General features: G+C 51.3%; 42 protein-coding genes. 9 read left to right on the forward strand and 33 right to left on the reverse strand.

The genetic code is table 11. The annotated features are described in order from the left end of the window. The 6 genes from ACQY6F_RS08980 to ACQY6F_RS09005 all read right to left on the reverse strand — a co-directional run. A partial coding sequence (locus ACQY6F_RS08980; RefSeq protein WP_428773770.1) for an Hpt domain-containing protein occupies window positions 1-401 on the reverse strand: 401 nt, incomplete at its 3' end. 39 nt (window positions 402-440) lie between these two features. Next, window positions 441-800, reverse strand: coding sequence for a response regulator (locus ACQY6F_RS08985; RefSeq protein WP_428773772.1), 360 nt, complete (start codon window positions 798-800; stop codon window positions 441-443). Then, entirely contained in the window at window positions 797-1,087 is a 291-nt protein-coding gene (locus ACQY6F_RS08990; protein ID WP_428773773.1) for an STAS domain-containing protein, read from the reverse strand. The genes ACQY6F_RS08985 and ACQY6F_RS08990 overlap by 4 nt, the downstream gene beginning before the upstream one ends. Window positions 1,088-1,407: 320 nt before the next feature. Continuing rightward, the gene (locus tag ACQY6F_RS08995; RefSeq protein WP_428773774.1) at window positions 1,408-3,459 is read right to left on the reverse strand and encodes a GNAT family N-acetyltransferase; all 2,052 of its coding nucleotides are present in this window, start codon (window positions 3,457-3,459) and stop codon (window positions 1,408-1,410) included. 90 nt (window positions 3,460-3,549) lie between these two features. After that, window positions 3,550-4,521, reverse strand: coding sequence for a ParB/RepB/Spo0J family partition protein (locus tag ACQY6F_RS09000; RefSeq protein ID WP_428773776.1), 972 nt, complete (start codon window positions 4,519-4,521; stop codon window positions 3,550-3,552). Between the two features lie 7 nt (window positions 4,522-4,528). Further along, window positions 4,529-5,746, reverse strand: coding sequence for a ParA family protein (locus ACQY6F_RS09005; protein ID WP_428773778.1), 1,218 nt, complete (start codon window positions 5,744-5,746; stop codon window positions 4,529-4,531). Between the two features lie 1,262 nt (window positions 5,747-7,008). On the opposite strand from ACQY6F_RS09005, the gene ACQY6F_RS09010 reads away from it, so the two are divergent. Then, window positions 7,009-8,979: a replication initiator protein RctB domain-containing protein gene (locus ACQY6F_RS09010; RefSeq protein WP_428773780.1), complete on the forward strand. Its 1,971-nt coding sequence runs from the start codon at window positions 7,009-7,011 to the stop codon at window positions 8,977-8,979. A 230-nt stretch (window positions 8,980-9,209) separates the two neighbouring features. On the opposite strand, the gene ACQY6F_RS09015 is transcribed toward ACQY6F_RS09010, so the two are convergent. Beyond that, window positions 9,210-9,671, reverse strand: coding sequence for a transcriptional regulator (locus ACQY6F_RS09015; protein WP_428773781.1), 462 nt, complete (start codon window positions 9,669-9,671; stop codon window positions 9,210-9,212). 345 nt (window positions 9,672-10,016) lie between these two features. On the opposite strand from ACQY6F_RS09015, the gene ACQY6F_RS09020 reads away from it, so the two are divergent. From ACQY6F_RS09020 to ACQY6F_RS09030, 3 genes are all read left to right on the forward strand, one after another. Beyond that, a complete protein-coding gene (locus ACQY6F_RS09020; RefSeq protein WP_428773782.1) occupies window positions 10,017-10,214 on the forward strand; it encodes a PA3496 family putative envelope integrity protein in 198 nt (65 codons plus the stop codon). A 159-nt stretch (window positions 10,215-10,373) separates the two neighbouring features. After that, on the forward strand, window positions 10,374-10,583 hold the full coding sequence (locus ACQY6F_RS09025) for a DUF3283 family protein (RefSeq protein WP_428773783.1): 210 nt from the start codon (window positions 10,374-10,376) through the stop codon (window positions 10,581-10,583). An 88-nt stretch (window positions 10,584-10,671) separates the two neighbouring features. Beyond that, window positions 10,672-11,388, forward strand: coding sequence for a YebC/PmpR family DNA-binding transcriptional regulator (locus ACQY6F_RS09030; RefSeq protein WP_428773785.1), 717 nt, complete (start codon window positions 10,672-10,674; stop codon window positions 11,386-11,388). Between the two features lie 67 nt (window positions 11,389-11,455). On the opposite strand, the gene ACQY6F_RS09035 is transcribed toward ACQY6F_RS09030, so the two are convergent. From ACQY6F_RS09035 to ACQY6F_RS09115, 17 genes are read right to left on the reverse strand one after another with little or no spacing between them, the layout of a single operon-like run. Continuing rightward, on the reverse strand, window positions 11,456-12,679 hold the full coding sequence (locus tag ACQY6F_RS09035; RefSeq protein WP_428773786.1) for a beta-ketoacyl-ACP synthase: 1,224 nt from the start codon (window positions 12,677-12,679) through the stop codon (window positions 11,456-11,458). Beyond that, complete coding sequence (locus ACQY6F_RS09040; RefSeq protein WP_428773788.1) at window positions 12,676-13,401, reverse strand: 3-ketoacyl-ACP reductase FabG2; 726 nt, start codon at window positions 13,399-13,401, stop codon at window positions 12,676-12,678. The genes ACQY6F_RS09035 and ACQY6F_RS09040 overlap by 4 nt, the downstream gene beginning before the upstream one ends. A 2-nt stretch (window positions 13,402-13,403) precedes the next feature. Continuing rightward, window positions 13,404-13,862, reverse strand: a complete 459-nt coding sequence (locus tag ACQY6F_RS09045) for a hotdog family protein (RefSeq protein ID WP_428773789.1) — start codon at window positions 13,860-13,862, stop codon at window positions 13,404-13,406. After that, entirely contained in the window at window positions 13,855-15,042 is a 1,188-nt protein-coding gene (locus tag ACQY6F_RS09050) for a beta-ketoacyl-[acyl-carrier-protein] synthase family protein (RefSeq protein ID WP_428773790.1), read from the reverse strand. Before ACQY6F_RS09050 ends, ACQY6F_RS09045 begins: the two co-directional genes overlap by 8 nt. A gap of 9 nt (window positions 15,043-15,051) precedes the next feature. Further along, window positions 15,052-15,663 (reverse strand): DUF3261 domain-containing protein, encoded by a 612-nt coding sequence (locus ACQY6F_RS09055; RefSeq protein WP_428773792.1) that lies wholly within the window; start codon window positions 15,661-15,663, stop codon window positions 15,052-15,054. After that, complete coding sequence (locus ACQY6F_RS09060; RefSeq protein ID WP_428773794.1) at window positions 15,660-18,011, reverse strand: MMPL family transporter; 2,352 nt, start codon at window positions 18,009-18,011, stop codon at window positions 15,660-15,662. The genes ACQY6F_RS09055 and ACQY6F_RS09060 overlap by 4 nt, the downstream gene beginning before the upstream one ends. Beyond that, window positions 17,983-18,591 carry a LolA family protein gene (locus ACQY6F_RS09065; protein ID WP_428773795.1) on the reverse strand — a complete coding sequence of 203 codons (609 nt, stop codon included), beginning with the start codon at window positions 18,589-18,591 and terminating at the stop codon, window positions 17,983-17,985. Before ACQY6F_RS09065 ends, ACQY6F_RS09060 begins: the two co-directional genes overlap by 29 nt. Further along, the gene (locus ACQY6F_RS09070) at window positions 18,588-19,034 is read right to left on the reverse strand and encodes an acyl-CoA thioesterase (RefSeq protein ID WP_428773797.1); all 447 of its coding nucleotides are present in this window, start codon (window positions 19,032-19,034) and stop codon (window positions 18,588-18,590) included. The genes ACQY6F_RS09065 and ACQY6F_RS09070 overlap by 4 nt, the downstream gene beginning before the upstream one ends. Further along, a complete protein-coding gene (locus ACQY6F_RS09075) occupies window positions 19,034-20,581 on the reverse strand; it encodes an HAL/PAL/TAL family ammonia-lyase (RefSeq protein WP_428773798.1) in 1,548 nt (515 codons plus the stop codon). Before ACQY6F_RS09075 ends, ACQY6F_RS09070 begins: the two co-directional genes overlap by 1 nt. Then, on the reverse strand, window positions 20,568-22,271 hold the full coding sequence (locus ACQY6F_RS09080) for a glycosyltransferase family 2 protein (protein WP_428773834.1): 1,704 nt from the start codon (window positions 22,269-22,271) through the stop codon (window positions 20,568-20,570). Before ACQY6F_RS09080 ends, ACQY6F_RS09075 begins: the two co-directional genes overlap by 14 nt. Then, on the reverse strand, window positions 22,264-22,632 hold the full coding sequence (locus ACQY6F_RS09085) for a 3-hydroxyacyl-ACP dehydratase (RefSeq protein ID WP_428773800.1): 369 nt from the start codon (window positions 22,630-22,632) through the stop codon (window positions 22,264-22,266). The genes ACQY6F_RS09080 and ACQY6F_RS09085 overlap by 8 nt, the downstream gene beginning before the upstream one ends. 13 nt (window positions 22,633-22,645) lie before the next feature. Next, window positions 22,646-24,022, reverse strand: a complete 1,377-nt coding sequence (locus ACQY6F_RS09090) for an AMP-binding protein (RefSeq protein WP_428773835.1) — start codon at window positions 24,020-24,022, stop codon at window positions 22,646-22,648. Window position 24,023: 1 nt separating this feature from the next. Then, window positions 24,024-24,587: a hypothetical protein gene (locus ACQY6F_RS09095; protein WP_428773801.1), complete on the reverse strand. Its 564-nt coding sequence runs from the start codon at window positions 24,585-24,587 to the stop codon at window positions 24,024-24,026. After that, window positions 24,587-24,844: an acyl carrier protein gene (locus tag ACQY6F_RS09100; protein WP_428773802.1), complete on the reverse strand. Its 258-nt coding sequence runs from the start codon at window positions 24,842-24,844 to the stop codon at window positions 24,587-24,589. Before ACQY6F_RS09100 ends, ACQY6F_RS09095 begins: the two co-directional genes overlap by 1 nt. Before the next feature lie 13 nt (window positions 24,845-24,857). Beyond that, window positions 24,858-25,118 (reverse strand): phosphopantetheine-binding protein, encoded by a 261-nt coding sequence (locus ACQY6F_RS09105; RefSeq protein WP_428773804.1) that lies wholly within the window; start codon window positions 25,116-25,118, stop codon window positions 24,858-24,860. Between the two features lie 35 nt (window positions 25,119-25,153). Beyond that, complete coding sequence (locus ACQY6F_RS09110; protein WP_428773806.1) at window positions 25,154-25,927, reverse strand: lysophospholipid acyltransferase family protein; 774 nt, start codon at window positions 25,925-25,927, stop codon at window positions 25,154-25,156. Next, a complete protein-coding gene (locus tag ACQY6F_RS09115) occupies window positions 25,912-26,637 on the reverse strand; it encodes a beta-ketoacyl synthase chain length factor (RefSeq protein ID WP_428773808.1) in 726 nt (241 codons plus the stop codon). Before ACQY6F_RS09115 ends, ACQY6F_RS09110 begins: the two co-directional genes overlap by 16 nt. A 71-nt stretch (window positions 26,638-26,708) precedes the next feature. Here ACQY6F_RS09115 and ACQY6F_RS09120 point away from each other — a divergent pair, with 71 nt between their 5' ends. The 3 genes from ACQY6F_RS09120 to ACQY6F_RS09130 are packed head-to-tail and all read left to right on the forward strand — an operon-like array spanning window position 26,709 to window position 29,455. Beyond that, a complete protein-coding gene (locus ACQY6F_RS09120) occupies window positions 26,709-27,101 on the forward strand; it encodes a hypothetical protein (protein WP_428773810.1) in 393 nt (130 codons plus the stop codon). Window positions 27,102-27,122: 21 nt separating this feature from the next. After that, window positions 27,123-28,193: a methyltransferase gene (locus ACQY6F_RS09125; protein ID WP_428773811.1), complete on the forward strand. Its 1,071-nt coding sequence runs from the start codon at window positions 27,123-27,125 to the stop codon at window positions 28,191-28,193. A gap of 17 nt (window positions 28,194-28,210) precedes the next feature. Beyond that, entirely contained in the window at window positions 28,211-29,455 is a 1,245-nt protein-coding gene (locus ACQY6F_RS09130) for an NAD(P)/FAD-dependent oxidoreductase (protein ID WP_428773813.1), read from the forward strand. 134 nt (window positions 29,456-29,589) lie between these two features. Here ACQY6F_RS09130 and ACQY6F_RS09135 read toward each other — a convergent pair whose 3' ends face one another. From ACQY6F_RS09135 to ACQY6F_RS09155, 5 genes are all read right to left on the reverse strand, one after another. Further along, window positions 29,590-30,687, reverse strand: a complete 1,098-nt coding sequence (locus ACQY6F_RS09135) for an ABC transporter permease (RefSeq protein WP_428773815.1) — start codon at window positions 30,685-30,687, stop codon at window positions 29,590-29,592. Beyond that, on the reverse strand, window positions 30,684-31,610 hold the full coding sequence (locus ACQY6F_RS09140; protein WP_428773816.1) for an ABC transporter ATP-binding protein: 927 nt from the start codon (window positions 31,608-31,610) through the stop codon (window positions 30,684-30,686). The genes ACQY6F_RS09135 and ACQY6F_RS09140 overlap by 4 nt, the downstream gene beginning before the upstream one ends. Window positions 31,611-31,618: 8 nt before the next feature. After that, entirely contained in the window at window positions 31,619-32,563 is a 945-nt protein-coding gene (locus tag ACQY6F_RS09145) for an HlyD family secretion protein (RefSeq protein WP_428773818.1), read from the reverse strand. A gap of 182 nt (window positions 32,564-32,745) precedes the next feature. Further along, window positions 32,746-33,369: a glutathione S-transferase family protein gene (locus tag ACQY6F_RS09150; RefSeq protein ID WP_428773820.1), complete on the reverse strand. Its 624-nt coding sequence runs from the start codon at window positions 33,367-33,369 to the stop codon at window positions 32,746-32,748. Window positions 33,370-33,430: 61 nt separating this feature from the next. Then, a complete protein-coding gene (locus ACQY6F_RS09155; protein ID WP_428773822.1) occupies window positions 33,431-33,994 on the reverse strand; it encodes an SOS response-associated peptidase in 564 nt (187 codons plus the stop codon). Window positions 33,995-34,377: 383 nt separating this feature from the next. Between ACQY6F_RS09155 and ACQY6F_RS09160 the strand changes: the two genes are divergently transcribed. Continuing rightward, window positions 34,378-35,721 (forward strand): sensor domain-containing diguanylate cyclase, encoded by a 1,344-nt coding sequence (locus tag ACQY6F_RS09160; RefSeq protein ID WP_428773824.1) that lies wholly within the window; start codon window positions 34,378-34,380, stop codon window positions 35,719-35,721. A 37-nt stretch (window positions 35,722-35,758) separates the two neighbouring features. On the opposite strand, the gene ACQY6F_RS09165 is transcribed toward ACQY6F_RS09160, so the two are convergent. The 4 genes from ACQY6F_RS09165 to malT all read right to left on the reverse strand — a co-directional run bounded on the left by ACQY6F_RS09165 (window position 35,759) and on the right by malT (window position 41,666). Continuing rightward, window positions 35,759-35,908, reverse strand: a complete 150-nt coding sequence (locus ACQY6F_RS09165) for an adenosine deaminase (protein WP_428773825.1) — start codon at window positions 35,906-35,908, stop codon at window positions 35,759-35,761. A 549-nt stretch (window positions 35,909-36,457) separates the two neighbouring features. Next, complete coding sequence (gene cspE, locus ACQY6F_RS09170; protein WP_428773827.1) at window positions 36,458-36,670, reverse strand: transcription antiterminator/RNA stability regulator CspE; 213 nt, start codon at window positions 36,668-36,670, stop codon at window positions 36,458-36,460. A gap of 319 nt (window positions 36,671-36,989) precedes the next feature. Beyond that, window positions 36,990-38,651, reverse strand: coding sequence for a methyl-accepting chemotaxis protein (locus ACQY6F_RS09175; RefSeq protein ID WP_428773828.1), 1,662 nt, complete (start codon window positions 38,649-38,651; stop codon window positions 36,990-36,992). Between the two features lie 306 nt (window positions 38,652-38,957). Next, window positions 38,958-41,666 carry an HTH-type transcriptional regulator MalT gene (gene malT / locus ACQY6F_RS09180; protein WP_428773830.1) on the reverse strand — a complete coding sequence of 903 codons (2,709 nt, stop codon included), beginning with the start codon at window positions 41,664-41,666 and terminating at the stop codon, window positions 38,958-38,960. A 518-nt stretch (window positions 41,667-42,184) separates the two neighbouring features. On the opposite strand from malT, the gene ACQY6F_RS09185 reads away from it, so the two are divergent. Then, window positions 42,185-42,865 (forward strand): glycogen/starch/alpha-glucan phosphorylase (locus tag ACQY6F_RS09185; protein WP_428773832.1); only part of this gene is annotated, 681 nt, incomplete at its 3' end.

Consider the following 42,865-nt stretch of genomic DNA (forward strand, 5'->3'; position numbering starts at 1 on the left):
GACGATTGTGAGGCAAGTTCGAGCAACAGGAGCAGCTCGGCGCTAACCTGCTGTTTCAACTCAGCGTCGACGTCACCACCACTTTCATGGCCAGCCAGCATAGAATTAATGCAATCGCCCGCCTTAAGTAATAAGTCAATAGATTCAATGGTCAGAGAAAGCTGTTCATTGCGAACTAAATCCAGATACGCTTCTACGGAATGGGTAAATTCACTGATGTCGAGCAGGTTAAACGTCGCAGCGCCACCTTTGATAGAATGAGCCGCACGAAAAATCGTGTTGATCTGCTCCATGTCCACGGTAGCAGGCTCGAGGTTTAACAGTACGCCTTCCAACACTTCCAAATTTTCACGACACTCTTCGTAAAACATTTTTCGAAGTTGTTCCATATCTAAAGCCATAGAGGTTCCCTCTCCAAAACCGATATCTTTTTGACGTACTTATATAACTCGCTTAAGCGTTTTCAGCAGCGTTTCCGGATTGAACGGCTTCACCAGCCAGCCGGTCGCTCCCACTGATTTACCCTCTTGCTTCTTTTCTATGCTGGTTTCTGTGGTGAGCATTAAAATAGGAACGAACTTATATTGAGGCTTTCCCCGTATCGCTTTTACCAGTTCAAACCCTCCCATGTTGGGCATGTTGACATCCGAAATCACCACATCGAACTTGCAGGAAGCAATTTTGCTAAGTGCATCTTTTCCGTCATTAGCGGTTTCTACTTCATATCCCGCATCTTTCAACGTATGAGCGACCATTTGACGGATAGAAATCGAATCGTCGACAGCAAGAATTTTTGTCATAGTTCAGCCTCATCAACTATCTGTATTGATTCAAAATTTGCTTGAAAACCGAGAATAGCAATCGCCTCGCGCAGCGCCGTCGGGCAATCTATCAACTGGATGGGAGTATTGTTTTTGTTTGCCGTAATGACTAACGCCAGCAATGCTTGAATACCGGCGGCATCAACTTTGCCGACCTGGCTGGCATTTATGGTGAGCGGTTGTGAGGTTGCTAGCCACTCACAATAGACAGGCACCGCTTCTAGTACCGTCGAGATATCGATGGTATCCGGTAGCATACAATCCATGTTACTAACCTATTGACGTTGATTTGATGTTATTTTTCTCAACCAAGAGACAACTTGGTATTTAATTTGAGTATAGGAGTGATCAGGTGATTCGCAAATTAATTATAAAATCATCGCGAAAGTTGAGGCTTGGTCACAGTCTGGCAGACGGTTTGATGAGGCTGATTTTTAACAGATTAATTTCATAACTTGACGCAACCCTAGTTCAGGTTGTCCAGAATAGGATAGGACTTTCTTGCCATGTGTGATCTAGATCTTGCCCCAGACGTGCAGTCTTTTACAGTGTAAATTGGGTCTAGCGAAGATATCCGCCCACCAATTTACAGTGTAAAGTCGCATTCATTTATAAGCTGTGCTAAATCCCTTTTTAGCTGATGCTCAACCTGTTTTTTCCCTGGCAACTGAAGACGTTGTGCACACTGTTGCCAGGTATGCTGCTGTAGCACTTTATAAATCAACAAATCGCTAGCCTTTTTTACTGCCCGACAGTCCTGAATTAGCCACTGGTTAATCATCGGCGCTACGGTTTCAAACAGTACGCCACCGCAGACATAACCATGCAACAATGCCGATTGACGGTGGTCCGGCATTTTCCTGGTATCCGAAACCAGTTCACGTATCAGTTCAGGATGCAGATCTTTCAGTGGATCTTTAAGCAGGTAGTCGAGGCTGAACTGAAACGAACACTTTAGTTCAGTACTCCAGTGGTTTTCTATCTCTCTTACCATTATCAAAGAGTGACAACCGCTGGCGTGGTCGCGCTGAATGGCTAATTTAGCGGTAACAAACTGATTGCGTTTCCAAAACCGGACCAATTCAGCGCTGGCGCCAAAACTGGTTGATAGAAAGTTCGCAGGAGTCATCTCGGCAAGTTGATTGAGCAGTTCACTTCCCCACCCCTTTCCCTGACAACTCGGATGAATAGCGATGCGCATAATACGCTGGCTGACCACCTTTGCCGCTTGCGCTAAATGAAATTGACTGGCCAAAGTTGAGGCGACCATATGCCCTTTAGGACGACGTTCACCATGCACGATCTGTCGAATATCTTCGTCGCTCAAACCGCCTTCCTGCACTGTCAGCAGGCATCCTAATAGCTGGTCATTTTGTGTCAGCAGATACAGTTCAACTTTGCGATCAGACAACAGCAACATCATGTCATTCGGTGAGGTCTGATAATGCGCGTTGACCAACAAACCAAAACAGCGCCGCAACAAACTAGGTTCATTAAATAACTGGGCTTTCTCTATACGCTGCAGAACGGCTTTGCCGTCACCAGTTTCGAGCTCAGCGGACAACTCAGCATCCAACAAAAACGTCCGGTATAACCATTGCTCTAAATAATCTTGTCGGCACCAGCGAATGGGCTGATCCAGGTGCAGAAACCGCGCACCGGGACGCTGTTGTTTGAGCCAGGACTGAAATTTAAGCGTGAATCCGCGGCCACACCCTTCGTAACCATGAATAGTGGTAGCAAACACCGCTCGATGATAGCGAGCCACCATCGCCTGGAGCATAGGTATCGGGATAGCAGCCGCTTCATCGACCAGTAGCAAATCGCATTCCGGTTGCTGGCTAAGCAGCGCATCCGGAGCAATAAACTCTAATGTGCCGTTCGGACTCACCAGTTTGCTTTTATCTAGTCGAGATTCAGGTAACAACCTGGCAGCGTGTTCGAGCGCAGGCAACACCGCCGAGAGCTTGGGAGCGGTGATCAGCACTTTGATGGCTTTGCGCTGTAACAACTGCCCCGTCGCAATACCCAATGCACTGCTTTTGCCCCTGCCTCGATCGGCGGTCAATACGAAAGGACGCTTCCTGTGCCCTTCAGCCACACGAATTATGCCTTCAACCGCCTGCTGTTGCTGGTCAAAGCGACTCGCCATGTCATAGCTAGATTGTGCTGGCAGTGACGGTAATTGCGCAGTTTGGTTGAGACGGTAGAGTTGAGAAAATGCTCTGTTTAGCCAAAGCTGCGCCCAATTTTGAGTTAACGCTCCGCCCTCGCCTTCAGCCACATCGCAATCTAGCCAACCGGGCTCAGCTAGCACCAACAGTAAGCCACCACCTTTTAAAGTGCCCAGTACACTGCTGAAGCTATTGGCATCGAACTGGTCGTTAAGAACACAAACCAGTACATCACTTTCTTGTCCCAACAGCTGCTGGCCTTGATTTTGCGCGACGTGATGACTGACATTCGGCAGTCGCTCACCACCCAGTTGAAAGACAGACTTTAAATTCAGGCTATCGATATAGCAGGAGACTAACGAACGCTGCCAATCTTTATCGCCTTCCAGAACCACACCGAATCGACAGTAAGCCTGGTGAGCTAATGAAGTGATTTTAGACAGATATTGAAGGGCGGTTTGCATAAACGAAAACTCGAGACATAAACTGTCGCCAGTTTAGCATAACCAATAAAAAAAGCCGCTCAAGGCGGCTTTAGTAACATAACGGCAGGATTAGCCCAGCTTCGACTGGATAAACTCGAGTATTTCCTGCATGGTTTGATCGTCTACTTTTTTGAGAGACAGTGCTAAATTGCCTCCCTTGCGGCTATAGGACGCTCTACCTTTAACCAGATCGATTTTACTGTTTGACGTCGACTTATGAGGTAGCAGGTCTTCAATCCAGGTTTCTAATGTCTCCGACACTTCTTTGGTTATCCGGGCCACGCCCTGAGATTCGCAACGTTGCCAAATCAACTCAGGTTCCGCGGTACATTTGTCCAGCAATTGTTGCTGCTGGCTATCAGACAAACGGTAAAATTGTTTATGCAGTTTCACGATGGTTGGTCTGCCCAAATCAACCACATTTGGGTACGCCTGCAGCAGTGGCAGCGGCAAATCAGCGGCTTTCAAAGCACCACTAACCAGTGCTTCGCTGCACTGGAACATTTTAGCCAGCGCCTTCTGGTCTTCCGCTTCACCGCTGGCCAGCTTAGCCTGCATTTCCCTGCCCTTTTCATACAGAGACAGCGGCTTATGCGCATTGGCCACGTCAGACAAAAACTTAGCGTGGTCGGCATTAATGTCTTCGGCCACATAAACCAGGAACTCGCGCTCGGCCAAGATACAGGACATTCGACGACGACTGCCGTCGAGCACTTCAATTTTGCCTTCGGCTGTCTTACGACCTACCGCCGGATACTGCTGTCCCCTTTCCCGTAATGTGGTCAGCACATCAGACAGTGCATGTTCATTCAGGAAAGACTGCTCCCGGGCATTCTCGGCAAACACCACGGTTTGCTGTTCTACTTGGTCGGCAGGAATACGCAGCAGTTCAAACTGAACTAATTCTTCCCCCGCCACCGCCAGTTCAATCACCTGCGCTTGCTCTTTCGCAGCTTGCTGCGCTTCGGAAGGAGTCGTTGCCCGGCGCTTGTTCGCTTTACCAAACAACTTAGCGTTAATATCAGAGGTTTTAATTGCCATAACTTATTTACCCTTGATTCAGTGATGACCAATGACTGTGCAGCACGCGTTCTAGTTCCAACGCACTCTTTTGCACCGCATCCTGTGCTGTCGCCAGCGTTTTCTTGCCACCTTCAAAGTCCCCGGTGGTCAGGTCGAAAACGGTACTGTATGTGTCAGCACAAGTTTCAAAGGCTCGACTACGTGGAATCGTCGCCATCATAACCTGGTCACCCAACAAGTAGTTCATTTCGGTCAGCACCGACACTTGCTTCTTATTATCGTCTTCAAACATGGTCGGCATCAAACGCGCAAACTCTAACCCTTTCCAATCTTCCGGGAACATTTCATACACTGTAGGAAGATGCTGGAAGAAATTGACGGTAGAGGCCCAGTCGAGACGTTTGGCCGCACACGGGATCAGTAACGCATTAGAGGCATACATGGCGTTCCAGACCAGTGGATCTACGTGCGGGCCAGTGTCAATCATGATGATATCGAAGTCGTCGGCGATTTTGTCTATCAGTTTTTCTTTCAGTAGTTTGACGATATCCAACGACTGGTTTTTAGACAGATACTGCCATGCTTCTGCATTAAACATTGCGTCTTCTGGAAACGCAGAAACTGTCTGTAGATTAGGATACTGCGTTGGCAACAACACATTCTTATGCAGAAAATCACGATCTATTTCTACATCTTCGGGGACGTTATCAAGCATGACATCGACTGCCGAATAGATATTTTCATGATCTGACAAGCTAATTTGCGGATTGAGAAACAGACGCAATGAACCTTGTGGATCCAAATCGATAAGACAGATGCGGTACCGTTTGTCCAGATTGAGTGCCAGGCAGGCAGCCAAATGTACCGCGGACATCGATTTACCGGTGCCCCCTTTCTGGTTCTGTACATTGATGATCCAAGGTTTATTTTCTTGATTCTTTTTGCGCTGGTGAAACTTAGGAATACCAGCAGCTTCCATCAACATATGAGCTTCGGAAAGAGAAATAGAATAGTGATTGGCATTATTCTTAGTAAACTGATGACCGGCTTCTTCCAGCTTATTGATCGCATCATCGAGTTTGCGCCGGGTCAAACCTGAACGCGTCTCCATTAACGCTTTTGACATCGGCGGGAAGTGCTGGTCGCTTCGCTCTTCCAATACAATTTCAATGCGGTCGGCTTGTACTTGCTGCGTTTGTTCGGCTAACCGGTAAAGGTTGTCTATCGTGTGTTCTCTTTTCATTGCCTTATCCCATCCACAATCAATAGACACAATTGTACAGCAAAAAACAATATAAACAACAAAAAGGTGGACAGACAATTATCGATAATAATCACAATAATTAGAATTTTATGGACCATTGTAATGTAAAATAGCAATATCACTGTTCAAATTAACAACATATTGCATCTATTTTCAGAACAGATTTTAAATATTACAGTGTCACTTATTTACAATGTAAACTGAATTACCAGAAGTTGGAAAAATCAACTTTGTGGAAGGAATTTACTATTGACATCCCGGAACGATTAGTATTTGTCGCTCAATTACGGCAGCTGTCAATTCAACTAACAAATCGACAACCTTTGCCCCTGATTGGCAATCAAGCCTTGATGTTGACAATTACCTCAGTAGGGGAACAGCAGGTCACGAAAGCATGATCAAGGCAGATATTATGATCATGCTTTCAGTAAAATATCGCGCTTTAGGAACCATGATCAAGACAACATTTCCCTATAACGGATTGCCAGATCGAGAACAGCGAAAGGATCGTTTCGCGGATCAATGATCAAGTGATTCAACACACCGGAAGCATGCTTTTTGATGGCTAATTTACGGCAGACTGTCGATGAAACCTGGAACTGAGGCAAAATACAGCGCAGCCAGTGGCAAACTCGAAAAACTGCCATGCAGAATCCAATTGTCATGGTGATACCTTGATCATGCTTGCGAACCGATTGGAGACAACAACGCCAGTGCACTATTTTCATTCGCAATCTCGTTCATGCAAGCAGTGTGGTTAGATTGCACAGATTGACAGCTTTACAGGCCGAAATCAGCATCACCATGATCATCGTTTCGGGGATTTGAACGGCGATTTTTCAACTTGCCCGATTGAAATTCAATCAACTTACGCTTCCGGTTGTGGATAAGGTGTTGAAAGATGATGATCATGTTTCTGAAACGGCGATGATCATGCGTTCCCAACCATCATGATCATGATTCAGAGGATATTTGATCATGCTTTCAATTAGTTAATGATCATGCTTTCGTGGATACAATGATCATGCTTGCGGATCTGCTTTTTATTAATTTCTATTAAAACAACAGGTTATAAACTTATTTCTGCTCGGATCATTAGATCATATTTACCATTAAGATCAGAATAATCAAAAAGATCAGTTATTTAAAAACAAGATTTTTTTCTTTATTTATGATCTTTTTTTCTTTATTCTCTTGGAAATATAGCGGATTTACGGCCAGTGTGATACGGATCATAATCAATGAGTGCAGAAGAAAAAGTGCTGATCAAAGCACCCAGAAGCCACAAAGACGGACATTTATTTGCAGTATCTGAAACGGCAGTAGATTGGATCGAACAATACCAACACTTCAAAGGCGTAACCAAAAGTATTCTGGAACTTCTGAACCTGATCTCACTAAGGGGCTTTCAGAGCAAAGATGGCTATGTGTCCACCACTGAGTTAATCGATGCAACGGACGGAAAACTGACTCGCGCTGCAATCCAACAGCGGCTGAGAGCGGCCGTTAACATTGGTCTGTTTGCCCAGATCCCGGTTAAGTTCGAACAGGGATTGGCTGGCAAGACCATGTTGCATCAGTTTGTTAATCCGAACCAATTAATATCAGTACTGGGTTCCACCAGCCTGGTGACTGAATCGGTCAAACAAAACGAAAAGAAAAAGCGCTCCAAAGCATTGGCCCAGACTCAGGTCAATAAAAGGCTACTGAACGAACACGGGTTGAATACGCCGCCGGCCATGAAAGACGAAGCGGATCAGTTTGTGGTGTCTCCCACCAACTGGGCCGGCATTATCGATCAGGCCCTGGCACCGCCGCGTACCCGCAAGAGTTACCAGAAATCAATGGTTTCGATCTCCGGTACCCGGGCTGTGATCGAAACTCGATCATCGAAAAATATTATGACGGTGGACGATCTGATGACGCTGTTTGCGCTGTTTACGCTGACTGTGCAGTATCATGATCACCACCAGGATAGCTATCAGCTGGATGCCAGGTTGGTTCCGAATAAAACGCCACTGTACATCACCGATATCTTGTCATTGCGTGGCAAAAAAGATTCAGGACCGGCACGGGACTCGATTCGAGACAGTATCGACAGAATAGAATTTACCGACTTCCAGCTGCACGAACTAACCGGCCGCTGGCTGAGTGAAAACATGCCGGAAGGCTTCAAGAGTGATCGATTCCGCTTCCTGGCGAGAACGATCACCGCATCAGAAGAAGCCCCCACCGAAGGTCTTGACGGCGAGATCAGGATCAAACCCAACCTGTACATTCTGGTCTGGGAGCCTTCGTTCTACGAGGAACTGCTGACACGGGACTACTTCTTCCTGTTTCCACCGGAAATTCTTAAGCAGCACACGCTGGTCTTCCAGCTGTACAGCTACTTCCGCAGCCGTATGGTGCGTCGCCACACTGACGTGATGCTATTGAGCGAATTAAATCAGAAACTGGCGCGGAATATTGAATGGCGTCGTTTTTCGATGGATTTGATCCGCGAGTTGAAGCGATTATCGGAAGGTAAGGGCAGCGAGGATCTGTTTGTTGTTAACCTGTGGGGATACCATCTGACTATTACCAGTCAGGTTGAAGACGGTAAGATCCGCGACTATCAGGTGGACATCAAATGCGATGTTGAAGAAGTGTTGCGCTATTCACGTGCCCGCACCACCAATGCCGGTAAACGCAATATGGCGCCGACGTTGCCAAACCCGTTACGTAACGAAATGGTGACCAAACAGCAACTGGATGAGCTGTCTCAGGTGATTGACGGTGAATTCGAACCGATTCAGCGCAAAGCGCCGTCTCCCCGCGGTAATCTTGGCCGTCGGGTGAAACTGCGTAAGCACCTGGCAGAGATCAACGCGGACGAGATAACGATAACTCTGTCTAAATATACCTCCTCAGAAGCTCTAGAACGCAGTATAACGGCTTTGGCGGCGATGACAGGGCATTCCCATACCTCAATCAGAGAAGAGTGTCAGGAGTTGATTGACAAGCTTGAGTACCTTAAAGCCGGTGAGCAGTCACTGTCGTACGAAGTGCTCAGTAAGGTGGTTGAGTTGTACAACAGCCAGAGCGACAACAAGCACTTATCTATCGAACGGCTGATTTCGGGCCTGGCGGTAAGACGTAAAGTGTGTAAGCAGGTACTGGACGGTCATCTAGATGAATCTGTGTTCAGGATTCTGGATGAAGTGGCGGTATAACCTCCTGGCCGACAAAGATACAACATTGCCCTGACACAAGCATGACAATAGCCGCCGGGTTGCTGACTAGTATCAATGGTGAATAGACAACCTTTGTCCTTTCTGATGAATTGATAGATTGGCTCATATTGTTACATTTATTCTTAAGTTAGCGAGTTCTGATGAACTCGCTTTTTTTTGTCTGCCGAATTGGGAACGATGATCAAGAGCGCTCTTGATCATCGTTCCTGCTACTGTATCTGCTGGTGCAAGCCTTGCGACTGATTTTCAATGGCCAACATGAAATTGACATGTTGTTGTATGGTCTGCTCTTTCAAGGTTTGCCACTTGTCACCGTTTTGATGGTGGCAAAACTCTATCGCGATAACAACCAGTGGTTGCAGCTGTTTCAGGCTCCACAAACGCACTCGATTGTCAGCGTCTTCATCACCTGGCAACGTTTGTAACTGGGTTATGGCCAGCGACAGGGCATTGAACGCTCGGACAGGGCGCTGACCGGCCTGGTGCTCAAAGACACGGACACATCCTTCTAACCACCATGCCAGTGCTTTGCTGGTTTGACTTGTCAGTGGTGAGTGCCAGATTTGACTTGGCGGATCAATGATCAAGGCATACAGCTGATCCACTTGATCATGCTTTCGGCTTTGAAGGCATTGCTCAACCGCCAGTAACCAGTGCGAGAGATCGTCCATAACTGATCCAATATGGGTGACAAAATGAACGCCGGATTGAATTCGGCACTACAGCTAGTGTGGGACGCGGAGCGGAAATCTGCCAGTCGTGGTACTAAAAATTATTGGGGGCAAAACGGCGTGGACGGCCTGGCAAATATGAGAGCTGGATCGTATCGAAAATTGACAGAGTAATCCGTTAAATGTACTGCTCTGTCTGAAGGTATGCAAAACTTTATTGAGTCATTTATTGGTTAGTGTTTTGAATCATAATCAGGGTCACAATCTGAATCAAAAATCGTTAACAAGCCAGAAGTCGTTTGCTACAGATTAGGGGTCCCTAACATGGTTTGTTCGGAGGTTAGAATGTCCATAAATTCAATTGACCATGATGAAATGACTAAAATTGCAGATAACTGGGACTTCACGGAAGAAGTAGCCAATCAAACCGCTTCAAAAAGCGTTAAGTCCGCTGAAGCTCGTCGCCGTATCGAAGCCTTAAAAGAGATACGTGACAGCGGATTGAGCATCGAAGAAGCGAAGGAGTTGGGTTTACTGCATTAAAAGACGTTATTGCTAAGGGTGGCAGGGTGCCACCCTTACTGTTTCAGACATAGTTATTTTTCTGTCACTTTATTGATCTCATTCGTGACATTTGCTCTCACATTATCCCCTTGCTGTGCTATATTTCCTGCCCACGTAATCAGTGAATTGGACAGATGTATGTCAGTGAATCTTTCACTCCTTCCTGCAGACGAAAAAAACAAGATTGAACTTGATAAACAAGCATCGTTTCTGGTTTGGAAACTGCGTGAAGGCAAAGCAGGGCCTGAACTCATTATTCAGCAACGTGAACGGATTGGCGATGATCAGCAAAAAGCCTGGTTTGAGCAGTCCGTTGCTAAATACAAACGAGTGATGGGTGTTGCCTGATACTGACTACTCGGCGGGGTGGAAATTGAAATGACTCCACTTTTTGCTAAAATCCTCGCGTTAAATTGAAATTAGAGAGAACATCCCGATGGGAAGAAGTTTTGAAGTGCGCAAAGCCTCAATGGCTAAAACACAAGGCGCCAAAATTAAAGTTTATTCCAAGTACGGTAAAGAAATTTACATGTGCGCGAAAAATGGTGGTGCAGACCCAGACATGAACTTGTCTCTTAAGCACCTGATCGCGAAAGCGAAAAAAGACCAGGTTCCAGCACACGTTATCGACAAAGCTATTGATAAAGCAACCGGCGGCGGCGGTGAAGATTACCAACCTGCACGCTACGAAGGTTTTGCGCCTGGCGGCGCGAGCGTTATCGTTGACTGTCTGACCGATAACGGCAACCGTACCTTCCAGGATGTTCGTCAGTGCTTCGTAAAGACTGGTGCTAAGATCGGTTCTCCTGGTACCACCGCTCACATGTTTGATCACCAGGCGGTGTTCCAGTTCCAGGGCGACGACGAAGAAGCGGTACTGGAAGCTCTGATGATGGCAGACGTAGACGTGACTGACATCGAACTGGAAGATGGCGTTATCACCGTGTTTGCGCCTCACACCGAGTTCTTTAAGGCGAAAACGGCCCTGAACGCTGAGTACCCAGACCTGACTCTGGACGTGGAAGAGATCACCTTTGTTCCACAAAACCACACACCGGTCAGCGGCGAAGATGCCGAGAAGTTCCAGAAGTTCCTGGACATGCTGGAAGAGTGTGACGATGTGCAGCAGGTGTACCACAACGCTGAGCTGTAATCGGCACCAAGCATTAAAAAAACCGAGCCAATGTGCTCGGTTTTTTGTTTCGCGCTCAAACGGCTCGTCAGAGCTTTTTGAAGATAATTGATGTGTTGATGCCACCAAAGGCAAAATTGTTGCTCATCAGGCAACTGACGTCCATTACGCGCCCTTCTCCGGTGATGTAGTCCAGTTCGGCACATTGCGGATCCAGTTGAGTCAGGTTGAGGGTCGGGTTGAACCAGCCGTTGTGCATCATTTCCAGCCCCAGCCAGGCTTCGATAGCGCCACAAGCGCCCAGGGTGTGACCGAAATAACTCTTCAGTGAACTGATGGGCACCCGGCCGACGGCGTTTGCGGTAGCATGGCTCTCGGCGATATCACCACGATCAGTCGCGGTGCCGTGTGCCGAAACATAATCGATCTCATCGGCGCTCATTGCGGCGCTTTGTAGTGCCATCTCCATACAGATCTGCATGGTTTCCATCTGCGGCTGGGTCACATGGGCTGCATCGCAGTTGGAGGCAAAACCGATGATCTCCGCATAGATGGGCGCGCCGCGTGCAACCGCATGCTGGTATTCTTCCAGGATCAGTGTGCCAGCCCCTTCACCGATAACCAGGCCGTCACGCTCAGTGTCGTAAGGTCGCGGGGTGGATTTGGGCGCCTCATTTTTTACGCTGGTCGCAAACAGGGTATCGAATACCGCCGATTCTGTCGGGCACAACTCTTCGGCACCGCCGGCAACCATCACCGTCTGATAACCGTGTTTGATCGCTTCGTAAGCATAACCGATTGCCTGGCTGCCAGAAGTACAGGCGCTGCTGGTTGGGATCACCCGGCCTCTTAAACCGAAGAACAGCCCAACGTTGACCGCGGTGGTATGCGGCATCATCTGTACGTAGGTGGTTGCGGTGATCGCTTTGGTGGTGTGTTCGTTCAGCATGACGCCGAATGCGCCGATGGCTTCGGTACTGCCGGTGGAGGAGCCGTAGGCAATACCAGTCTGGCCGTTGGTCAGAATCGGGTTACCGAGCAGACCGGCGTGGTTGAGGGCGTTCTCAGTCGCCACTGTAGCCAGTTTCGCCACCCGGCCCATGCCGCGCACCTGTTTACGTTTGTAGTGGGCAGGCAGTTCGAAGTCATTGATCGGGGCGGCCAGTTTGGTGTTCAGCCCTTGATACTGCTCGTACTCATCCATGTACTGAGTCGCGTTTTGCAGCGCTCTCAGTTTCGGCTCGATGCTGGCCCAGTCCTGGCCAAATGCGGTCACGCCGGACATGCCGGTGACGACGACTCTGCGGCTCATAGCAAACCTCCGTTGACGGATATCACCTGACGGGTAACGTAGCCGGCAATATCCGACATCAGGTAACTGACCAGCCCGGCTACTTCTTCCGGTTCACCCATGCGACGCAAAGGGACCTGGGGCAGGGCGTGTTGTTTCACTTCATCACTGACCATGCCGGTATCTATCAGACCGGGCGCGACACAGTTAACGGTAATCTTGCGTTTGGCCAGCTCCAGCGCCAGAGATTTACTGGCGCCAATTACGCCGGCTTTTGCCGCGCTGTAGTTGGTTTGGCCACGATTGCCCATCAGCCCGGATACCGATGCCAGGGTAATGATTCTGCCGCCACGGCGACGCTGTACCATCGGCATTACGCAGGGGTGCAGCACGTTGTAAAAACTGTCCAGGTTGGTATGGATAACGCCGTCCCACTCCTGATCCGTCATGGCCGGGAACGCGGTGTCGCGGGTGATCCCGGCATTGCTAACCACCCCGTAATAGGCGCCGTGCTGGTCGATATCCTGCTCGAGCCGCTCGCGGCACTGGGCCCGGTCGCTGATGTCAAACTGTAGCGTGCGGCCATGGCCACCTAGCTCAATGAGCTGTTGTAACGTTGCCTCTGCACCGCCCTGGTCGCTCATATAATGGACCACGACGCCAAAGCCGTCTTTGGCCAGTTGAATGGCAATCGCTCGACCAATGCCTTTACTGGCTCCGGTCACTAATACCTCACGGCTCATGCTCAACTCCTGAGTTGCATCTGTTCTAGTTGTTGTTCGTTCGGGACGAAGACATTGAGTTGGCATGATGCCACACAGTTGTCCTGGTCGAAAATTTTGCAGGCAAATACTGCCATGCCATTGTCCTGAATCACTTTTTCTGCCTGTATATCCAGCAGTAGTCCGCGTTTAAAGCGGGTACATTCGCTGTGGTAGCGGCGGCTGCCAAGCAGAAAGCCAATCGGCGGTTCTGCACCCTGCATCAAGGCATGGTAGCCGGACCAGGCAGCGACCGACTGGGCCATAAACTCTATCCCAACGTAGCTGGGTACACTGTCTGATTCGGCATTAAAAAACGGGTTATTTGGGCCTATGGTGACCTGACAATGGACGGTGTCTTGTTGGATATCTACGGCCGTATCGATCAGGATCATCGGATCATCATGGGGCAGCAGTTGGTCAATCGGCGGATAGTTAGTCATGGCTAAGTCCAAAAATAAGGCTGATATTGTTGCCACCAAAGGCAAAAGAGTTGCTCATGATTGCCCGGCCATTGAGTTGCATTGGCTGTTCCAGCAGCTGGATCTGAATATCTTCGCCGGGATTCGCGCAGCCCTGCTGAGGCAACGGCAAATTGTGGCGCAGAATGTGCCAGGCGATTGCCGCTTCTGTGGCACTGGCCGCGCCAAGGGTATGGCCTGTCAGCGGCTTGGTGGAACTGACCGCCACCTGATCGGCAAAAATACGATAAATGGCCTGGCTTTCCATACTGTCATTCAGCGGGGTTGCGGTGCCGTGAGCGTTAATGTAGCCAATATCAGAGCTAATAAGACCGGCATCATCAAGGGCAGCGCGCATCGCTTGTTCGGCGCCAAGTCCTTCGGGCTGTGGAGCCGAGATATGATACGCATCCGAGCTGTCACCGCAGCCAAGCAGGGCGATATCGCTCGGTGACTTACTAAGCAGCATAAAGGCACTGGCTTCGCCGATATTAATACCGTCCCGTTCGCTGCTAAAGGGCTGACACAAGGTTTGTGACAACGCATCAAGGCCATGAAATCCGTTCAGAGTCAGCCGACACAGCGTGTCGACACCACCCACGATGACGGCATCGGCCATGCCGCTTTGCAGCATGCGTTTGGCAGTAATAAACACCCGGCCGCTGGATGAGCAGGCGGTGGATACGGTATAGCAAGGGCCGTTGAGCTGAAACAGCGCCTGGATAAACTGGCTACAATTGGCCAGCTCCTGCTTGCGATAGTGATAATCTGCCGGGAAACGACCCTTGGCTAACTGTTCGGCAAACGCCTGCTCACCATCGGCCATACCTGAAGTGCTGGTACCGACCAATACCGCGACACGGTCAGCGCCGAACTGTTTAATTGCCTGTTGGACGCTGGTTTCAATATCGAGCAGTGCCGACAGCGCCAGGCGGTTATTGCGACTGTCGAATGCACCTAACCTGTTTGGCAGGCTGGCTAATGGATGTGGTATACGGCCGATGACTGTGGTCTGGGCATGGTTGAGCAACTGATCATCCTGCACCATGTTGGCCGGCTGGCTGCCGGCGAGACAGCGATGGATATCCGTATCCTGATAACCCATTGCTGAGTGGAATCCACAGTCCTGGATATAAATTGGTGTCGTTTGTCTGGATAACATGCTGGTTAGTTACGGCTGTATGGGCCCGATTTGGTGATCGAGCGTGATTATAGAGATCTGGTAATTGAGCTGATGATGGAAGAACTCTATTTCTCCCGTCAGACGCTGCGGGTTTGCGTAGCGGATTTCGATTACCGTCTCGCCAGTTTCATTGAATACCAAGCGTCGATTGGCCTCGTCAATCAGTCGCCAGCTTACCGTATTTAATGGTCCTTCCCAAGCGCTTTGCGGCCAGAGCGTGATCATCAGGTTAAACAGGATCTGTTGTGGCTCAGGCAGTTGGCTGGACAGTCCGGCCATAACGTCGCTGTCAATTATCCCGTTTTGGTACTGCAGCGACAGAATCCGCGTGCCCCAGGAAGAAAACCCCGCCAAAATCAGCCCGTGCTGGTCGACCTGCAACTGAACAGGCAACTGCTGCCCGGCGGTTTGTCCTGGCCATTTGGCGCTCAGCAGCTGGCTGGCGGTTAACGAATAGCCCAGTTGACCGGGTGAGGGCAGGGGAATGTGAGTGTCAGGCGCAATCGTTACTTCAGCCTGGCTGACGGTTGGTTGGCTGGCACAGCCTGACAGAAATGTGGCACTGGCTAACGCCAGGGCCAGCAGCCGCATCAAGTTCATTTGCAGCTCCTTTTGGCAGAAGGTTCGTTGATTGCCATCGGCGATAGCAACCAGGCTACCGTGATACCACAAGCCAGAGTCAGGCCAAAGCTGTGGATGGCATGGGTCTGGCTAAGGGCCAGCAGACCAAATGACAACAAGGTGGTGGTGGAAGACAGGGTAATGGCCAGCAGCGTCGACGGACTGCGGGCATTCTCGGCAAAAAACAGCGTGTAATCGATGCCGATGCCCAGGATCAATACCAGTGCCAGCAGATGGAACAGATTCAGCCCCTGGCTGGCAAGGGCTGCGATACCCAGCGCTACGGCGGCGGCGATCACAGATGGCAGAACAATGCGAATAGCATGGCGCAGACCATAGCGCCTGGTCAGCAACAGTGCGATTGCCAGCGTGGCGGCCAACAGCAGTTCCAGCACTTTAGCTCGATACTGGCCAAACAGCTGTGAAATGTCTTCAGTCTTATCAAGATAGAGTATTTGCGCGGCTTGCTCGGCGAACTGTTTCACCTGATCCGGCGATGTCAGTTGTCTAAGCATCACCACGGCCGATACCTGGCCGTCAAACCGGCCGAGATAGAGAAATCGCAGCGGCGCAGAGACGGGGTCGCTTAAGTAACTGGCCAGGCTTTGCAGCTGCAGTTCGCTGCCCGGTTGCGGCGCTTCGGCCAGTCCTAAGGTGTCTGCCAGTGTTTGCCCCTGGGTGAGATAGAGCTGGCGAATTAGTGAGTGGTCACTACGCTGTCTTAGCTGTGATGGATGGTACTGGCTGAGGCTCTGGTAGCCGGCAATGATGCCTTGCTGTTGCCACTGGTCGAGCTTAGGCTGCAGCTGTTCCAGTTGCTGCATCAGCTGTTCATCGTTCTCACCGCTTACCACCAGCATCTGTGGCGAAGACTGCAGCCCGCTCAACTGGGCGATTTGCTGCTCCTGTTGCTTGAGTGAGTCCGGCATCGCCTGCAACTGACGAATATCATCGTTAAAACGGATTTGCGTTAATGCCAGTAGCGCCAGGCCAAGCAGCAGGGCCGGCAATCCGCGCTGGTACAGGGGCTGCTGCCAGCGGCTCAGCCAGCCGTTAAGCCAGCTTGCGCCGGGAAGCGAGCGAGGCTTACCCGGGGCGTGCGCCAGTAGTGGGTACCAACACACCACGGTGGCGTAAGCTGCGGTCAGTCCAAAGGCGGAAAATAATGCCAGTTGTTGCAGGCCAGGGAAGGGGGCCACCAGTAAGCCCAGATAACCGATAAGGCTGGTCACCAGCCCCAACGTGATGGCGGCCAGCACATGATGCAGGCCGGCGATCGGCTGCCATTTTTGGCCCGCAGCCAGACGATCGGTCAGGTAATGAAAGGCATAATCGATCGAGACGCCGATCAGGCTGGTCCCGAATACCAGGCTGAACAGGTGAATACGACCGAACAGCGCCAGAGTGCAGCTCAAGGCGACCAGACAGCCAACGGCGACAGACAGCAGAGCCAGCCATAACGGACTGAAGGAACGAAACACCAGCAGTACCAACAGCACGATGCCCGCCAGCGATACCGCGCCTATGGTGCTGATTTCCTGTTTGGCGCTCCGGGTGCCGAAATCGGCATAAAACAGTACGCCAGTACGAAGCATGTCGACCTGAAACTGTTGCGCCAGTTGCAGCTGCCAGCGATCGACCAGGGGGACCAACTGCTGCGAGTGCATGCTGTATGGGGAATCGGTCAGCCGGGCAGACATCAGCAGGTAGTGACGGCCGGCCTGCTGCTGAACCAGGTAACCGTCTTGCAGTTTAAACTGGCCACCCAGCTCGCCGAGTTGGGCTAAGTATTCGCGAAACAGCAGAAATGGGTCCTGGCTTAGCTCCTGACCGGTTACCCCGGCAAACGGATTGTAGACCTGCTGCAGTGCCAGCTCGCGCTGATGTTGCGGTTGCTGGCTCAGACGCTGACGCTGGGTCTCGGTGAGCTGCTGGAAGCGTTGTTCGAAATAGTGACCTGACCAGGTACTCTGTTGCTGAGGTGTGATTTTACCGCTGACTTCAGCGAAGTAACCACTTGCTGACATGTTAGCCTGCAATTGTTTTGCCGCGCTAAACAGCGGCTCGGTTTGTTCACTGCTCAGCAGAAAGACGACCTGATCACTGACACTCTGGCTGACCTGACCGAACGCCCGCTCGGCCAGGGGATTTTGCTGATCTGTGGGCAGCAGTTTAAGGATATCGGTTTCAATCGGCATCCGCTCGGCCAGCCAGGTATGTTTCACCAGCAGGGCGGCACAGAGGGTCACGATCACCAGCCAGGCCAGCGCCAGGAGGCTATGGCCGCGGCCGGTCAGGTTAAAAGTTGAAAAGCGCTTGCTCGGCATCGGACAGCTGTTCCGGTTGATGAGTCTGGTGGCTGAAGCTGAGTTCGGTAATATCACCGCGCAGCTCTTCCAGTGTCAGCGAATCCACTTCTTCTTCCCCGCTCAACTGAATAGTGCGAAATACCTGGTTAAGGGGCGCGGTCTTAGGCGTCAATGTCAGGTGCCACTGAGATTGCCCGGTGCTCAAATCCAAGGTGAAACTCTGCTCCAGCTGCGCGGTGTCACCGCGAAATACCGCCAGAAAAATGCGGCTGAAATAAAACGCCATCGGGTTTTGCTCGGCGGTGATCACTTGCGCAGGCTGACCTTCGACGGACTGGCGCAGTTTGTTTTCGGTCAGCACCAGATCCACCGCAAACGGGTTCTGCTGCTGCCAGAGCAATCCTTTTTCCTGGTGCAGGGTAAACTGGCCTGATGACTGCAGCGGCTGTTTGAACATGGCAATTTTGCGCAGTTGGCTGAATTCGCCGCGAACCAGCGGATACTGGGAGAGCTGTTGTTGCAGTGTGGCGAGATCGGTGACCGCCGCCCAGCTTATCGACGGCAGTAGTGCCACGATCAGCAGCAGTTTTTTGATCATAACGTTGACTCCCCATGCTGGTGCCAGTGATTGACTTTGTCGATCAGAACTTCCGGCGACGCGAAACACATCTCCTGACTCTGCTGACAGACGGCCACCTGCAGGGTGTGCGCTTTGCTCATCCGCTGTCCGCTCTCCGCATCCAAAATCAGGTAGTCGACCCGCAGGCGGTTTTCCCACTCGGTCAGTCTGGCCTGCACCCGAATCGCATGGTTGAAGGGAATCGCTTTGACGTATTTGACCCGGGTATCGATGATGGGCCACATGTAGCCGGAGTCATTCATCGCCCGATAGCCATAGTGGATCTTTTCCATCAGTACCCGCCGGGCTTCCTCAAAATAGCGGAAATAGTTGCCGTGGTAGATCACCCCCATAGGATCAGCATCCTGGAAAGAGGTGACCATAGTCACTTCAGCTTCGAGCGGGAAACGGACGGATTCCATCAGTCATCCTCCGGATAGAGAGGCCAGTGACGTTGCTGGATTCGGCTGACGAAGTGGCGCAGATCCGCTTCCAGTGGCCGGTCCTCGACGACAAATTCAAACTCGGTCATGACGGCATCGCAAATCATCTTTAGATTGTCACTCATGTGGTGCAGATCCAGTTCTTTGTGTCGGCGGCGAATTTCAATCGCCTGGGTGCTGGCCAACAGCGAGGCCGCCGCAACCTGTTCGGTCAGCTCCAGTACCCGTAGACAGTCACGTGCCGCTATGGTCCCCATACTGACTTTGTCCTGGTTGTGGCACTCGGTTGAACGGGAAAAGACGCTGGCGGGCATGGTCTGCTTGAGCGCTTCTGCGGTCCAGGCAGAGATGCCAATCTGCACGGCTTTAAAACCGTGATTGATCGGCTTGCGAGCCCCTTCACTGCCGGTGAGGTTAAAGGGCAGACCGTTGTTGAACTTGTAGTCCATCAACTGCGCCATCTGGCGGTCGAGCAGGTCGGCCAGATTGGCAATGGCGGTTTTCAGGGTATCCATCGCCATGGCGATATGACCACCATAGAAGTGGCCGCCATGCAGCACCCGTTCATTATCACCATCGATGATCGGGTTGTCGTTGGCGCTGTTGAGCTCATTTTCGATCATCTGGCGCAGCCACGGCAGTGAATCCTGCACCACGCCGATCACGTGAGGCGCGCAACGCAGCGAATAACGATCCTGCAGGCGATCACTGTTGCGAGGTGGCTTGTCGGCGTTAAGATCATCACGCAGCCAGCGCGCGATCTGCTGCTGACCAGGGTGCGGTTTAACCGTAAACAGCGCTTGGTCGAAGTGGAAATCATTGCCGTGCATCGCCAGTGACACCATGGCGGTGATCTTGGTGGAAAGCTGGGTCAGATATTCGGCGCGTTTAAAGGCCAGGCAGGCCAGTGCCGTCATCACCGAGGTGCCGTTCATCAGCGCCAGGCCTTCTTTCGGCTTCAGCTGGATAGGCTCGATCGCTAGCTCGGCAAACACTTCCGCGGTCGGGCGGATATCACCCTGATAGATCACCTCACGCTCGCCGATCAGGCAGGCAGCCAGATAGGAGAGCGGAGTCAGGTCACCACTGGCGCCGACGGAGCCTTCCTGCGGAATGCGCGGGGTAATGTCCTGGTTGATCAGGGTGATGATCTGTTGCAGTAACGGATGTGAAACGCCGGAGACGCCCTGGGCCAGTGAACAGAGGCGGGTAGCCAGCACAGCACGCGCCTGCTGATGGCTGAGGATTTCCCCCAATCCACAGCCGTGAAAACGGGTCAGGTGCAGTGGCAGTTCATCCACCAGCTGCGGAGGAATCGCGACGGTACAGGAATCGCCGTAGCCGGTAGTGACGCCGTAAATGACCCCTTCTTCCTTGAGCAGGCGCTCCAGAAACGCTACGCCACGATCGATCTTGGCGGTAAACTCCGCGGATGAATTGAGCTCGGCACTGGCGCCGTTTGCGATGGCGACCACATCTTCTATGGTCAGGCGTTGTGCGCCAAAAGTAATCCTATTGTCCGTCATGTTCGTCTTGTTGTTCCGTTAAGGTCCAGAAATTAAAGAAATTATACCATTGTAGCGGGGCTTGCAGGGTATAGTGTTGTAACCGCTGCGCATAGCGCTGGACCACCTGCTGTAGCGCCTGCTGCCGGGTCTGGCGCGGTAATGTGATCTCGTCGCTGAAATGCTCAAAGTAGACTTCAAAATGCGCGGCCCGGCTTTGATCGTCACGCAGGCCAAACAGCAGATACACCGGCGCCTTGAGAATGCTGGCCAGCATAAACGGCCCTTGTGGGAAAGGCGCCGGCCTGCCGAGAAAATCAGCCCATACCACCCGGCTCTCTTTGCTGGTGGAGGTGCGATCGCCGACGATTACCACCCATTCACCCTGCTCAATCTTCTGCTGCAACATGATTGCGGTGTCGGGGCCAATGTGACTGACCTGGATCAGGTTCATTTCCGAATTGGGGTTAACCGCTTTCATCACCGCGTTGAACTGTTCAGCGTGTTCGGTAAACACCAGCGCGTTGATCTTAATACTGCTGTGGCGACGGCTTAGCGCCCGGCAGAGTTCAATATTGCCTAAGTGAGAGCCGAGGATCACCACCCCCTGCTTGCTCTCGGCCATCTGGTTGAACAGTTGTTGGCCGTGAATGGTCAGGTTGGCGGCGCTGAAATCGCCTTTCCACGCGGCCAGTTTGTCCAGCATGGTGTGGCCAAACGAGAGCATATGGCGGTAGCTGGTCAGGTTGTCCGGCACTGGCAGTTGCTGCTCGCTGGTAAACCGCTTGAGTTGGTCAAGATAGTGTTCCGAAGCCTGGCGGGCCTGGGTAGCCGTTAGGTGATAGTAACCCATCACCGGCGTCAGCAGCAGGTTAAAGACTCGTCGGCCCAGCAGGGTATAAACTGCCAGTAGCAGTTTGATACCAATAATGGTGCCACGCTCTTTACGCTGGGACCAGTGCTCGGCCGACTGATGCCCGCGATGGCGTGCCAGCAGAGCGGGAATGCGTGGTAGCATGCCGAAAAACAGCCGGGTGTGCATCCAGCTGATCTTCAGATTATCCCACAGTGCATCAAAGTGGGAGATGCCGTTTTCCGGATAGATCACCCGAGTGTCTACAAAATCGATATCGATCCCTTGCCAGTACATGCGCACTAAGATTTCGATATCGAAGTCCATTCGCCGTCCCAGCTGGGCGTGGTTGATGACGCGCAGCGTCGGCGCCAACGGATAGACGCGAAAACCGCACATGCTGTCTTTGATCGCCAGCGACAGGGTTTCTATCCATACCCAGACGTGGGTGGCGTAGCGGCCGTAAAGACGGGCTTTCGGCACGCTGCTGTCATAGACCGGCCGACCCGAGATCAGCCGTTGCGGTTGCTGCTGAGCCGCTTCTATCAGTGCCGGCAGTGCTTCGACATCGTGCTGACCATCGGCATCAATCTGGATCACGTGGCTAAATCCCAGCTCGGCAGCCCGGCGCATGCCAGCCATCACGGCGCCGCCTTTGCCCTGGTTTTCTGCAAGTACCAGTAAGTGAACCTGCGGAGGATTCTGTAAGCTGCGTAAAGTGTTGCGGGTGTCATCATTGCTGCCGTCGTCCACCAGCAACACCGGGTAAGGGTGATCCGACAGAGAGTCGAGCACGCCTGCAACGGTTGCGCCGTGGTTATAGCAAGGGATCAGAAAGCAGGGGTTAAATTCAGTCACCGGCGCCACTCAGCTTCATTTTGCCGGAGGAGTGGACGACCTGCTGGTCGCCCCGCTGTGAGGTATAGCGGAAGCTCAGCTTGAGTTTGTCCTGGTCCCAGTCCAGCGTCAGAGTGATTTCAGCGCCGGGTAGGATAGGCTCCTGAAACTTGATCACTTCCATTCCGTTAAATTGATCCGGTACACCGAGCTTGGCAACGGCGTAATACAGCGCCCAGTCGATCTGAGTGACCCCGGGCAACAGCGGAAAATGACTAAAGTGCCCCTGAAAATCATACAGATCGCTGTCGACATGCAGGCGCAGGCTGGCGTGGTCTTGTGCCACTTCGCTCGTGATTAAGGTCGGTTTGCGTTTTTGCATACGCTCTCTATCGTTACTTGTGTTGGAACAGTTGTTCAATCACCGCGACCTGACGTTTGCCCTGGCTGTTAAGCGGTATCTCTGTTACTAGTCTGAATTGACGCGGCACCGCAACGGGCTCCAGCCACTGTCTCAGAGTTTTACGCAGTAGCAACCAGAACGGTCCTTTGCCGATCTCGGCCAGCTTCTGTTGTCCGCTTTCGGTTAACACCAGTGCGGCGACCAGCACGGTTCGGTTGCCTTGTTGCATAGCAATGACCGCATTGTCAGCGACCCATTGCAGTTGTTCAAGTCGTTTTTCGACTTCCTGCAGAGAGATGCGCTTCTCTTCAAGTTTGACAATTCGATCGGTTCGTCCCAGCAATTCAAACTGTCCGCTGCCATGGAACCGGCACTGATCGCTGGTCTGATACCAGTCTGCCAGATTGATATGCGGTGCCCGCAAGCGTATACACTGCTCGGCATTTAATTCCGCTTCCACACCGGGAAACAGCTGCCACAATGGCTGGGCGCAATTTTGCTGCCGGTAGGCGATTCCGCCGGTTTCAGTACTGCCGAACACTTCTATCGGGTAGTGACCAAACAGCTTAAATGCTTGCTCAGCACTGGCGGGTTGCAATGGCCCGCCGGAAGAAAACAATGTTGCCAGCTCCGGGCTGGCTGATTCCTGGGTTAAACGCTTCAGTAATGCCGGGCTACTGACTAGCGCGCACTGTGGTCCGGCACGTGCGATCACTTGTTCGGGAAATTCTATATTGTCACAGCTAAATGGCCGAGCGGCACACAAAGGCCAGAGCAGGCGGAATAACAGGCCGTAGATATGTTGATGCGAAACGGTACTTTCGATATGGCAGCCCGCCAGCTGTTTACCCCACAGTGCCTGCAAGATGGACAGTTCGCTGTCGAGCTGGCTGAGAGTTTTTTCGATCGCTTTGGCTTTGCCGCTGGAACCGGAGGTGTAGAGCACAATCTGGATCTGATCGAGATCCAGCGGCTCGAACCGCATTGCTGCCGGATTCTGCGCGGCGGCGCGGATATCCTGACAGCTGATCTCCGGCTGCAGCTGACGCTCGCTGTCGGTGAGTAGCAGCTGATACTGATCCGCTAACTCAGTCAACGCGCCTGACTGGTGGTTTCCCGGCAACACCAGCGTTTTACCGCTGTGGCAGAGCGCCACAAAGCCGACGGCAAACAGATAGCTGTCGTCGGCGCACAGCGCGACACGGTCCACATTGCAGTCGGCCAGCCAGCCGCACAATGCGGCGACATCGTGCTGGAACTGTTGCCAGGTAAGGAGCTGTTGACCCTGGTAGGCGACCGGGTGATTTACCGGTCTGTCGGCGGTCATCAATCCAGCCAGAGAACGATAGGTCTGACTGACGAAATTTATTTTATTGGGCGTGTCTGCGAACATATTGCCTGACAATCCACTCGATGAAAAACAGCGCCCCTGCCAGCAGATAGCTGATCAGGCCGTTATATAGCGTCCAGGTGGCCAGAGGCTGAAAACAGGTATACAGGGCGATACTGCCGTTAATGATGAAATAGCCGCACCAGACTTTGGTCACGGTGCGGGTATAACGAACGCCACTGGCTGGAAGATCAGGTTCCTGCAGCCGGGCAAGCCTTTCAATGATGGTGCGGGGTTGCCGCAAACTGTAGCCGAACAGCACCAGCATGCCCAGGTTGACCACCACGGGATAGAAGGTGAGCCAGCCGTGACTGTCGAACAGTATCCCGAGCAGGATCAACCCAACTCCGGTAACTCCGGTGAGCCGGGCCAGCTGTTTCAGTTCTTCGATTCGACTCTGATTGCCCAGGCTTATCCGCAGCACAAACAGAACAATCAGCAAGATACCGATAGCCGGCAGACCGAACTGCTCCAGTCCAAAATAGATGAAAAAAGGGTAACAGAGCAGGGCTAGGGCAGAGACTCCGGCTAACCAGCGCGGCATTAGTCCGCCTTGAGCAGATCCGCCACAGCCTGAACGACATCGTTCACTGTGCGTACGGCTTTAAACTCGTCCGGTTGAATTTTTTTACCGGTTGCTTTTTGCAGGTACACCACCAGATCTACGGCATCAATGCTGTCCAGATCCAGGTCCTGGTACAGGTGCGCATCTAACACGATCTCTTCCGGAGCGATTTCGAACAGCTCAACCAGGGCTGTCTTTACTTGTTCAAATATCTGTTGTTGATTTACTTCTGTCATAGCGATCTGACCATTATTGACTACGTTGAGACGAAATAAAGTTTGCCAGATTGGCAACGGAAGCGAAATGCTGACGGGTATTGGTGTCATCAGCGTCGATCACTACCTGATATTTTTTCTTGATAGCCAGACCCAGTTCCAGGGCATCGATCGAATCCAGTCCGAGTCCATCACCAAACAGCGGTGCATCGGTTTCGATGTCTTCGACGCTGATGTCTTCCAGGTTGAGGGCATCAATTATCAGTTGTTTGATTTCTTGTTGAAGTGTTTCCACAGTAGCCTACTTTGTACTAATCGTTGATAGAAATATTATTGATTTATCGGAAATATTGCTTCCGCCAGGTGTTGATTTAACTTTCTGGCGGCCAGTGTCGGACTATTGGTTTGCTCGACAAAGGGTTGCACCGCAATCTTACCCTTAACTTCGACATGGAAAAAGGGTTTAGTTTTAGGAACTTGATACCATTTCATCTGTTTGGTTAAAAAGCTGGGCGAGACACGAATATGCACCACGCGCAGATCGCGTTCGGTGCGGATGGCGATCTGCGCCGCGCCGCGCTGCAGATTGGAATCCATCCCCGGAGTGGTCCGGGTGCCTTCAGGAAAGACCAGCAGCACGTTGCCGCGTTCAAAGCGGCGGTTACACTGGTCGATGAGATCGTCCGGTGCTTCATTGGGGATGTATCCGGCGGCCTGAACGATATGCTTCATAAACGGATTGGCCCAGATGGCCGACTTTACCAGGCAATCGCACTGCTCAAGCGTGGAGGCGATCAGCACATAATCGATCAGGCTGGGGTGGTTGGCGACGATCAGACAGTTGCGATCTTTCGCCAGCGTCTCGGCGCCGATAATTTGATAGTCGATAGCGCCGGTATATTTCATTAAATTGCAGAACAGGTGAAAGCTTTGACCGATAAGTTTTTGCACCCGGTATTCACGTCGGGTGCTGTCTCGGTAAGCCAGCCGTATTAGCGGCAGTAAGATAAAACTCAGCACCAGGCCGCCCAAGCCGAACACGGTAAAACAAAAACCGGTGGCGAACACTCGCCAGTATTGATTGAAATTCATCGCCGTTGCCATTCCCAGCCCAACCGATCTTGATTCAGCTGCCAGCGTTTTGCATCACCGAGATAGTGGTGGAGAAACTGCAGTCCAGAGGGCAAGAGTTCATTTGGGTTGCCTGTGCTGGTCTGGGTGATTTGGCAGTCATCGCCGTGTGACAGCACCAAGCCTAGCGCGTAGCTCTGATACTGCTGCTGTTCGAAAACCTGATAGACCTCGGGGAGTGGCTCATCAAAATCGACCAGCAAAACTCTGTCTTGCGGATGTTGATCTAGATACAACCAGGCGTCCGTCAGTCCGCTGTGGAAAGAATTTTCTGCGGCTGCGATCGAAGTCACAGGTATCGGCTGTTTTCCGGCGATGGTCGCCAGTCCGGCAGCAGTATTATGCACCGACTGGGAAAACGCCATTGGGGAGGCATCGTCACCGGCCAGAATTGACTCGACAATTCCCACGCTACGGTGCAGCTCGCCATGTCGGCTGGAAAAAACGGCATACTGGCACTGGTATTGCTCCAACAGTGACAGAGCAGTCTGAACCGCCAGTTTACTCAGGTTGCTCATCCGTCTGCGCATCATGGCGGGAATACGGCTGACATCCGCCGTTCCCTGCTCGGGCCACTGACCAGAGGTGCGCCACTGCAGCCAGTCCTGCTGGCTATTGAGCCCGTTGGACAGCGCCTGGCAGGCTTCAATCCGGAATTGGAGTTGGAGGGATGATTCAGACATAAGCTATTGATTTGTTTCCTTGTAAGCTAAATACTATCGGTTAGTTTGAATACAGTTTCTAAAGGCATATTATGAACAAGCTCAAGCTTACTCTGTCAATGGTTATCGCATTACTGCTGGTCGGTTGTGGCCGTGTGCAACCCATCATGGAAGTTGAGAATACTCCAGTCGCATACCAACTTCAAAATGAGCAAGTGAAAAAGGCGATCGTCACCGCGGCGACCAAACGAGGCTGGATAGTCAATGAAATAAAGCCGGGCATGTTAAAAGGGTCAATTACGGTACGCAGCCACTTTGCAGAAATAAATATGCCTTACAGCAACAAATATTACTCAATTCATTACGTTAAATCAGTAAACCTGAAAGCGGATGATGGCAAAATTCACCGCAACTACAACCGTTGGATCAATAACTTAAACATTGATATTCAACGACAACTGGCTTTAGTTGCTACACAGCAGTAACTCTTACACAATCAGGTTTTGATGATGGACCATAGTTTCGACCCCTATAATGCACTGGAGGCAAAAACAGCAGCACAGCAGCTGTCGTTTGCCCCGATCGTTTTTCACACCGCCCGCACCCTGCGTGATACCGGAATATTGGCCGTGCTGGACCAGGCTGGCGAAGCGGGATTGCCACCGGAGCAGATAGCGGCGCAGACCGGCGTGTCTGAATATGGCGTTAAGGTGTTGTTAGACATGGCTGTCAGTGCGCATATCGTACTGTGGCAAAAGCCCCATTACGTATTGGCCAATCTCGGTCATTTTTTGCTTCACGATGGAATGACTAAAGCCAATATGGATTTTACCGCCGACGTCTGTTATGCGGCGATGATGCACCTGACCGAAGCGATAGAGCAGGGCAAACCGGCCGGGCTGAAAGAGCTGGGCGACTGGTCTACCATCTATCAGGGCCTGTCCCGCCTTCCCGAACAAGCCAAGCAGAGCTGGTTCCAGTTCGATCATTTTTATTCCGATCGCTCTTTCCCGATTCTGTTGCAGAAGCTGTTTGAGTCGCAGCCAAAGCGGATCGTGGATATCGGCGGAAACACCGGCAAGTGGGCCATTCAGTGCTGCCAGTACGATGCAGACGTTAACGTGACCATAGTCGACCTGCCTCAGCAACTGGAAATGGCGATGAGTCACGCGGGGCAACACGGCCTACAACAGCGGATTCACCCGTTTCCGGCTAACATGCTCGACGCCGAACAACGGCTGCCGGAGCAGGCGGATATCTGGTGGATGAGCCAATTTCTCGACTGTTTTGCGCCGCTGGAAATCCTCGATATTTTGCAACGGGTTCGGGCTCAGCTGGGCAGCGACGATCGGGTGTACATATTGGAACTGTTTTGTGATGCTCAGAAATACCCCGCCGCAGAGTACAGCTTAAATGCGACGTCACTTTATTTTACCTGCCTGGCGAACGGTAACAGCCGCTTTTATCGCAGTGATGACTTCCTGGCCATCGTGGAAAGAGCCGGGCTTTCTCTGGTAGAGCGCACCGACCATATCGGTCTGGGCCACACTCTGCTGCAATTAAAACGATGTGAATAACGGTAAACCTTAATTCTATGAACAAACAGAATACTCAAGTAGTGATCATTGGTGCCGGCCCTTCCGGTGCCACGGCTGCGGCGTTACTGCATCAGCAGAATATCGATGTCCTGGTGTTGGAAAAAGCCCAGTTTCCCCGTTTTTCTATCGGTGAAAGTCTGCTTCCGGCCTGCATGGAAGTGGTCGAGCAGGCGGGTATGCTCTCTGCGCTGGATCAGTACGGCTTTCAGTTTAAAAATGGCGCTGCGTTTCGCCGTAATGGGGTGTATAGCCATTTCGATTTTACCGACAAATTCACCGCTGGCCCTGGTACCACTTATCAGGTGCAACGGGGTAATTTCGATAAATTGCTGGCCGACTGTGCCAGTGAGCAGGGCGTTGAGATCCGCTACCAGCACCAGGTGACGGCGATAGAAGTCGGTGAAACCAGCACGCTGCTGTCTGTCGAGTCGGCGGACGGTGAGCGCTATTCAGTCGAGTGTGATTTTGTGCTGGATGCCAGTGGGTTTGGCCGGGTGCTGCCGAGGTTGCTCAATTTGGAAACACCTTCCAGCTTACCGCCTAGAAAAGCGATCTTCAGCCACATTGTCGATAACATCGCCGATGACACAGCCGAATATGATCGTAATAAGATATTAATTTCAGTCCACCCTGAGCGCCAGGATGTCTGGTACTGGTTGATCCCGTTCTCAAATGGCACCTGCTCGCTTGGCGTGGTTGGGACACCGGAATTTTTTGCCGGCTACAGTGAGGACAACTTGACCGCCCTGCAGCAAATTATTGCCGAAGAGCCCGGTCTGGCACGGGTGCTGGCCAGGGCAGAATATCCACATCCGGCCGGTGAGCTGAAAGGGTATTCGGCCAATGTGTCCCATCTGGCGACTGAACGTTATGCACTGCTGGGCAATGCGGGCGAGTTTCTCGATCCGGTGTTTTCTTCCGGCGTGACTATTGCGATGAAATCGGCCCAAATGGCCTGTCAATGCGTGCTGCGACAGTTGGATGGTGAGCCGGTAGACTGGCAACGGGACTACGCCGACCGCCTGATGGTGGGGGTGAATACTTTCCGCACCTATGTTGAAGGTTGGTACGACGGTTCGTTGCAGGAGGTGATTTTTTATCAGCAGCCCAACCCGAAAATCAAGCAGATGATCTGCTCCATTCTGGCCGGGTATGCCTGGGATAGCGCCAACCCCTATGTCAAAGATTCTCAGCGTCGGCTGTCCAGCCTGGCGGAAATTATCCGGGAAATGCCGGCATAATATAGCGGTGCCAGATGGAGGCGTTACGCTTTTCATCTGGCCACTGTTATCGCCGGGTTGTTTACAGTGTAAATCCTTCTTTCAGAGCCGAGATTTGCCGTATCAAAAGGCGATGACCGGTGCCGATATGGTCATCAGTCGAGCGATTTTTTGAACCGTCTTGATGCCACCAGCAAGCCCAGCAGGGTAAATCCCGCCAACCAGACACTGTCACGCCATAGTTCAATTAAGTCGGCTCCTCTCAACACGATGCCACGAATCATTCGCATAAAGTGCGTTGCCGGCAAAGCCTCGGAGATCCACTGGGCGATCACTGGCATCCCTTCGTAAGGGAACATAAACCCGGACAGCAGGATCGACGGCATCAGGATAAACACCGTCATCTGCATCGCCTGTAGCTGGGTGTCTGCGAATGTGGAAATCACCAGCCCTAAAGTGAGACTGGCGGCAATAAACAGCAGAGTACCGAATAATATCTGACTCAGGTCACCGTTGATCGGTACGGCAAAAATCAGGTGTCCCAGGCCAAGGATAATGGTGACCTGGATCAGGCCGACGAAGATATAAGGGATGATCTTGGCTATCATCAGCTCCAGTGAATGGATCGGTGTGGTGATTAACAGCTCCAGGTTGCCACGCTCTCTTTCGCGCACGATGGCTGCACTGGTAAACAGTATCATGGTCATGGTCAGGATAACGCCGAGCAAACCGGGGACGATATTCACTGCCGAGCGGCGACTGGGATTGTACAGTAGTGTGACTTCAAATGTGGGGTGGCGCGGTGCGCTGAGGTTAAGGTCCTTTTCGACGATCGGCATTGCTTTTAATCCCAGAATGGCACTGGCAATCATGGTATCTGACCCATCCACCAGCCATTGGCCAAGCATGGCGCCCCGTTCCGCCCGGGCAAGCAGATCATGCGGCAGGATCAGTGCGGCGCGAATTTCACCTTTTTCAATCGCCCTGGCCGCTTGCTCGGCGGTGGTATAATGCTGCTCCACATTGACCACCTGGGTCACTTTCACGGATTCGGTAACCAGGCGGCCATAGGCGGTCTGACTCTGATCAACGACGCCAACCGGGATATTGCGCACATCGGTGTTGATGGCAAAGCCAAACAAAATCAACTGGATCAGTGGAATCATCACCACCATGGCGAACGTCACCCGGTCGCGGGCCAACTGGCGGAACTCCTTGAGCATCACGGCACGGATACGAAGCAAAGAGTTCATTGGCGGTGGCTCCCGGTGACGGTGACGAAGACATCCTCCAGGCTGGGGCGCGCCAGGCTGATCTCCGCTTGGGCCAGTTCGGGCAGCTGCTGTTTCAGCCAGCCGATCGGGTCTGAGATTTCACGATAGATTAACACCCGCAACCGTACGCCCAGTTGAGCGGCGGAACGAACCTCGGTGAGTTTCAACAGGGTTTCTTTCAGTCGGCGCAGGTGCTGGGCCTTAACTTCCACCACATTGACGCCCATCTGCTGCATCAACTGCTCCGGTTGGTCGTCAGCACGAATTTCACCGGCATCCATAATCGCCAGCCGATGGCAACGTTCGGCTTCATCCATATAGTGGGTGGTCACCAGTATGGTGGTGCCCTGGGCGGACAAATCGAACAGCTGTTCCCAAAACTCGCGCCGGTTTTCCGGGTCCACCGCTGAGGTGGGCTCATCCAAAAACAGCAGTTCCGGGTTATGCATGGTGGCGGCTGCCAGGCCTAAGCGCTGTTTCTGACCACCACTTAAGCTGGCTACACGCTGGCTGCGTTTGGAATCCAGGCCATAGCTGTGCAGCTGCGCTTCACAGCGCTGCTTGAGGGATGCGCGGTTTAAACCAAAAATCTGGCCGATAAACTGCAGGTTTTCCAGTACGCTGAGGTCATCGTACAGCGAAAATTTCTGCGTCATATAACCAATTTTCAGCCGCAGCAATTCAGACTGACGCGGGATATCCAGCCCCAGAACCTGAATCTGACCGCTGGTGGGTTGCAACAATCCGGTCAGCACCCGAATCGTGGTGGATTTACCACAGCCGTTGGGGCCGAGGAAGCCGTAGATACTGCCTTTGGGGACGCGTAGGTTAATCCCTTCGATCGCGGTAAAGTCGCCAAATTGTTTGCTGACATCCCGGGCATCGATGGCGTAGTCCGTCATAACCGCTCCTATGGTAAATCGACTTGTGCAGGTATCCCGCTTGGCAACTCGGCCGCGGCGGGTGGCAGGTCGATCTCCGCCAGATACATCAGGCGTGCTCGTTCGTTTTCTGTTAATGCATAGTAGGGAGTAAAAGAGGCCTCACTGGATACCCAGCGTACCTGGCCGGTAAAAGGTTGTGAAATGCCATCAACATGAACCTGAACGGTCTTACCCGGCAATAGATGTACTCTGTGAGGCTCTGGCACATAGACGCGGGCATAAGGCGCATCGCCGGCGAGTACGATGGCCAACGTGGCGTTGAGTGGCACCCGCTCGCCCAGGTGGTAGGGTAGGCTATCTAGCAAGCCATCCTGTGTGGCGACTATCGTCAGTTCACGGAGTTTTTGTTGTTGCAGGGCCACGTTTGCTTCGGCGGCGGACAACTCGGCCTGAGCCTGTTCAATCTCCTCAATGCGAGCTCCGGCAGTCAGCTTAGTGAATGCTTGCTGGGAGACTTTAAAGTCAGCCCTGGCACTGTCCCGCGCCGCCAGTGCAATGTCGACTTCTGCCTGGCTGATCAGTTTTTGCTTTAGCAGATCCGCTTCGCGACGATACGCGCGCTCGGCTTCGGTCAGTTGGGCCCGGCTACGCTCCACTGTGGCCTGCGCCATGGCAATGTCTTCCGGCCGCTCACCGTTCACCAGTTTTGCCAATGTCGCCTGGGCACGGGCCAGGTTGGCCTGCGCCTGCGCTAATATCGCTTGTTGACTGGTATCGTCCAAACGCACCAGTACATCACCGGCGCTGACCTGGCTGCCCTCTTTGACCGGTAACGCGCGGATAATTTCACTGCTGGTCGCCAGCAGCGCGATACGATTGCGTTCTATGGTTCCGAGTGCCTGAACCCGGACGTCATCGCTACAGGCCGACAGCCAGAGCGTCAGTACTAGCATCACTACTTTTCGGGCCATAGTCTGTACTCCGTTAGGTTGAGCGTGCGATGTCGTTTTCACAGGGTGGGGCTGACTGATTTAAGTGTATGCTGACCAAGCAGGATTTACCCAGCTCTACCATAAGGTTGAGATATGTCCGGCAAATTTTTCACCGGACCTGTCGGGCGGGCAAAGCGATAAAAATTGTTTCTACCTTGTGGCTAGCTGCTGGCGGCCAGTGATTTATCCAGCGCGGCTTTCAGAGTTGGCCGGCTGCTAATCCTGTCACGGAAAGCGGCCAGGTTTTCCGGCAATGGCTGTTCAAACATTGTGGCCCAGTTGAGAGTATGAGCCAGCAGCAGATCGGCAATGGTGATTGTATCGCCGGTCAGAAATGGCGTGGCTGGTAAACGCTTGGAAGCAACGGCCGCTGCTTGGGCAAATTCCCACGCCGCGATAGGGCGGATCTCCGCCAGACGTTTGTCTGCTGGCAAGGCAAACTTATGCTTCCCCATAGTCCAGAGTGGTTGCTCCAGCTCGGTAATGGTAAAACTGACCCAGAAATGAAGTTGGGCCGATTCAGGGCTGCCTGGCGCCGGCATCCACTGATCGTTACCGTACTTCTCTGCCAGGTAGTACATGATGGCACTTGATTCACTCAATACGACTTCACCATCTCGAATGACCGGCACCTTGCCACTTGGATTCATTGCCAGAAACTCGCCTGAACGGTGTTCGCCTTTGGCAAAATCGATAAAGTTAAACTGCCAATCCAATCCGAGCTCTTCCAGCAGCCAGGACACTCTCAGCGCCCGGCTTCGCGCTACGCCATACAGTTGAATCATTGTACTTTCTCCTTAACTTTTGACAGGATGGGGACAGCTCCATTATGCATCAGATTTATCATTAATCCATTTGTTCGATGCAGTAATGCTGATCGGCCAGGGCCAAAAGCAGTTGCTGCGCCCTGCTGGCGTCAGACAGTATCCACTCGGGTACCTCTTGAGGTAAAAGCATAACAGGCATGCGGTGATGGTAATCCAGACATGCACCGCTGGCTTCGGTCGTTAGCGTGACCAAGCGGTTATCCGCCGTGGCGATACCGGCCATATAGCCGATGGGTTGATCGGAAGGACGAAACAGAAATTTGTGTTTTTTATTTTCTCGCGCCTGCCATTCGTACCAGCCACAACAGGGCACCACGACCCTGTGTTGTTGAAAGGCGGCGTGAAAAGTAGGTTTAACCGCGACGGTTTCTGCCTGGGCGTTGATGATCAGTCTTTTTGCCCATTCGGGCTGGATACCCCACTGCAAATCCTGCTGAATCAGTGCCCCATGGCTGCCTGCCAGCGAAGATACGCTTTCGCTGGGTCGCAGATCCCGGTTGGTTTTAGTGTGAAATTTCAGCCCGAGTTGCTCCCACACCGCCTGACTGACGGGATCATCAATCACGTTGAGTCGTCCGCACATAACAGTTTTCCACCCTGGTTGGCTGCTGGCTTAGTCATGTTCCAGTTTAGTTGCTCTCAGGTATTTCACTCACACTCAATGCGAAATAAATAACTGGCGCTAAGGGCTTAATTTTATAGGCGGTGTTTATGATTGAAGGTGGATTAATAATTAAGCGCAGCGGTTAAACCGTACCGGGGTTCCATTTAACTCTTAACAAGATAACAAAAACGGCCGCTTTACCAGGTGTCACCTGTTTTACATCTCAATTATTTATTTTACGATAAAGTGTAAATAGTGAACAGGATGTTGCGAAACTATACTTGTTGACAGGACAGTAAATAATACTTTTAGCATATCTGCTTCCTGACACTCAAAAATAAATAAAAACCAGCCGATGTAATATGGAAAAGCACGAGTCAGAACTTCAAAAATTAATTGCAGAAAACCAGCGCTTGTCAGAGCGTGTCACGTCATTGGAAGAGACTTTGGACCAAATCGGCTCCTATTTATATATAAAAGACTCTGATGGTAATTATACCTATGCCAACAAGATGGTACGTGAGCTGTTTGACCGCCCTATGGAACGGATTGCTGGTTATGATGATTCAGAGTTTTTTGATCTGGATAAATCGGACGATATAAAGATCAACGATCGCCGAGTGTTAATTCAGGGAGAAACGGTTAAGAACGAAGAAAAAAACATTGTTACTGCGACTGGCGAGACCCACTATTACATGACGGTTAAACAGCCTTTGAAAAATGGAAATGGCCATATAACCGGAATGTTTGGTGTTTCGACCGATATCACTGAGCGTAAAGCGATGGAGTTGGAGCTCAGGCAAAAAACCGAGTTGCTCGATACCATTCTGAACAATATTGATGCTTTCATTTATATGAAAGACAGGCAATACCGGTTCGTTTATGTCAATCCGAAAACGGCCGAGCTGTTTGGTTTAGATCAGAAAGATATTATTGGTAAAACTGATGAAGAAATTTTGTCGATTGAGTCGGCAGAACAGTTCAGAGCAATGGATGAGAAGGTGTTTTTATCCGGCGAGAAGCAGGTCGGAGAAGAGAGCCTGATTGGCAGTGACGGTCTGGCACACTATTACTGGTCGATAAAAGCGCCAATGACTGATCCGGCCGGAGAGGTTGATCGGCTAATCGGTTTCTCAACTGACATCACGGAATTGTCGTTGCTGCGTAACCAACTCAGCGACCAGGTCAAAACTGAAATTATCAAACGCATTGAGCAAGAACGGTTGGCGGTGATCGACTCGTTAACCCAGGTTTATAACCGCGGCAAGCTCGATGAGATACTGGCTTATGAACTGAATCGCGCTGAACGGCTTGACTCCGGTTTCGGTGTGATACTGATAGATGTCGACCACTTTAAGCGTATAAACGATACTTTTGGCCATCAAACCGGTGATTTAGTGCTGATGGAAATTGCCGATATTTTGCAAAACAGTGTTCGTAAAATTGATACCGTGGGTCGCTGGGGCGGAGAGGAGTTTCTTATTATTTGTCCGGATACTCACCAGCAAGGATTAGTGCAACTGGCAGAGAGAATTCGAGTCGCGATAGCGCAGCATGATTTTCCTATTGCCGGTAACCAGACCACCAGTTTCGGGGTGGCTAATTATCAATATGGTGATACGCCTTTAAATGTGATTGCGCGAGCTGACTCTGCGCTTTATAAGGCCAAACGGCACGGAAAAAACCGGGTCGAAGTTTCAGTGTAAGGTATTGGCTTGTCGCCAGCGAAAAGCCTTTCAATGACTACAGCTCAAATTGTTTATCAAACTCTCTTTGATCCAAAATGTCTTCAATACGTTTGCGGGCATTTTGACGTTTTACCTCAGACGTGTTGTCTTTAGTCTCTTCTGCTTTAGTTTTCCTGGCGGATTTTGTCTTGGGTGATTTAGCCATAATAAATTTTTCCTTACGTTCTAATAGATAACATGATGACTGGTGGATATCAGCCACATGCTAGTTTCAACTAACATAAAAGCAGCCAATGCTTTGACCAGCCTGACCAATAATATTGCCTTGTTGGTATGTTTCGTCGTAGTTAAATCGTACCCCTTGGTTAAGCTGATTCATTTTGGGCAGTACGTGGCGTAAAAGAATATCGCTGTTAAGCTGATGAATCTCAGCATCCCATGATTCTGCTTGTTCGAATAGACAGAAACGAACGGTAAAATTATCTATATCTAGTGCAGGTTGGGGATTGGTGTTTCGGTTTAAATGATACCAGTGTCGATGCCGGCCGTTGGTTCGGGACATATTTTTCCTAATAGTTGTCAATAGAATACACTATTGCGCTGTCGCGAAAACTATCAGAATAACTATAGAGAACGATCGAGGAAAAATAGAGTGGTGCTATTGAGAATTAATGAATAAAAATGAGATAGGATCTCTATCTCGTAAGATATTGACGCAAAGCAAAACGATGCGTCAATATCTTGAGATCAGCGCTTACTGAGCAACAACGTCAGTTGCTTGTGGGCCTTTTTTGCCCTGCTCTACGTTAAAGCTTACTTTTTGACCTTCGGTCAGGGTTTTGAAACCGTCAGATATAATAGCGTTGAAGTGAACAAATACATCTTCACCGCCGTTGTCTTGAGAAATAAAGCCAAAGCCTTTAGTTTCGTTAAACCATTTTACAGAACCAGTCGTTTTAGTAGACATAATAACCTCTAAGAATTATCGAGTTAAAAATATTCAGAATTTCGGCTGAGAAACAGGCTATTGATGTTCGATGAAGCGAAGGTTGACGCAGAGGATATAACGAATGTATCGAGAATTTTCTGAGAGGAGTCTTCTACTCAATGTAGCATTAACAGCTCTTTTCGAGAGCCTGTGTGCACTATACAGTATCCGGGGGGGATGTATACCACTATTTTCAATTATTTCTAAATATATTTCACCGGTATTTATTGGACGGGTAAATTAAACGCGTTTGAGAAAAAAGCGCCGTTCACTGTCGGCGCTTTGGAAGTGGTTACTGTCAGGCAGTGAACTGCTCGACCAGATCGTGTAGTTCATTGGCGCGGCTATTCAACCCCTGGCTACCGGTGCGATTTTCATTTGCCAGTTGTGCAGACTGAGTGCTTTGCTGGGAAATCAATTCTATCCGTTGGGATATTTCCTGGCCCACCTGACTCTGTTCTTCGGTTGCGGTGGCAATCAGCGCATTCATATCCATAATGGTTTCCACCGAATGCTGAATATTGACCAGTGCATTGGCAGCAGCATTGGCCTCCTCGACAGTACTGCTGCTGCGGCCCTGGCTTGACTCCATCGCGTGGACGGCTGCATCTGAAGCGGCTTTCAGCTGTTCTATCATACTATGAATATCGCCCGTGCTTTCCTGAGTACGACTGGCCAGTTTACGTACTTCATCCGCGACGACGGCAAAACCTCGCCCTTGCTCACCGGCACGGGCCGCTTCAATCGCGGCATTGAGTGCCAACAGGTTAGTCTGTTCTGCGATATCCTGGATCACCACCAGCGATGAAGAAATATTCTGCACATCGCCTTCCAGGCGGGAAATTACTTCACTGGCCTGCTGCACTTCGCTGGCCAATGCCTGGACGGAATCGGCAGCGTTATTGACAATTTGCTGAGCGTCTTTGGCATTGTCGTCAGCATCTTTTGCGGCCTGGGCCGCTTGCTGGGCATTGCCGGAAATTTCCTGAGCGGTTGCGGTCATCTCGGTTATTGCGGTGGCCACCTGCTCAGTTTCCTGGCGCTGATTACCGGCCAGCTGGTCTACCTGGGCTGCTCGAACGGACATCTGCTGGGTTTCCGTGACTACCTGCTCACCCACCGCGCTGACTTTACCGATCATCTGCTGCAGGTTTTGCACAAACCGGTTGAAGTTGACGCTAAGGCGGTTTAATTCCGGTGCAGCAAATTCAGGCAGGCGGGCACTGAGGTCGGCTTCCCCACTGGCAAAAGCATTCAGTGAACCATCCAGTAAGGCAATTGGCTGAGTAATGGTGCGATTGACCAACATTGCCAGCCCCGCCACCAGTGCTGCCACCGCCAGGCAAAATAGACCGATTTCGGTGAGCGTACCGCGCAGTTTTGCCGTGGCTAACTGCGTCATCTGGGACACTTCCGCCTCGATATCATCGGTATAGAAGCCACTTCCCAGCATCAGATCCCATTGGGGGATGTAGACCGAAAGGCTTAGTTTTGGCAGCGGTTCGGTTTGTCCGGGTTTAGGGAAATAGTAGGTGGTAAAAGCGCCGGTTTTGGCATTTTTAAGCAGGTCCTGGATCAGGTAGTTGCCTTTTTGGTCCTGCAGGTTAAAGAAGTTTTCACCTACGCCCTTATCACTTTTACCGGTGACAATTCTTATTCCTTTTGAGTCGTAACCAAAAATATACCCGGACTGGCCGTATTCAAGCTTACGCAGTGTAGGCAAGGCTTCCTCTAACGGCGCACCCTGGTCGAGAAACGGCTGAATAGCCGATTGCGCCAGTTGTAAATAGTTGCTGAGCTCCGCTTTTTTCCGTTCCATCATGTGATGTCTGGTGAGTTCGAACTGATCTTCAAACAGTTGAGTGGTCTTAACGTAGGTAAATCCCAGCATACTTAGGGTGATGAGCAGCAGAGGAATCAAAGAGAGTAGGTATAAGCGATTACGTATGGTCAGACTCATAGGTACTTCCTGTTCTGGTTTGCCAAGCGCTGTTCAGCGTTGGTTAAATATCCATGTAAAACGTGGTGTTACCTCATTGAGATTAACCAAATTGTCTCGCCAGAAATGTGAGTATGTACGATTTTGCAAACATAATTTGTGAAATTAGACTTAAGTACTAGGGCCGCTCACGGGCTTTGCTCAGCGCGTTTTCACCATTGTGACAGCTAGCTGAGAAGAGGGGGGATGTCGTGACAAGGTGACAAGATAAGCTTGGAACAAAAACGCCCTGGCGCGCAGACCAGGGCGTTTTATTGCTATCGCGGATTAATAACCCATCAGTTGCAACAGGTTCTCGGCGGTTCGGATCGCTTCCTTGCGGTTGGCAATATTGAGCTTCTGATACAGGTTGCGGATGTGAGTTTTAATGGTGGTACCGGCCACATCCAGCTCCTGAGCGATCTGCTCGTTACTGAATCCCGAATAGATCAGGCCGAGCACCTGCCACTCACGCTGTGTCAGCGGGCTGGTACGTACCAGTTCAGGAATGTTCGGGTGATTGACCAGTTTTTCCACAAACTCTTCGTCGAAATGGATCGAACGGCTACGTTGAGTGGTGGAGATCTCTTTCATCAGTTGCTGGGCCCGATGACGTTCCAGATCGCCCAGTTCCACCCGGTGGCTGAGTTTGTCCAGCAGGTGGCCGATGCGTCCACCGTCGACCAGGAAGTTGCCCATGATACCGGTTTGGTTGGTCATCTCCAGCGCCTGTTTCAGTAGCTCACGCGCCTGATCCTCATCCTTTTCAACCGAGCACAACACCGCCTGAACGATCAGGTTGCGGTTGATGTCGGTCACTAGCTGATACTGGTCTGCCTGAGACTGCAAAAACTCCAGAGTTTCCCGTGCGTTATCATATTGCTCCAGGTTGATGTACGCCCTGGCAATGTTGCGCCACTGCAACTGAGTAAAGTGGTTACAGGCTTTTTCCGGACGAGTGGTGGTTTCCAGCCACTGTTCCATCGCGTCCATGTCACCTCGGGACTGCCAGAACAGGATCAGTGACAGGGAAGCATTTGCCGTCCAGTCGACATGGTAACTCGACTGTTTCATCAAGTGGACAATCTGTTCAATGAACTTGGCGGCTTTGTCTAATTCACCCCGGCCGATGGCAATTCGGGCCAACATGGAGTAGCTGTGCAGGTGCTTGCTCGGGTCGTGGTTACCCAGCACATGCAGCCCTTTGTAAGCGCACTCTTCGGCTTCATCCAAGCGGTTCCAGCACCAGAGTATCTGAGCGCGGACGCGCAATAGAAACTCATGCAAAGGCACCTGGTGTAACTGATGTTCTTCGATCAGCTTGAAGGCATTATCCTGCACCTCGTACGCGGCCTGAACAAAACCTTGAGCGATGAGGATTTCGCTCTGTTGCAGCATGGCCCATAGCGCCTGGTGGTAGATCTGATACTGACGGGCCAGTTTTTCTGTCTGCTGCATCAGCGGCAGCGCGCGGCCCAGATTACCCAGTACGTGATAGACTTCGCCAACCACCGATGTTGCGACAATCCGGCTACGGTAGGTGGTGCTATCGAGCTGACTCAGCGCCAGCTCGGCCAGCTCAAGCGCTTTTTCCGGTTGGTTCTGGTTGATGGCGACCTGGGCACGCAGAGCATTAAATTTTCCCTGATCCTGGGTGGTCAGGGTCACGTTCAACTCCTGCATATGCAGGTCGGCTTTGGCCAGCAACTCACCCACTTCATCAAATCGGTGTTGGCTCTGAGCCAGCCAGGCCTGCAACATACTGAGGCTGGATTCGCTGTACAGCTGCTCAGGCGATAGTGAATTAATGGCATTTTCCAGCGTGCTCAGCTCGCCTGAGTTAAACATCTTCCAGCCATGCTGCTTAAGAATCGTCGCCGTCAGAGAGGTGTCGAGCGCTTTCTGCGCGTGGCAAAGCGCCTGGTGCGGTGAGGAAAGCTTAAGCCAGGCTTTAGCGGCCGCCTGGTGTAATGCTTGCTCCTGTTGAGGAATGCGAGCCTGACGCTCGTGAGCCAGAAATTCAGCGAACAGGTTGTGGAAGCGATACCAGTTTTGTTCGCCTTCCAGCGGATGAATGAACAGTCCGTAGCGGTTGAGTGATTCTATCACACTGAGTGCGTCTTCCCGGTTGGTCAATTCTGACACCAGCGCATCGTTAAAGTGATCCAGTACGGAACATTGCAACAGGAATTGGCGGGTATCTTTATCGAGCAGGTCGAATACCTCTTCCACCAGGTAATCCCACAAGTGACCATGGTTGAATTGCGACATCGACTCGACAGATTGCGCCAGAGTGCGTTTGTGGTGCTGCGCCTGCAGAGCAATTAGCTGAAGGGCCGAAGGCCAGCCTTCTACGTAATGGCGGATGCTGTCTGCGGTAATATCGTCTATGCCATCGGCGACACGTTGATTGAAAAAGCGCGTGGTTTCTTCGGTATCAAACGCCAGCATCTCATTACCGATCTCAATCATCAAATCCCGCACGCGCAAGTTCGCGGTACCTAACGGCGGCGCCATACGGCTGGTAACCACTAGGGTAATGTTGTCCGGCATATGTTTGAGAAAGAAGCGCATTGCTTCGTGGATATCGTCGTCGTTGATCAGGTGGTAATCGTCAAGCACCAGGTAGCATTCCTGATGAAACTCGGCCAACTCGGTAAACACTTCGCCAAATAGACTGTGCAAAGAAGAAAATTGACGTTTCTCGGCCAGCTTTTGTGAATTGGGGCAGGAGTTCTGCGTTGCTTTGTTCAGTGCCTGCAGCAGGTAATTAATGAAGCGGAATGGGTCACTATCGCTTTCATCTATGCTGTACCAGCCAACGTTGGGTTTATCTGACAGCCACTGTGCAGCCATAGTGGTCTTACCGTAACCGGCCGGCGAGCGAAATAAGATTAACTTGTAGTATGGCGCATGTTGGAGTAGGTCAAGAACTCGGGGCCTGACGATCGCGTTATGTAAGCGTCCCGGCCGAGTGAGTTTAGAAGGAATCCACATCTTCTTTTCTTCCTGTTCCACTAGTTATCGTAATTGACTTGCATGTCATTGAGAATCGGATGGTACTAAACCAGCCGCTACGCAAATATTGATCCGTCACCTAATTTTCATTTATTTTGATTTTATTTGACTATCTACGCCCCAAATATGCGTTGTTCGTCACATTTTGTCGGGTGATTTGTTATTTGTCATACGAGTGTTACACCGAATTGGCTATAAATAGATCAGTTTACTGGTGAGTGTGATCCTGTTGGCACATTCAGATCTGACCAGCTGATAGTAAAAAATCTAATCATGATGTTTTTTGCGGAGTTGAACCATGTGAATGTGACACTGCGCAGCGAAATTTGCGCCAGAAGTGAAATTAATGGGATCCGGTTCAATTTCTGAGTGAGCTAAGTCGCTCTACGCCCCGCGTCCTCCTCCTGAAAATGGCCAAAATCGGGAGGATGTTTCTCTTGCCAAAGGGTAGCAGGATATGCGGCAGATGGATTAAACCAATAAGAGAGATTTCTCTAATGAAACCTACGCAACAGAAACAATTCGATAAAGCGTTGTTCCAGGACAATGTCAAGAAACACCTGACAGCAACTTACGCAACTACCGTTGAACATGCTGACAGCCGTCACTGGTATCTGGCGATGGGCCGTGCCCTGGCAGAGCTGACGACTTTCGATCTTCTGCAAACTGAGCAAGATGACAAAATCCGCAATGCGAAAAGCGTGAACTACTTGTCACTGGAATTTCTGATTGGCCGACTGACAGGCAACAACCTGATCAGCATGGGTCTGTACGAACAAATTACCGAAGCAATGGCAGAGCTAGGCCAAAGCCTGACTGATCTGCTGGAAGAAGAACGTGATCCTTCACTGGGTAATGGTGGTCTGGGTCGTCTGGCTGCGTGTTTTATGGATTCATTGGCAGCACAGGAATTCCCGACTGTTGGTTACGGTCTGCACTATGAATACGGCCTGTTCAAGCAATCTTTCAAAGAAGGTCACCAGCAGGAAGCTCCGGATGCCTGGCGCAGTGTAGAAGGCTACCCGTGGGAAGTCGCGCGTCCTGAACTGGCGCAAGAGATCGGGTTTTACGGCCACGTAGACGTCTACAATGACAATGGTCGTGAGCGCCGTCGTTGGGTACCGGGTATGAGCGTGAAAGCGATGCCGTGGGATCTGCCGATCGTTGGTTACCAGAGC

The organism is Vibrio sp., from assembly GCF_050299255.1.
In the GTDB taxonomy this organism is placed as follows: Bacteria; Pseudomonadota; Gammaproteobacteria; order Enterobacterales; family Vibrionaceae; genus Vibrio.

Bases quoted from the DNA above. Each gene is read 5' to 3' on its own strand.
- ACQY6F_RS09040 (WP_428773788.1), bottom strand. From the start codon at position 13,401: ATGAGCCGTGAGGTATTAGTGACCGGAGCCAGTAAAGGCATTGGTCGA.
- ACQY6F_RS09115 (WP_428773808.1), bottom strand. From the start codon at position 26,637: ATGTCTGAATCATCCCTCCAACTCCAATTCCGGATTGAAGCCTGCCAG.
- ACQY6F_RS09050 (WP_428773790.1), bottom strand. From the start codon at position 15,042: ATGTTATCCAGACAAACGACACCAATTTATATCCAGGACTGTGGATTC.
- ACQY6F_RS08985 (WP_428773772.1), bottom strand. From the start codon at position 800: ATGACAAAAATTCTTGCTGTCGACGATTCGATTTCTATCCGTCAAATG.
- ACQY6F_RS09125 (WP_428773811.1), top strand. From the start codon at position 27,123: ATGATGGACCATAGTTTCGACCCCTATAATGCACTGGAGGCAAAAACA.
- ACQY6F_RS08995 (WP_428773774.1), bottom strand. From the start codon at position 3,459: ATGCAAACCGCCCTTCAATATCTGTCTAAAATCACTTCATTAGCTCAC.
- ACQY6F_RS09085 (WP_428773800.1), bottom strand. From the start codon at position 22,632: ATGCAAAAACGCAAACCGACCTTAATCACGAGCGAAGTGGCACAAGAC.
- ACQY6F_RS09135 (WP_428773815.1), bottom strand. From the start codon at position 30,687: ATGAACTCTTTGCTTCGTATCCGTGCCGTGATGCTCAAGGAGTTCCGC.
- ACQY6F_RS09100 (WP_428773802.1), bottom strand. From the start codon at position 24,844: ATGACAGAAGTAAATCAACAACAGATATTTGAACAAGTAAAGACAGCC.
- ACQY6F_RS09075 (WP_428773798.1), bottom strand. From the start codon at position 20,581: ATGACGGACAATAGGATTACTTTTGGCGCACAACGCCTGACCATAGAA.
- ACQY6F_RS09000 (WP_428773776.1), bottom strand. From the start codon at position 4,521: ATGGCAATTAAAACCTCTGATATTAACGCTAAGTTGTTTGGTAAAGCG.
- ACQY6F_RS09140 (WP_428773816.1), bottom strand. From the start codon at position 31,610: ATGACGGACTACGCCATCGATGCCCGGGATGTCAGCAAACAATTTGGC.
- ACQY6F_RS09160 (WP_428773824.1), top strand. From the start codon at position 34,378: ATGGAAAAGCACGAGTCAGAACTTCAAAAATTAATTGCAGAAAACCAG.
- ACQY6F_RS09055 (WP_428773792.1), bottom strand. From the start codon at position 15,663: ATGAACTTGATGCGGCTGCTGGCCCTGGCGTTAGCCAGTGCCACATTT.
- ACQY6F_RS09065 (WP_428773795.1), bottom strand. From the start codon at position 18,591: ATGATCAAAAAACTGCTGCTGATCGTGGCACTACTGCCGTCGATAAGC.
- ACQY6F_RS09060 (WP_428773794.1), bottom strand. From the start codon at position 18,011: ATGCCGAGCAAGCGCTTTTCAACTTTTAACCTGACCGGCCGCGGCCAT.
- ACQY6F_RS09120 (WP_428773810.1), top strand. From the start codon at position 26,709: ATGAACAAGCTCAAGCTTACTCTGTCAATGGTTATCGCATTACTGCTG.
- malT (WP_428773830.1), bottom strand. From the start codon at position 41,666: ATGTGGATTCCTTCTAAACTCACTCGGCCGGGACGCTTACATAACGCG.
- ACQY6F_RS09020 (WP_428773782.1), top strand. From the start codon at position 10,017: ATGTCCATAAATTCAATTGACCATGATGAAATGACTAAAATTGCAGAT.
- ACQY6F_RS09005 (WP_428773778.1), bottom strand. From the start codon at position 5,746: ATGAAAAGAGAACACACGATAGACAACCTTTACCGGTTAGCCGAACAA.
- ACQY6F_RS09045 (WP_428773789.1), bottom strand. From the start codon at position 13,862: ATGACTAACTATCCGCCGATTGACCAACTGCTGCCCCATGATGATCCG.
- ACQY6F_RS09095 (WP_428773801.1), bottom strand. From the start codon at position 24,587: ATGCCGCGCTGGTTAGCCGGAGTCTCTGCCCTAGCCCTGCTCTGTTAC.
- ACQY6F_RS09130 (WP_428773813.1), top strand. From the start codon at position 28,211: ATGAACAAACAGAATACTCAAGTAGTGATCATTGGTGCCGGCCCTTCC.
- ACQY6F_RS09155 (WP_428773822.1), bottom strand. From the start codon at position 33,994: ATGTGCGGACGACTCAACGTGATTGATGATCCCGTCAGTCAGGCGGTG.
- ACQY6F_RS09110 (WP_428773806.1), bottom strand. From the start codon at position 25,927: ATGGCAACGGCGATGAATTTCAATCAATACTGGCGAGTGTTCGCCACC.
- ACQY6F_RS09175 (WP_428773828.1), bottom strand. From the start codon at position 38,651: ATGAGTCTGACCATACGTAATCGCTTATACCTACTCTCTTTGATTCCT.
- ACQY6F_RS09030 (WP_428773785.1), top strand. From the start codon at position 10,672: ATGGGAAGAAGTTTTGAAGTGCGCAAAGCCTCAATGGCTAAAACACAA.
- ACQY6F_RS09150 (WP_428773820.1), bottom strand. From the start codon at position 33,369: ATGATTCAACTGTATGGCGTAGCGCGAAGCCGGGCGCTGAGAGTGTCC.
- ACQY6F_RS09070 (WP_428773797.1), bottom strand. From the start codon at position 19,034: ATGGAATCCGTCCGTTTCCCGCTCGAAGCTGAAGTGACTATGGTCACC.
- ACQY6F_RS09010 (WP_428773780.1), top strand. From the start codon at position 7,009: ATGAGTGCAGAAGAAAAAGTGCTGATCAAAGCACCCAGAAGCCACAAA.
- ACQY6F_RS08990 (WP_428773773.1), bottom strand. From the start codon at position 1,087: ATGGATTGTATGCTACCGGATACCATCGATATCTCGACGGTACTAGAA.
- ACQY6F_RS09025 (WP_428773783.1), top strand. From the start codon at position 10,374: ATGTCAGTGAATCTTTCACTCCTTCCTGCAGACGAAAAAAACAAGATT.
- cspE (WP_428773827.1), bottom strand. From the start codon at position 36,670: ATGTCTACTAAAACGACTGGTTCTGTAAAATGGTTTAACGAAACTAAA.
- ACQY6F_RS09145 (WP_428773818.1), bottom strand. From the start codon at position 32,563: ATGGCCCGAAAAGTAGTGATGCTAGTACTGACGCTCTGGCTGTCGGCC.
- ACQY6F_RS09165 (WP_428773825.1), bottom strand. From the start codon at position 35,908: ATGGCTAAATCACCCAAGACAAAATCCGCCAGGAAAACTAAAGCAGAA.
- ACQY6F_RS09035 (WP_428773786.1), bottom strand. From the start codon at position 12,679: ATGAGCCGCAGAGTCGTCGTCACCGGCATGTCCGGCGTGACCGCATTT.
- ACQY6F_RS09015 (WP_428773781.1), bottom strand. From the start codon at position 9,671: ATGGACGATCTCTCGCACTGGTTACTGGCGGTTGAGCAATGCCTTCAA.